Here is a 52,891-nt window from a genome sequence, read left to right as displayed (position 1 = left end):
TCAACGCGGCCAGTCTCTATAATCTCGCGCAACCTTTTTTCCCCTGAACTATAAAGTAAGCCGCTTCACCAGCCGGCTGGGACACGATTCTATGAGCGAAAAATACGTTGTTACCTGGGATATGCTGCAAATACATGCACGCAAGCTGGCGCACCGCCTGCTGCCTGCCGACAAATGGACCGGCATCATTGCCGTAAGCCGCGGCGGTCTGGTGCCGGCGGGCCTGCTGGCGCGCGAACTGGGAATTCGCTATGTGGATACCGTCTGCATTTCCAGCTACGACCATGACAACCAACGCGAAATGAAAGTGCTCAAGCGCGCCGAAGGCGACGGTGAAGGCTTCATCGTAGTAGACGATCTGGTGGATACCGGCGGTACCGCAAAAGCGATCCGCGATATGTACCCGAAAGCGCATTTCGTCACCATCTTCGCCAAGCCGGCGGGCCGTCCACTGGTGGACGACTATGTGGTCGACATCCCGCAGGACACCTGGATCGAGCAGCCGTGGGACATGGGCGTCAGCTTCGTTCCCCCTATCGGCGGTCGCTAAGCCCAGCCAGTTCCAAATCAACGCCCGGTTATGCCGGGCGTTTGCGTTATCTTGGTTTATCCCGCCAGAGTTAGGTACACTACCTCTAGTTAAGTAGGCCTGTTGCGGCCTATCGCCAGATTTACGGAGGCTGTTGTTACCATGGCACAGGCCAACCTTTCTGAAATTCTTTTCAAGCCTAAATTCAAACACCCTGAAACCTCGACGCTGGTGCTGCGCGCGCGCAACAAAGTGAGCGCCGCCATGCATTCCGCATTGGAAGGCGACACCACCGGCAGCTGGTACCGCATGCTGAATCCGCTGCTGTGGGCCTGGCGCGGCGTCAGCCCGATCGAAATCCACGAAGTGCTGGCGCGCATCGCCGCCTCGGACGCCGAGCGCAGCAATCCGCAACGGCTGGATACCGTGGTGGGCTACCGCAACGGCAACTGGATCTACGAGTGGATCCATCAGGGCATGCAGTGGCAGCAGCGGGCGACGGAGCAGCAGGATCCGCTGCTCGGCGGCGAGTACTGGCTGAAGGCCGCGAGCCTGTACAGCATCGCCGGTTACCCGCACCTGAAGGGCGACGAGCTGGCCGAACAGGCGGAGATGCTGGCTAACCGCGCTTACGAAGAGGCGGCGCTGCTGCTGCCGTATCAGCTGAAAGAGCTCGAATTCCGCATCGAAGGCGGCGGCAGCGTCACCGGTTTCCTGCACATGCCGGAGAAGGGCGAGGCGCCGTTCCCGACGGTGCTGATGTGCGGCAGCCTCGATACGCTGCAGACCGACTACCACCGGCTGTTCCGCGACTACCTGGCGCCGCACGGCATCGCCATGCTGACGCTCGACATGCCGTCGATCGGCTCCTCCTGCAAATGGAAGCTGACGCAGGATTCCAGCTACCTGCATCAGCAGGTGCTGATCCAGCTGTCCTCGGTGCCGTGGGTGGATCATCAGCGGGTGAGTGCTTTCGGCTTCCGCTTCGGCGCTAACGTGGCGGTGCGACTGGCCTATCTGGAGCCGCAGCGGCTGCGCGGCGTGGCCTGCCTGGGCCCGGTGGTGCATCGCCTGCTGTGCGACGGCAGCACCCAGTTGAACGTGCCGGACATGTATATGGACGTGCTGGCCAGCCGCATGGGCATGGCTAACGCTTCCGACAACGTGCTGAAGGTGGAGCTGAACAGCTACTCGCTGAAAATGCAGGGGCTGCTGGGGCGCCGTTGCCCGACGCCGATGATCTCAGGCTACTGGGAGCGCGATACGCTCAGCCCGAAAGAGGAGTCGCAGCTGATCGTCACCTCCTCGGTGAGCGGCAAGCTGATCGCCATCCCGCGCACCCCGGTCTACGACAGCTTCCACCGGGCGTTGCTGCAGATGTCCGGCTGGCTGAAGGACAAAATGCGTTAATTAGTTGCTAAATTTTAACAGTTTGTTAAAAAGAGTGGTCTACATTGAGGAGGTTAGAGAATGACGTTACCGAGTGGTCACCCTAAAAGCCGACTAATGAAACGTTTTGCCAGCTTGGGGCCGTACCTGCGTGAAGGGCAATGTGAAAACGACCGTTTTTTCTTTGATTGTTTGGCCGTCTGCGTCAATGTAAAGCCCGCTCCGGAGAAGCGCGAGTTCTGGGGCTGGTGGATGGAGCTGCAGGCGGAAGAGGCGCGCTTCACCTATTCGTACCAATTCGGCCTGTTCGACAAAGAAGGCGACTGGACGGCGCAAAACATTAAGGATGATGAAGTGAGCGCCAAGCTGGAAGACACCCTGCGCGACTTCCATCGCCGCCTGGGCGAGCTGCTGGCGACCATGGATCTGGGGCTGGAACCCGCCGACGATTTCAAAGAAAAACTGATCAAACTCTCCGCCTGACCCCGTTTGACCACGTATTGTGCTGATTTCGCGTTGTGCCTGTTGGCATAACGCGTCTCTCCTGTTACAAAGACCTTTGCACTCTTCTTCTCATCATTACACACGGCAGAAATACTATGAACGGCAGCCAGACATTGGTTGTGAAATTGGGCACCAGCGTGTTGACCGGCGGATCGCTGCGTCTGAACCGCGCCCACATCGTCGAATTGGTGCGCCAGTGCGCGCAGCAACACGCCGCGGGCCACCGCATCGTCATCGTCACCTCCGGCGCGATCGCCGCCGGGCGCGAGCACCTGGGCTACCCCGAGCTGCCCGCCACCATCGCTTCCAAGCAGCTGCTGGCGGCGGTGGGGCAGAGCCGACTGATCCAGCTGTGGGAACAGCTGTTCTCCATTTACGGCATCCACGTCGGGCAGATGCTGCTGACGCGCGCCGATCTGGAAGACCGCGAGCGCTTCCTCAACGCGCGCGACACCATGACGGCGCTGCTGGACAACCGCATCGTGCCGGTAATCAATGAGAACGACGCCGTCGCCACCGCCGAAATCAAGGTGGGCGACAACGATAACCTGTCGGCGCTGGCGGCCATTCTGGCCGGGGCCGACAAACTGTTGCTGCTGACCGATCAGCAGGGCCTCTACACCGCCGATCCGCGCAACAACCCGCAGGCCGAACTGATCCGTGAAGTGCACGGCATCGACGACGCGCTGCGCGCCATCGCCGGCGACAGCGTTTCCGGTCTGGGCACTGGCGGCATGGGCACCAAACTGCAGGCGGCCGACGTGGCCTGCCGCGCCGGCATCGACGTCGTGATCGCCGCCGGCAGCAAGCCGGGCGTGGTGGCGGACGTGATCGAAGGCAAGCCGGTGGGCACCCGTTTCCACGCGCTGGAAACCCCGCTGGAAAACCGCAAGCGCTGGATCTTCGGCGCGCCGCCGGCCGGTGAGATCACCGTCGACGACGGCGCGGTGGAAGCGATGATGGCGCGCGGCAGCTCGCTGCTGCCGAAAGGCATCCGCGAAGTGAAGGGCGACTTCTCGCGCGGCGAAGTGATCCGCATCCGCAACCTGGCGGGGCGCGATCTGGCGCACGGCGTCAGCCGCTACAACAGCGATGCGATGCGCATGATCGCCGGGCACCACTCGCAGGAAATCAGCGAAATCCTCGGTTATGAATACGGTCCGGTGGCAGTGCACCGCGACGATATGATTGTCAGTTAAGGAGTGAGCATGCTGGAGCAGATGGGGAAGGCCGCCAAGCAGGCCTCCTGGCAGCTGGCGGTGCTGAGCACGGCGAAGAAGAATCAGGTGCTGTCGGTGATGGCCGACAGGCTGGAAGCCAACAGCGAAGCGATCCTGCTGGCGAACGAACAAGACATGGCGCAGGCGCGCGCCAGCGGCATGAGCGAAGCGCTGCTCGATCGCCTGCTGTTGACCCCGGCGCGGCTGGCGGCGATCGCTAACGACGTGCGCCAGGTGTGCCGCCTGAACGATCCGGTCGGCCACGTGCTGGACGGCAACCTGCTGGACAGCGGGCTGAAGCTGGAGCGCCGCCGGGTGCCGCTCGGCGTGATCGGCGTGATTTACGAGGCGCGCCCGAACGTCACCATCGACGTCGCCAGCCTGTGCCTGAAAACCGGCAACGCGGTGATCCTGCGCGGCGGTAAAGAGACGCACAACACCAACCAGGCGACGGTAAAAGTGATCCAGCAGGCGCTGGAACAGTGCGGCCTGCCGGCGGCGGCGGTGCAGGCGATCGACAGCCCGGATCGCGCATTGGTGAACGAACTGCTGCGCCTGGATCGCTATGTCGACATGCTGATCCCGCGCGGCGGCGCCGGCCTGCACAAGCTGTGCCGCGAGCAATCGACCATCCCGGTGATCACCGGCGGCATCGGCGTGTGCCACACCTATGTGGATGCCGACGTCGATTTCGACAAGGCCCTGACGGTGATTGAAAACGCCAAGATCCAGCGCCCGAGCGCCTGTAACTCGCTGGAGACGCTGCTGGTGAACCGCAGCATCGCCGCCGAGTTCCTGCCGGCGCTGAGCGCCAAAATGGCGGCGGCGGGCGTGACGCTGCACGCGGCGGAAAATGCGCTGTCGCTGCTGCAGGGCGGCCCGGCGACGGTGGTGCCGGTGAACGCGGAAGATTACGACGACGAATGGCTGTCGTTGGATCTGAACGTGCTGCTGGTGGACGATATCGATCAGGCCATCGACCACATCCGCACCCACGGCACCAACCACTCCGACGCGATCCTCACCCGCTCGCTGAGCAGCGCCGAGCACTTCGTGCGCGCGGTGGACTCCTCGGCGGTGTACGTCAACGCCAGCACCCGCTTCACCGACGGCGGCCAATTCGGCCTGGGCGCAGAAGTGGCGGTGAGCACCCAGAAACTGCACGCCCGCGGCCCGATGGGCCTGGACGCGCTGACCACCTACAAGTGGATCGGCTACGGCGACGATCTGGTGCGCAGCTAGGGCCGGATTGCGGTCAGAAAGAGGTCAGGGCGCAGCATGCTGCGCCCTGATTGTTTTTGGGAAGGTTGAGTGTGCCGCAGTGCGGTTGCTTGCAAAACAACCAAACACCCCGGCGGCTATTGACTCATTTCACGCACAGGTCTACCTTGTTCAACGCACTTCCGGCTTGCCCCGCAGGCTTGGCTCGATGCCGATATAGCTCAGTTGGTAGAGCAGCGCATTCGTAATGCGAAGGTCGTAGGTTCGACTCCTATTATCGGCACCACCTCACTTTTTAACTTTCCCTTTCGTACACTCCGTCACCGACTCTGCCGCAAAGCTAAAGCCTATTAATCCGGCGCATGATGCAATACCTGGGCTTGCGTGCCATAAATCGCACAACACACAAACGTCGTAAACGGGAATATGCGTTGCTACGTTGGGACCTCACCGTCTTTTTCTTATCTGAGAAGAAAGGCATTAACGCGATTAATTCATTTAAACAAGTGAGGTTGTTATGTGTGAAGATTTAATTTCAAGAACGAAGTGTTTTGTCTTTAATGGTCAAAGATACAGAGTCTTTATCTCTCATCGTAGGGGGATTGGCGGCAATTTGAACCCGCTGTATCTTTTGGATGCTAACTCCCAGTTTTCGGTCGTGACGGAACGTAACAACAGAAAACGCGATGGGGATATTCTTTATGTCGGCATTGGCTATCAAGACGGGGTGGATGTCTTGAAGGCAAGAACCCGCGATTATACGGTTCCCTCAGGAGAGAAAGAGTTTGCGGAAGGGGGGGGAGCGGCAGCGTTTTATCAGTTTATTGCCGCATGCGTTAAACCATGGGTCGAAGCGCATTATCCTGTCAACGTAGATCGGCAAACGCTGGCAGGCCATTCGCACGGTGGTCATTTTGTGTTGTATACCCTGTTTAATCATCCTGATGCATTTCAAAATTATTTAGCGGCCAGTCCATCCATTTGGTGGGGCAATGGGGCGTTGATTCCTGACGGCAAGTTAGCCATTGATGAACATGTCAATCAGGTCACGCTGATGGTGGGAGAGTATGAAGAAAAGCTTCATCCCCAAAGTAATGAAACAGAGAAAATGCAGATCCTTAGAATGAACGCCACGCCTAAGCTGCGAGCCAGAAATTTGGCGGAGAAGTTGATCGGTAATGAACAGCGCTGTAGCTTTGTTTTTTGCACCGGACGGCGCCACCCCGGCGTTATTAAGGATTATGCACAGGTGGCAAATCTGATCGCTGGGCATCGTCCACAATATGACGGGCTTTAGAATAGACATAGCGTTATTCAAGATCGATTTTATTGCTGTTAGTCCGGGCTGACGCTGCGAATCCTATCAATGCGAGTCACCTAGATTGTCAGTGGGAAGTCACCAGGGAAAATAAAATAGTCGACAAGGATATGGCCCCCTAGGGGCAACACGCTTAGCGCGGCGTCAACGGCTGGCATGATAGTCATGAATACATGCACATTATCCACTTTAAAAACAACAAGATATTAAAGTGTTGAGTCTTCGCCGCAGGAATATTCCTTCTCTTGCCGTACGTCTTTTGCTTGCCTTTCCCCGGTTAAACAACCGTTTAATTAATCACTGTTATAATTACCCCTGTTGAGCCTTGATGGGTGAATGTTTCTTCCTCAAGCATTGCGATGCGGCGCTCTGTGGAGCGGCATCCGTTTTTGGACATGCCGGTGGTTCGGTGAGAAGTTAGGAGAAGTGCACTATGAGCAGAAAAGACAAGCTCGCGGCGGCCCTGCTGGCCATCTTCCTGGGTGGGCTGGGCATTCACAAGTTTTACTTAGGGATGAAGTGGTGGGGGCTGTTCTACCTGCTGTTCTGCTGGACGGGGATCCCGGCGATTGTCGGCTTTATCGAAGGTATTATTTATCTGTTCCAGTCGGAAGAGAAATTCAACCAGAAATACAATCCTGGTCTGATTTAATGCTTTTTCTGGCGGCGCTTCCTGTTAAGGGAAGCGCCGTTTTTCATTCCGTTACTGTTTCTTCATCATCATCTTGCCGCGCATTTCTTTGCTCATCATTTTATTCGAGCTGGAAATCACGCAGTTATATTGCTTGCCTTGGTTAATGATCATAAAGGTGCTGACCGGATCTTTAAAATTCTTGTCGATGGTGAAATAAATATACGCCTGTGGCAGCGCCGCCGGTTTAAAGGCGCCGAAGGCATACACATCCGCCAGGCCCAGCGCGGAGAGATCGACCGTCAGCTCCATCGGTTTCATGGAATCCGGCGATGGGAACATCGACTTGGCCGACATCATCATGGTGCTGCTGTTGATGGTGTAATCGGTTTTGACCTTCATGCCCATATATTTCGATTCCGGCATGGAAAGTTCTTTTTTGCAGGCGGCGTCATGCTGCGGCGCCGGGCTGCCATTTTCCATCACGGCGTGCACGTGTTCCAGCATCACCGCCGCGCTGCCGGTGGTAGGCTGCGCATCGGCCGCGTAAGCCACGCCGCTGAAGGCGGCCACAGAGGTAAGGATAATGCCTGTAACGATTTTCATTGTCGCTCTCCGGAATGCTAATAATGATATTAATTGCGGTGTGTAGCCTATTGGCTTGATAAAACGCAAAGTTACCCCGTTCCATGGAGATAAAGCCTCCTCGGAATATTGTCGATAAAATATTTCCTCGCCCGTTAAAAAGCGGACTTTTTTAATTGCTGTCAGTGTCTTTGCCTGTGTCCAACTGCATATAAATAGTATGTCTAAACATAGTCAATGTTTGGAGTATGCACAAATTATTGCAGTTTTTTTCCGCTTTCCTTTTCCGGTTTTTAACAAGGGGTAAATATTATATTGATATACAGGCAGTTATCTTTTTACGTTAAAGGCACTCTGTGAAGCGTTATTTATGTGATCTTTATAGTCACAGAAATAACTCTGAAATTATTATCTTTCTATTTAACGGCTAATTATTCATGGAATAGGCTTCAACCCCTGACGTTTCCTGCGCTAGAATCAGGCGGCCGCTCTCTGTTGAAACAAGGATATCGCCATGGCCGCCTGGGCCCTTTTGATCGTCGGTTGGTTGCTGATTTGGCGGGATTACCCGATTCTCGGCGCGCTGTGCATCGCGCTGTTTGCCCTGCTGCAGTGGGCGAAATACGCCGCTAAAGGCGCGCAACAACCCGAGGGGCAGGCCGCCGAGTGGCGCAAGACCGACTGGCGTTCGCAACCGATTGAGATAGCGCACACCGGTGACAGCGACCGGCAGATCGGCGGCGTAGGGGAGCTGGGCATGGGCGGCCCCAACTTTTGGACGCTGCTGCTGCGCGACGGAGCGATTGTGCAGGGCGCCTGTGCGGCGCCGCAGGACGTGGATGATGGCAAGCTGCGCCTGATCCCGACCCGCAGCCGCGAGGGTGAGGGGCTGACGGTATACGAACCCGCCGCCCGGGCGATGTACGCGCTGCCTGCGCTGACCGATCGCGAACAGAAAGCCTTGGCCGCCGGTGCCGCTGAGGCGCTGGTGCGGCTGCGGGCGAGGTGTCGGCAGGTGGAGGCTACGCCGTTGCATCCGGTGCGTGGCCTGTGGGTGCCGCAGTGGGTGGAGGATCCGGCGGATCGTCTGGAGATCGCCTTGCCCAGCGGCCGCACGCTGGCGGCGCGTTCGCGGTTACCGGCGGATCTGCGCCAGGCGGACGATCCCGCCGCGCTGCTGCACGCGCCGCCTTATGAGCTGTTGTTGGATAACCGGCCGACCGATCTCTTGGTACGCGATCTCGAACGCGTGACGGAATCCCCGACGGGCGACGGCTTGAGCGTCGGCGGCTGCCAGTTCCGCGGCGAGCAGATCGTTGACGGTCTGTACCATCTGTATTTTGCCGGCGAGTGGTTCAGCCTACTCTCTTACGCGCATAAACCGGCGGGCGGGCGCGGGGCGGACACCACCTTTTTCGTCGAGCGGGTAGAGCCGCAGGATGGCGGGGTGTTCGTGATTGAATGGGATGCCTACAGCGTGGGGCCGGACGGGCGCGAGCCGCGCGTGGCGGCTCCGCCGGTTCTGGTTGTCGCGGTGAGCTGGCAGGACGCGCCACTGCAGCTGCCCACGGCGAATAACCGCATGACCGTGCGCTTGCCCAACGCCACGACATGATGCTTAAGGCAGCACCCTGACTTCGCCGTTCTGCAGGGTCAGCACGGCGATCGGGCTGCCGGAGAAGCATTCCCTGAACGTCCAACCGCTGGGCCGAAACGCCGCCGCTGGCAGCCCGGCTTGCCACTCCTCCCACTGCACGGCCGGCTGATCCGGCGGCAAAAAGAAGGTGACCAGCCAACCGGCTTCGCAGCGTACCGTTTGGCCGCTCGGGCGGGTAAAGGTATGCGCGCTCGCCAGCTCCATCACTGGCGGTGAAACCTCGAAGGCGACGATCGGCACGCCGGCCACGTTTTGCGGCTGAGGGAAGCGCACTGCGGTGACGCCGTTCATCGTAACGGGGCTGTTTTCGCTGCCGGGCAGGCGCGGATCCTGCCGGTTTACCCAGCTTCCTTTTGGCAGCGCGATCTCACCAAACGGCCTGGCCTCGTCGAGCGTCAGGTAGCTGCGTTGGTTCCAACGATCTTCAGCTCGTTGGCTTTTGATATCCTGGATGAGGGTGCCGATCAGCGCCAGCATGCATGCCACCGGGTACACCGCCAGCGCTGAGGCGAGCAGATAGCCGCCCCAGGAGAGCGGCGGACGCGGGCGGCCGCAGCGGGCGGCGACGTAGCGCCAGCACCACCAGGCGATCAGGATGCCGGCGAGCAGCAAGGCCAACAACAGCGCCAGCAGCCCCGCGACGCCTGCGCCATAACCTAACAGCATGGCAAGTTCCTCATGTTCACGGCGTGGTGGCGCGGTAGCGAACGAAGTAAGGCAGCGCCGGGGTATCCCGGGCGTCGTCGTAGTGGCTTTCCGGTTCGATCACGGTCTGGCGTGCGTCGTCGCGCCCGTTGTAGCGGTACTCCAACGATTGCCGGTAGCGCACGTCGGATGAGCACAGATCGAAAATCAGCGAGAGACGCGCATCGCCGTTATCCGTTTGGGCAACCAGCTTGTCGTTGCCCGCCCACAGCTGATACAGCGATTTATCGCCATTTTCCAGCAGTGCCGTCAGCTGCCCATCGGGCTGATAGCGCAGGAGCTGATACAGCCCTCTGTCCAGCGTCTGCGCGATCAGGTAGATGCCGCCATCCGGGGCCTGCGCGCTTTCGTTCACGCGCACCAGCAGCCAATGCCATTCAGTCATCTCGCCGGTTTTGCCGTTAACGGCGATGTGCAACGCGCCGGATCCGAGCACCGGGTTCATCCAGAACAGCACGCGATCGCCATCAACGGCGGTAAAGATCTCGGGCATGGATTTGCGAGCAGCTTTGCCGAAACGCGTCGATGACTCTTCCTCGCCGCGCTCAAAGCCCAGCAGCTGCCGCTCGTCCAGCAGTGCCGGCAGATTCAGCGTCTGTCGCCAATGGGCGCCGAAGTCCGGGCTGTAGAAAATGCCCTCGGTACTGATGAAATACAGCGCGCGTTTTCCCGGCAGCGCCACCAGTTTGCCGCCGATCAAGGACGGGAGATTGTCATCGCCTTCCGCCCAGGGGAGCAGCGGTCCGATGGTGCCCCGCTGCACATCGACCAGCCGGCGCCCTTTGGACAGAAAAAGCACGCACTCTTGCGCGCTGCAAACCGCATCGTGGATCGATTCGTCGAGCTCCCCCAGCATTTGCAATCCCTTTGGGCCGACGAACAGCACCTGGCTGAGGTAGTTGGCCGCCCAGCCGTAAAAGCTGTTGTAGGCGCTGGTCTCACTTCTTTTGCTGGTGAGCAGCAGAGTGCCGTCCTGTGCCGGGTAGCTGTGGATGAGATCGTAGCGGGCTATCGTCGGTAACGCCTCGTCGCCCTGGGTCCATTGCCACTGTGCGTAGCGTTGCTCAGGGGCGAGGAAATAAAAGCCCAGCGCGCTGGCCAAAAACAGCGTCAGGATGAGAAGAGGTCTTTTATAAAGCGCTAACGTCATCATTTCAGCTCCGTCACCTGTTCCTGCCGCCATAGCCTGCGGCGCAGAGTGCGCAGGTATTTGAACGTCTTAAACGTGCGGTGCTGGTCAAAAGCGTAGAGGCGGCAGATCTGGGCTAAGCCCTCGATCAGCAGCGCCAGGCCGCTGACCATCAGCATCATCAGCAGCAGAATCGGCGGCAATTCGCTGCCGAGGCGCTTCAGGGTCCAGGCATCCAGGTGAAAGCCGGCAGGGGTATCGGCGTTATCCCACACTATCAGGGCGAGCATAATGCACATCATGATCGCGCCGAGAATGAAGACGGCGCGTGCGCACAGGTTAAGGCCGGCTTCGGTGAAGTAGCGATTGCCGCCGATGAGATAGGTCTGGCGGTCGCGGTGATTGATGATTCCACGCACCTTGGGCAACTCGGGAATGACGTCATTCTCGCAGTACAACACCTGCAGCGGGTCGCCTTTGGCGATGAAAAGCGGATGTTGCCGACGAAATACCGGATGCAGTTTGGTATTGGGGACGTTGAGCGCTCGGGTCGTCAACGCGAAGTGCGTATCCTTCTGACGCCACGCATAAGTGTCCAAATACTGTACCTGCCGCGGGAGCTCATATTGGCAGAGTTCGTAGCTCAGGGCGTTGACCGTCTCGATGCCGGAGGCCTCGACGCCGTTCGGAAGGGGAGGCGCGGTCTGCAGCGGTGCGGTCGTCGGCACGGTGTCTGCGCGGGCGGCCCGGTATTTGATGCCGGGGATTTTCAGGCTGAGTGAGCCGGGCGGCGTGACGTCTTGCCCCTGCAGCACGCGATCCAGCGCCCTGAGCAGGCGCCTGCGGCCGCGGTGCCCGATCAGCAGCAGCTCTGAACCGACGAACAACACCATGCCGACACCGATAAGGCCGGCGATGATGGCGATAAAGAACAGGACGATGGTCAGCCAGGAGTCTTCCCGGTCCATGATGAAAAAGCCCGCCGGGAAACCGCCGGCCAGCACGATGCCCAGCAACAGTAGGGCAAAGTATTTCAGCTTGTATTTCAGCGTTCTGTCGGGCTCCAGCCGGCCTTTCGTGCCGTGCAGCAGCCAGTGCAGCCAGTAGCTGCCGTCCCGCAGGCGGTGAGCGCCGATCTTCACCCGATCGCCGGCGGCGAGCGTGGCCAGCAGGTTTTCACTGTCGCTGAAGTCGTCGCGATAAAAAAAGAACGTTTGGCCGGAAGCGATAAGCCTCACCAGGTTGTCGGGCGCCGTCTGTTGGCAGGCGCATTGCTCGACGGTCACATGAAAAAATTGGGTTTGCATGTCATTCCCTGTCAGCGGGCGTGGCCCGAAAATTCATCCCTGGCGCCGGGTATTCAGCGCTTTTTCATCAACGGCAGCATGCGCACCAGCGCATTGTCCTTGACGATGTAGTGGTGGAACAGCGCGGCGGCGGCATGCAGGCCGATCAGCCAGTAGCCGAATGACGCCAGCGTTTTGTGCCAGCCGATAATCATCCGCGCCTGCGGCCGATCGGCCACCTCGGCGAACGGCATCGGCAGGCCGAACAGGTACCACTCTTTGCCGCCCAGATAGCGCGAATACACTCCCAGTACCGGTAGCGTCAACAGCAGCAGGTAAATCAGGGTATGCGTCAGATGCGCCAGGCCGGTTTGCCACTTCGGCGGTTTGGGCGTGATAGCGGGCGAGGCGTGACGCCAGCGCAGGAACAGGCGGGCGATCATCAGCGCAAACACCGTCACGCCGCAGCTGAAGTGGGTGACGACCAGCACGTACCACGGCGCGCTGCCCGGCTCGGCAAAGCCCCGCAGCTCGATGGCGGCGCAGGTGATGACCAGCAGGATCGCCACCAGCCAGTGCAGGCGGATTTGCCACGGCATGTAGGTGTTTGGCACCGGGTTACCTTCTGATGTTAAAGGGTCTGTACGCCGATGGTAACGAAATGTTACAGGCGAGGAAAGCGCCTGCATGCAGTTTAAGCAAAATGCCAGGGGGATAGGCTTATTAAGCTATGAATTTAGTGGGTTAAGTGCCTGGCGACAGGGGAGACAGTTAGCATCGTAAGTTGTGAAGTTAATGCGCGGTAGGTTCAGAGGCTGGCAGCTTATTAAGCGATGAGACGGGGGGCGCCGCAGCCCCGCTGCGGCGCCCTGGGGTCAGTTTAATTTGGCCTTGGCGAAATCGCTGCCGTTCACGTCCACCACATAGCCGCTCAGGTTGCTGCGGGTGGCGTAGAACACCTTGCCGGTGGCCAACGGCAGCCACGGCGCCTGTTTGGCGAAGATCACCTGCGCCTGTTGATACAGCTTGGCGCGCGCCTGCGGCTGGTTTTCCTGGATCGCCTGCTGGATCAGTTTGTCGTAATCCTTATCGCACCAGCGCGCCACGTTGGCGCCGCTCTGCACGCCGGCGCAGCCGAGCAGGGTGGCGAAGTTATCCGGATCGCCGTTGTCCGACACCCAGCCGTAAAGCGCGCTCTGCTGTTCACCTTTGCGCAGCCCGGCCAGATACTGGCCCCACTCCCAGGTGACGATCTTGGCCTTCACGCCCACCTTCGCCCAGTCGCTCTGAATCATCTCGGCGATGCGCTTCGAGTTCGGGTTGTAGGGGCGCTGTACCGGCATCGACCAGATGTCGGTCTCAAAGCCCTGCTCCAGCCCGGCCTGCTTCAGCAGTTCGCGCGCCTTCTGCGGATCGTAGGCGTACTCCGGCAGTTTATCGTTGTAGCCCAGCATGCCCGGCGGCAGCAGCGAATTGGCCGGGGTGCCGCTGTCTTTGAACACGGCGGCGACGATCGCTTTCTTGTCTACCGCGTAGCTCAGCGCCTGGCGCACCAGCAGGTTGTCGAACGGTTTTTTCTGGGTGTTGAACGCCAGATAGCCGACGTTCAGCCCGGTAATATCGTGCAGCTGCAGGTTGCTGTCGGCCTTGATGGCGGCGAATTGTTCCGGCAGCGGTGCCGGGATGATCTGGCATTCGTTGGTTTTCAGCTTGGCCAGCCGGGTTTGCGGATCCGGCGTAATGGAGAAGATCAGGTGCTTGCTGGCCACTTCGCCCTGCCAGTAGTGCGGGTTGGCGATGTAGCGGATCAGCGAATCCTGCTTGTACTGCTGCAGCGCGAACGGCCCGGTGCCGATCGGCCAGTTGTCGACGTATTCCGGCGTGCCCTTTTTCAACATCGCGTCGGCGTACTCGGCGGACAGGATCGAGGCGAAATCCATCGCCCAATCGGCGACGAAGGCGGCGTTGGGCTGGCTCAGCGTGAAGCGCACGTGATGCTCGTCCACCGCTTCCACCTTGGTGATCAGTTTATCCAGCCCCATGTCGGTGAAGTATTCATAGTTGCCGCCGGAAACCTTGTGGTAGGGGTTAGCGGGATCCTTCTGCCGCATTACGGTGAACACCACGTCTTCGGCATTGAAGTCGCGCGTTGGGGTGAAGTATTTGTTGCTGTTGAATTTCACCCCCTGGCGCAGGGTGAAGGTGTAGGTCTTGCCGTCTGGGCTGACGCTCCACTCGGTGGCCAGCGAAGGAGCGGGCGTTTTATCGCTTTCACGCAGCGTTACCAGCCGGTTGTACAGCACCTGTGAGGTGGCGATAAAGGTCGGCCCGGAGCTGGAAAGCTGTGGGTTGAACGATTCCGGCGAGGCGACGGTGCAGTACACCAGCGCATCGGAAGCGGCCAGCGCGCCGCCCGCCGACAACAGGCCGCAGCCGGCCAGCGCCAATCCGGCGATAGGGTGTTTTAAAAACGTCAAGGCAAGATCCTCAGGTGGAATGGGCCGTTACCGGCGAATTGATTTAACTATAGATAATGGATGGCGAGACGGGGAACAAGCCTCTCATCTGCGCATTCTGTGCGCCCCGCATTGCTTGCCTTTACGGCGTAGATCTACACTGCGGGACAATCACTCACTCGCAAGGATTTCCCGATGAGCCACTTTCGCCCTGTCGCCCTCGAACACGCCAGCCGCCTGCTGAACCACGGGCCGACGGTCTTGATCACCAGTCGCAGCCGCGACGGTGCCAAACGCAACGTGATGGCCGCCGCCTGGTCGATGCCGGTGGAGTTCAGCCCACCGCGCATCGCCATCGTGGTCGATAAAGGCGCACACAGTCGGCAGATGATCGAAGAGAGCGGCGCATTCGGTATTTGCGTGCCGGCGGCGATGTTCATCGACGCCACCTACGCGGTCGGCAGCGTGTCCGGGCTGGACGACGACAAGTTCTCCCGCTTCCACATCGCCGCAGCGCCGAGCGCCACGCTGCAGGTGCCGCTGATCGAACAGGGCTGCGTGGCGTGGCTGGAGTGTCGGTTGCTGCCGGAAAGCGGCGCGCAGGAAAAATACGACACCTGTTTCGGTGAGGTGCTGAGCGCGGCGGCGGACGAACGGGTATTCCAACAGGGGCGCTGGCACTTCACCGCCGCCAATGCGGATCTGCACACCATTCATCATCTGGGGGCGGGCAATTTCGTGCGCAGCGGCGAGACGCTGCGGGCCAAACCGCTTTAATCGGCCTTGCGCCTGCGGTCAGCATCATAGCGCTCGCGGGCGGCGTCCAGCTCGGGGAAATGGTATTCCGCCCACTTATCCAGCGCCGCCAGCGTCTCGACCAGCGAGCAGGCGACGGCGCTGAGCCGGTATTCCACATGCGACTGATTCTTTTCACTTAAATCCAGCCGTTCGAGCAGCCCATTGCGTTCCAATTGACGCAGCGTTTGTGTCAGCACCTTCTGCGAAATGCCGTCGATGCGGCGCAGCAGCTCGCCGTTGCGCATCGGGCGTTGTGCCAGCGCAGGCAGGATCAGCATCACCCACTTGCCGGAAATCAGCGCCAGCGCATCGCGCGCGGAACACTTGCTCGAATAGACGTCGCCGGGATAAGCCATTGGGGGTTACCTTCAGGTGCGTAATTGCCAAGGGGGTGAGAAAGCCACAGCATAACAGCACCACCTTACAACGGGAGAAACAGGATGAACGTGCTGATTGTGCTGGCTCACCCCGAGCCGCATTCTTTCAATGCTCATTTGGCTGAACAGGCGCGGCAGGCCTGGCTGACGCAGGGGCACCAGGTGAAGACGGTCGATCTGTATCAGGAGGGGTTTGATCCGCGCGAGGGCGCCGGCCACTACCCCAGCAGAAAGCAGGCGGACAGATTTGATGCGATGCAGGAGCAGCGCCATCACTGGACGATCCAGGCGCTGCCGGCGGAGATCCGGCGACATATCGAGCTGCTGCGCTGGGCGGATACGCTGGTACTGCAGTTTCCTTTCTGGTGGTTCGGCGCGCCGGCCATCATCAAGGGCTGGATGGATCGGGTGTTCGTTTACGGCGGGATCTACGACAGCCGCCACCGCCATGAGAACGGCGTGATGCGCGGCAAGCGGGCGCTGCTGACCGTCACCGCCGGCGCTTCCGCTCAGGCCTGTGCGCCGGACGGGCGCGACGGCGATATGCGGCTGATGCTGTGGCCAATCATGCATGCGCTGCACTATATCGGCTTTAGCGTGCTGGAGCCGTTCCTGGTCTATGGCGTGCGCGGCGGGTTGACGGACGAGGCTCTGCAGGCGCAGAACGCCGCTTTGGTGCAGGTGACGCAGGCGTATCGGGACGGTTTGAACGCGTTTCCCGCCTGGCCGGCGGTGCCGTTCAACCGCAATGACGATTTTGACGCCGATCTGGCGCTGAAACCCGATGCGCCGGTCTACAGCCCGTTCGTGCGGCACCGCGATCCGGATTAAAACCCGGCCTTCAGCAGCTCCTCGCGCAAATCGTCGATAATCGCCGGTTCGATGTCGGGGAACTGCTGCTGAATATCGGCGATGGCTTCGGCCACGCTGGGGCCGGCGAAGGTGCCGGAGAAGGGCAGCAGCGGCAGATTGGCGTCGCTGTCCGGCAGTTCACCGCGGATCGTGCCGGTGATCATGCCCGCTTTTTTTTCCGCCGTGAGGTCGTACTCTCCCACGTTTTTGTCGATCGGTTTCATTGGCCACCTCGCTGTCGGTGAGTGTTTTGCCCTGTCTGTTAAAGCATAGTGTTTCAGGCAATGAATACCAATCAATGTATATAATATTAATATAAAACAATAAGATGACTCTCTCCTGCCGTTTGACGTTCGCGGGCGTTCAGCGCTATGCTCGTGGCGCTGAAGGAACTTTCCTCACTGACAGGGATAGACGATATGAAAAGACTGAAAAGCGCGGCGCTGTTGCTGCCGCTGTTGGCGCTCAGCGCCTGCACCCAGCATCTCAGCAGCGCCGAGCTGCATGCCAAGCACTACATTTATCAAACCCGCGACGACTTCGAGCCGGGGTTCCGCACCGACGTGAACGGCAGCATTAAAAACGCCGTGCCGATGTTCGAACAATTCTACCAAATGGGGAAAAAGGATCGCGCGGCGGGCGTGGCGCGCAGTGAAGCGCAGAAAAAAGCCGACTATCTGGCCAGCCCGGAATTCCAGCAGAACATGGAACACAAAACCATCTTCATCAACCGCGCCTACAGCGGCTCCGACAATCCTAAACGTCGTCAGGTGCTCTCGCAGGAGGCGGTAGGCGCCTATTGGGACGGCTACGAAGGGCGCTGAACATAATCCCTCACAAATAGAAGGTAATAAAAACTGGTCTTCTGGCGGTTATTTGATTATAAAAACCGCCGCTAAGGACGATGTTCATAGATGAAACCAGGAGTGTTTATGTTGGCAAAAGTTAAGCGTTCGTTCGCCGCCGCCGTCGTATTGATGTTGGCGTTACCCGCGGTTCAGGCCGCGGATTACCGTGCGGGCGAGCAATACACCCGGCTGGATAAGCCGGTGGCCACCGCGCCGGCGGTGGTGGAATTTTTCTCCTTCTACTGCGGCCCTTGCTATCAGTTCGCCGAAACCTATCGCGTAGGCAGCACTGTCGCGCAGGCGCTGCCCGCCGGCGAGAAGCTGACCAAATATCACGTCAGCCTGATGGGCAAACTGGGCAATGAGCTGACCGAGGCCTGGGCGGTGGCGACGGTGCTGGGCGTGGAAGACAAGATTGAAGGGCCGATGTTCGAAGCGGTGCAGAAACAGCGCGCCGTCAACGGCGCCGAGGATATTCAGCGGGTGTTCACGGCGGCCGGCATCGATGCCGCCACCTACGAAAACGCGCGCCACAGCCTGCTGGTCAAAGGATTGATCGCCAAGCAGAACGAAGCGGTGAAAGCGTTCGAGGTGCGCGGCACCCCGTCGTTCTACGTGGCAGGCAAATACAAGATAGACAATGCCGGCATGGCCAGCACCAGCGTTGAAGGCTACGCCAAAGAGTATGCGGCGGTGGTGCGTTACCTGTTGGACAAACAGCCGTAAACCGGGCCGCCTGGGCCCGGTGTTAGCCGCCGGGTCTATTTCGCCGCGGGCAAATCCAACGCCTGACGCAGCTCGTCGCGCGCTTGCCGATACTGTTGCTGGAAATCCTGCTGCTGTGAAAGCTGCTGGCTGATCACGCTGCCGGCGATGCGGCCCATCTCGATATCGGAAGGGTAGTGAATGCCCGCCACTACCCGGTTGTCGCCGTATTGCCAGGCGCGCGTCATGATGGCGGCGCGCTTCTCCGGCACCATGTTGGCCAGGGTAATGCCCATCAGCGTGCCCAGCGTGGTGTGGCCGGAAGGCCAGGAGCCGGAGCTGGAGCGTTTGACGATCGGCTCGATGCGGCTGTCCAGCATATGCGGGCGCGGGCGCTTCCAGAAATCTTTCGCCGGATCGACCACCGCCGCTTCGGTAGCGACGATGCGATCGAAGAAGGCGCTCACGGCCGGCAACGCCTGGGCGTTGAACTTCGGCCCTATCACGTTGCTGTACACCCAAACGTTCTCTTCCGCATCCGCTTTGGCCTGGCTGGCCATCTCCAGCGTGCGTTTCTGTTGCATGTCGAGCACTTCCCGCAGTTCGCGCTGGGTCTGCGCCGAGTCGTTGGCCGGCGGCGGCGGCAGAATGTGGGTCAGATCCACCTGCTGCGCGGTGGTGAACGGTTGGGCTTCCTCTGCCGCCTGCGCGTGGAACGCGGCCAGCGCGCTGGCGGTAAACAAGCACAGCGCCAAAGCGGATTTTTGCAATGATTTCATCGGATCAGGTCCAGGGTGTCAAAGTGAAGGGAACAGCAGCCTTGTATCTTTGATGAGGGTTGTGATGATGCGATGACGGTTTCGTGGCGAATTGATGACAACGCGCCCGGTGAATTGTGATCGCGGCGCCAAATCCCCCGTTGATCATTGATTGTGTGTTAACGGATTGTTATGGTGTTTTTCTGTTCAACGGCGCAGCGCTGCTGCTGTTCGAAGGGAGAGATCATGACGGCATTGGCAACGCTCCGGGACGCCGGCTTCGAAGAGTGGCTGGGGAAAATCAACACCGCCTGCGGCAGGTTCTGCGCGAAAACGCTGGGGCCGGGCTTCAGCGGAGCGATGCAGGAATTCCGAGCCCATGCGCTGCGTCTGAGCGTGGTCGATGTGTCCCAGGCCCGGCTGTACCGAACGCCGCGCGAGATCGCCCGCAGCGACGGCGCGCACTTTTTTACCGTTTTCCAGCTGCGCGGCAGCGCGTTGATGGAGCAGGGCGACCGCCAGACGGTGCTCTCTCCCGGCGATATGACGCTGATTGACGCCTCACAGCCCAGCAGTTTTACCTTCCAGCGCGATTCGCGCCAAATTTCTTTGCTGTTGCCGCGCGGCTGCCTGCCGTTGCCGCCGCCGTGCGCACGGCGTCTGGGGGCGGAGCTCAGCGCGGTGCGTCTCAGCCGCCAACTGGTGCTGAGCAGCATGCAGGATCCGCTGCTCGCCGCGGCGGAAAGCGAAGCGGTGCTGAATGCATTGGCGGCGCTGCTGCGTCCGGCGCTGGCGCTCGAACAGGCGCGGCCGGAGGGGCCTCCGTCGGTTTTCGACAAGGCGTTGGCATTGATCGACAGGCATATCCAGTCGGCGCAGCTGCGCCCGGAATGGGTGGCGGCCGAGCTGGGAGTCTCGTTGCGCAGCCTGTATCGGCTGTTCGCCCGACAGGGGCTGGTGGTGGCGCAGTACATCAGGAACCGCCGGCTGGATCTGTGTGCGCAGGCGCTGCGCAGCGCCGCCGGTCAGGAGAAGTTGGCTGGCATCGGCCTCGACTGGGGCTTCACCGATCACAGCCATTTCTCGACCGCTTTCAAGCAGCGCTTTGGCATGTCGCCGAGCGAATACCGCCGGCAATATCAATAAGTCTGGGCGCGGGGCAGGCCCGCGCCGCTTCACTCAATAGCGGATGCAGACCGATTTCGATTCGGTGTAGGCGTCCAGCCAATCCGGGCCGAAATCGCGGCCGCTGCCCGACTGTTTAAACCCGCCGAACGGCATGTTCGGATCGATCAGCGTATGGGTGTTGACCCACACGGTGCCGGCCTGAATACGCGGCGTCAGCGCCATCGCTTTCTGCAGGCTGGTGGTCCACAGGCTGGCGGTCAGCCCGAAGTCGGTGTCGTTGGCCTTGCTCAGCGCCTCTTCGGCGCTCGCCACCCGGATCAGGTTGACCACCGGGCCAAACACTTCTTCGCGCGTCAGGTTCAACCGATCGTCCGGGTTGATCACCAGCGTCGGCGGAATGTAGAAGCCGTTGGCGTCCGGCCCGGCCGCGCCGCCGATGAGCTCGGCGTTTTTCGCCCGGGCGTCGTCCAGGTAGGCCGCCACCTTGTTGCGGTGCGCAAGCGACACCAGCGGGTTGATTTGCGCGCCGGCATCCATCCCCGGCCCGACCGACAGCGATTTCACCGCCTGTTCAAAACCGGCTACCAGCTGGTCGTAAATCGGCGCTTCGATATAAATCCGCGAGCTGGCGGCGCACACCTGCCCCTGGTTGAGGAAGCTGCCGAGCATCAGGCCTTCGATCACCTGCTGCGGATCGGCGTCTTTCAGTACGATAGCCGGGTTTTTGCCGCCCAACTCCAGCGTCACGCGGGTCAGGCGATCCGCCGCGGCGCGCGCAATGCTTTTGCCGACCGGCGTGGAACCGGTAAAGCTGACTTTGGCGATCAGCGGATGTTCGGTCAGCGCCTTGCCGCACACGGTGCCGCGGCCGGTGACCACGTTGAACACACCCGGCGGTACGCCGGCCTCGCTCGCCAGCTCGGCCATGCGCAGCAGGGTGAGCGGGGTGGTTTCCGACGGTTTGATGACGATGGAGCAGCCCGCCGCCAGCGCCGGCATCACTTTCCACATGCCGATCATCAGCGGGAAGTTCCAGGGCACGATGCCGGCGACCACGCCAATCGGCTCTTTGCGGGTATAAACCTGATATTTGGCGCCCGGCGGAATCGGAATGGACACGTCCAGCGTCTGGCCGGTGATTTTGGTCGCCAGCCCGGCGGTGTAACGCATCCAATTCAGGGTGTTGCCGACTTCTAAGCCGCGGGCGATGTTGATCGATTTGCCCTGTTCCAGGGTTTCGAGCTGCGCCAGCTCTTCGGCATGCTGCTCCACCAGATCGGCGAAGCGCAGCAGGATGCGCTCGCGCTCTACCGGCAGGCGCTGCGCCCAGACGCCTTCGCTGAAGGCTTTATGGGCGGACTGCACCGCCAGTGCGACGTCGTGTTCATTGGCGTCGGCGGTCGTGGCGATCTGCTGGCCATTGGCGGGGTTATACACCGCCAGGCGGCCTTCCGCGGCGGACGCGCGCCACTGGCCGTCGATATACAGCCCATGCTGACGATCGAGAAAACGCGATACGCTATCCAGCACGGCTACGGTATTGTCAGACATACATCCTCCGATCAGGCTCATCAGGTTAGGGTTAACCCTGAAAGTCTATATCAGCGGGAAAGCGGCGGCTTTGGTCTGCCTGACATTCGGTTTGCCCTGCGTGTCATTTTGCCGTGACGGACGAGTAAACTGCGGCCGGCGGGCGCCGGCCGAGAGGGATTACGAACTCAGCGTCGCCAGACGGGTGGCGAAACCGAGGAACAGCAGGCCGATCAGGCCATTGCCGAGCTTCGCCAGGCCTTTCTTGTGATTGAAGAAATGCGCCAGCATCGCGCCGGAGAAGATCAGCGTGCTCATGTAGATAAAGCTGACGGCTTCGAGGATCAGCGCCAGAATGGTGAACGACAGCCCGGTGTGTGCGTAGTTGAAGTCGATGAACTGCACGAAGAACGACACGTAAAACAGGATCGCTTTCGGGTTGGTCAGGCTCAGCGTCAGCGACTTGCGCAGAATGCTGTGGCCGCCTTCAATTTGCTGCTGTTGCGCCTGTGCCTTCTGCACGAAGGTGGCGTAGAGGATTTTTGCGCCGAGGAACAGCAGATAAATCGCGCCGAGAAAACGCACCAGGGTAAACAGGAACGGCGTGGTGCGGATCAGCGAAGCCACGCCGATATAGGCGCAGAAGATCAGGATCGCATCGCCGATAAACACGCCCAGTGCCGCGGTGTAGCCGGCGCGCACGCCGCGCGATACGCCGGTTTTCAGCACGTACAGCGTATTCGGCCCCGGCAGAATGATGATGAAGACCACCCCGGCCAAATAGGTCCATAAATTCAGGACGCCAAAACTCTCTAACACAATAACCTCTCCATGCGCGCAACTAACAGGCAAAAACACTGGCCACGCCCGTGGCCGGCCGAGATCCTAACGCCGTGCAAGCGGGTTGGCAACGTAATAAACTTCATGTTGTTGGTTAAAAATTGTCGAAAGATTGTTGAAAACGTCGCGCCGAATTAAAAAGCAAGAGTCGGCGTGTTTCGCTAACGGCCCGTCACTATGCTGGTTAACACCGAAACCGCAGTGAGGAACGGATGATGAAAAACTTAATCGACAGCGCCGATCCGCGCTGGCTGGCGATTGTCAGCCGCGACAAACACGCCGACGGCCGCTTTATCTACGCGGTGAAAACCACCGGCGTGTATTGCTCGCCTTCTTGCCCGTCACGCCAGCCGAATCGGCAAAACGTGGAGCTGTTCGACGACGCGGCGCAGGCGGAGGCTGCCGGCTATCGGCCGTGTAAACGCTGCCGACAGGGGCTAACGCCGCTGTCTGAGCAGCATGCGCAGCAGATCGCCGAGGCCTGCCGCTATATCGAACGAGCGGAGAAAGCGCCGTCGCTGCAGATACTGGCGCGCCACGTCGGGTTGAGCCAGTACCATTTTCACCGGCTGTTCAAGGCGATCACCGGCCTGACGCCGAAAGGCTATGCCGACGCGCAGCGCAGCCAGCGGTTGCGCTGCGGTCTTAAGCAGCAGGAGACGGTGACCGACGCGATATTCGACGCCGGCTATGGCGCCAATGGCCGCTTTTACCAGCAAGCCAACGCCGCGCTGGGCATGACACCGAAAGCCTACCGGGCGGGCGGCAAAGGCATGCGCATCCATTTCGCCGTCGGGCGCTGTTCGCTGGGCGAGATCCTGGCGGCGCAAAGCGAAGTCGGCATCTGCGCCATTTTGCTGGGGGACGATGCGCAGCAGCTGGTACAGGATCTGCAGGACAAATTCCCCAACGCCGAACTGATCGGCGGGGACGCGCAGTATGAAACGCTGATGGCGCAGGTGGTGGGCCTGATCGAAGCGCCGGAGAGCGGGCTGGCGCTGCCGCTGGATATTCGCGGCACTGTATTCCAACAGCGAGTCTGGCGGGCGCTGCAGACGATACCGGTCGGTGAAACCGTCAGCTACGCCGATATCGCCCGGCGCATCGGCGCGCCGAAGGCGGTGCGCGCAGTAGCCGGCGCCTGCGCCGCCAACATGCTGGCGGTGGCGATCCCCTGCCACCGGGTGGTGCGCAACGACGGCGCCTTGTCCGGTTATCGCTGGGGCGTCGAGCGCAAGCAAGCCTTGCTGGAAAAAGAGGCGCAGCGATGAGCGGCGCGCTGGCGGCGCGGTTGGTCGAATTGGACTGGTCGGCGATCGAACGCGAACTTGATGCGCAGGGAAGCGCGCGCCTGCCGGGCGTGCTCAGCGCCGAACTGTGCCGGCAATTGGCGGCGCTTTATCCGCATGGCGAACATTTTCGCAGCCGCATCGTCATGGCGCGTCACGGTTTTGGCCGCGGCGAGTACCAGTATTTTGCGTATCCGTTACCGCCCCCGGTGGCCGAAGCGCGCAGCCTGCTGTACGCGCGGTTGGCGCCGTTGGCCAATCGTTGGAATGCCATGCTGGGTCTGGAGACGCGTTATCCCGCCGAACACGAGGCCTACCTGGCTGAATGCCATCAGGCCGGCCAGCGGCGGCCAACGCCGCTGCTGTTGCGTTACACGGAGGGGGCTTACAACTGTTTGCATCAGGATTTGTACGGCGAACGGGTGTTTCCGCTGCAGGTGGCGTTCCTGCTTTCCGCCCCCGGGCAAGACTTCACCGGCGGCGAGTTTGTGCTGACCGAGCAACGGCCACGCATGCAGAGCCGGCCGGAGGTGGTGCCCTTGCAGCAGGGGGACGCGGTGGTGTTCGCGGTGCACCATCGGCCGGTGGCCGGGGCGAGAGGCTACTATCGGGTCAATCTGCGCCACGGCGTCAGCCGGATACGCACCGGGCAACGCTACACGCTAGGGGTGATCTTTCACGACGCGTTATAGCTTGCGCGCCAGCAGGGTGGCGAAGCGCAGCGAGATGCGGTTGCCGGCGGCATCGGTCTTGTGCAGTTGCCCGACGTCCTCGTTGTATTTGAGGATCTGCCAGTCGCGATAATAGTGCTTCAGCTCGCCCGGCTTGAAGGTGAACGGGAACGGCAGCGGGCAGGGATAATCCTCGGTATCCATCGCCGCCACGATCAGGTTATGGCCGCCGGGCACGGTGCTGTCCTGCATGTTTTGCACGATATGCGGGATCTGCTGACGCTCGAGGAACATCAACACCACGGTGGACAGGATGAAGTCATACTCGCCGCTGAAGCGGTGGATATTGAGATCCTGCACCCTGGCGCTCAGGCGGGTCAATTGCTCGGCGTCGATGATCTGGTTGAGGCGCGCTATCGACGGCGCGTGCTTGTCCCAGGCGGTGACGTCGAAGCCTTTCAGATTGAGATAGAGCGAGTTGCGCCCGCCGCCGCAGCCCAGATCCAGCGCCTTGCCCGGCGCGATGCGTGCCGCCGCCTCGATCACTTCGGAATGGGTGCGCGTCAGTTGGTATTTCTTGTGGTAGTACTCTTCCGGCGAGCAGTAAAACGCCAGCCGACAGGTCATGTCGTCCGAGAAGGAAACGATGCGATGCCACTGCTGCGGTTCGATAAACGGCGGCTGGCTTTCGGGGCTGAACTGCCAGGTCTCGGTGGTGGCGCCATCCTCGGTCATCATGGCGAACGTCAGGCTGCCGCTCAGCACGGTGAGTTTCGCCCAGGTGCCGCTCTGGGTGTTGTGGCGCTGGCGAAAGGCTTCCGGCAGCGTGTCGCTGTTCCATTCCGGCAGGGTTTTATAGCAAAGCAGCTGCTGCTCCATAGGGGGGCTCCTCTGGCTGGGCGAGCAAAGTGATTTATATGATGCATATAAAATACATCTTTATCGGTCGTTTGAACATAGCGGCCTGACGGAAAGACGCGACGAGATCTTTATACTGGATTGTGCGCGGCGGCTGGGCTAATTTCAGTGCTGTTGATGTCATTACGTTCAGGGAAAAGATGCCGATACGCCGTTTATGCCACCCGATGCCCTTCCGTTTGCTGAGCCTGGCCGCGCTGCTGGCGCTGGCGGGCTGTACCAGTAAAACCACCACCACGGCGCCGGCGGCGCGCCCTGCCGACGTCAAAGCTCAACTGATGAAACTGATCCCGGCCAACGCCGGCGACCGTCAGGGCTGGGCCACCGATATCGCCGCCGCCTTCGCCGCGCAGGACATTGAACCGAGTAATGAAAACCTGTGCTCAGTGTTGGCGGTGACCGAACAGGAATCGACGTTCCAGGCCAACCCGCAAGTGCCGGGGCTGCCGAAGATCGCCTGGAAGGAGATCGACCGCCGCGCCGATCAGATGCACATCCCGAACTTTTTGGTGCATACCGCGTTGAAGATCTCGTCGTCGAACGGCCAGAGTTACAGCGAGCGGTTGGATAAGGTGCGCACCGAGAAGGATCTGAGCGATATTTTCGATGACATGATTGACCGCGTGCCGATGGGGCAGAAGCTGTTTGGCCATTTGAACCCGGTGCATACCGGCGGCCCGATGCAGGTGAGCGTCGCCTTCGCCGAGGCGCACGCCAAAGGATACCCTTATCCGGTAGACGGCTCTATTCGCCGCGAAGTCTTCAGCCGACGCGGCGGCATGTATTTCGGCATTATGCATTTGCTGGGATATCCGGCCGATTACAGCCGGCCGATTTATCGCTTCGCCGACTTCAACGCCGGGTGGTACGCCAGCCGCAACGCGGCGTTCCAAAATGCGGTCAGCCGGGCGAGCGCCATTCCGCTGGCGCTGGACGGCGATCTAATCGACTTCGGCAGCGACAAGCCCGGTGCCACCGAATTGGCGGTGCGCACACTCGGCAAGCGTCTTAACATGAGCGACAGCGCCATTCGCCGGGCGTTGGAGAAAGGCGATACCGCTGGCTTCGCCGACACCGACCTGTATAAGAAAGTCTATGCGTTGGCGGGCGGCAAACTGCCGCGCGAGATGCTGCCGGGCATCCAGCTGGAAAGCCCGAAAATCACCCGCAAGCTGACCACCGCCTGGTTCGCCAAGCGGGTGGACGAACGTCGCCAGCGCTGCATGGCGCGCGCCGGCGGCGGGTAACGGCTGCGCCGTCAGAGCGAGTGAATAAAGTCGATCACGGCTTGCGCCACCGCCTGTGGCGCATCCTCCATCAGAAAATGCCCGGCCTGGGGAAACACCTGCAACCTGGCGCCGGGAATATCGCTTTGCAACCGATGAGCGTAGCTGAGCGGTTGCCACTCGTCGTCGGCTCCCCACAGGATCTGCACCGGCAGGTGCAGCGCCGGCAAGCACTCGGAAAAATCGGCGGTATAACGGGCATCGTAGTGGGCGATCTGATGCCGGTAAAACGCCGGTTGACCGATGACGCCGACGATCGGCGTCAGATAGTGGCGTAGCAGTTCGCCCTCCATCAGCGTTTTGTCGAACACCGCCATTTTCAATTGCCGCGTCATCGCCTGTTCATGCTGTTCCGGCGCCATGACCGCATAGTGTTGATAATGGTCGCGCATGTCGCGCCAGGACGGCGAAGGCCAGGAATCGTAACTGCAGATGTCCGCGATGGTCAGCGAGCGAAAACGCGCGGCATGGCTGAAGGCCGCACGCAGCGACAGCGCGCCGCCGATGTCATGACCGAAGATGTGCGCCGTTTCCAGCTCCCAGTCATCCAGCAATGCGATCAGCAGTTCCGCCTGCGCGGCGATGGAGGTATCCGCCGTCAGCGGCCGCTCCGAGGCGCCGAACCCCAGCAGATCGTAGAGATGAACCCGAAATCCCGCCGCAATCAACGACGGCAGCAGGTGCCGCCAGACGATCGCGTGCGCTGGGGTGCCATGCACTAGCACCAGCGGTTCCCCCGCGCCGTGGACGCCGGCGGCGATGCGATGGCCGTTGATGATCCGGTGTTGGTTAAGCAGATCGGGAAAAGCATTCATGACGAATCTCCAGAGAAGGGATGTTTTTCTACCCTAACCGGCGCCTTTTCATGACGCCAATGACAAGTTATGGTGAGCTCATCCCAGTTTTGTCAATGGTGGAAACATGAACCAGCGTTTGTCGATAGATGCCTTGCGTGCGCTACTGTGCGTGATTGACACCGGCAGCATGACCCGAGCGGCGCAGCAGCTTAATCTCAGCCAGTCGGCGGTCAGTTGGAAAATCAAACGGCTGGAGGCGCAACTGGGGCGCACATTGCTGGATCGCCAGGGGGCGGCATTGGCCGTCACCGCAGACGGTGAAGTGTTGGCCGAACACGGGCGGCGCATTTTGAGTGCGCACGATCGGGCGCTGGCGCATTTTGCGCCTTCAGCCCTGCAGGGCGCGGTGCGGCTCGGCGCCACGGAGCAGACGCCGTTGCCGCCGTTGGCAGCCCTGTTGGCGGCGTTCAGCGATCGGCACCCGCAGGTTGACGTGCAGTTGGTTATCGGCCAAAGCCAGTCGCTGCGCCGCGGATTGGCACAGGGAGAACTCGACCTGATCCTGTACCAGAGGTTTGACGGCCCGCATGATGAGGCCGAGACGTTGCTCGGTAGGGAACGTTTGCATTGGTGTTCGTCGCCTGGCTGGCACTATCGGCAGGGGGAATCCATCAAATTGGTGAGCTACGGACCGGACTGTTTTTATCGTAGCCTGGCGGAACGGTTGCTGAGCACTGCAGGCATAGGCTGCAAAATAACTCTGGAATGCCCTTCAGTTACCGGGATGTTGACGGCGATTGCCGCCGGTATGGGGGTCGGCGTGCTCAATCAGCGATGTCTGGATCGACGAGTGCGAATCGATAGGACGCTGGAACGTTTGCTGCCGCTGCCGACGGTGGTGAATGCGCTGCGTATCGGGGAGGGCCCCCGGCGTTCGCTGGCGCAAACGCTGGGGAGCGAGATCGCGGCGGCGTTGCAAACCGATACCGCTTCCTGAGAAGCGGCACGGTAGCGCCTCAGGCACTGCGGCGTGGGTTGGTCAGGCCGAAGTTAAAGCTGTTGCAACGGTTGCAGAACTCTTTCATCACCGGCGGCGTGTCCATCATCGGCACTTTCACCTCGATAAACGCCAGCCGATCCTGCCGCGAGGCGTGTTCCAGCGCCATTTCCAGCTGTTGTGTGGTTTCCACCGCCACGCTGAACGGCTGCGCCTGGGTATTCAGCACCGCCGGCAGTTTGGCGTAGTCCCACGGGCTGATATCGTTGTAGGACGAGCTTTCGCCGAGGATATAGCGCTCGATGGTGTAGCCATCGTTGTTGATCAGAAAGATGATCGGCTTTTGATCGCAGCGCAGCAGGGTGGAGACTTCCTGGGCGGTGAGCTGGAAGGAGCCGTCGCCGATGAACAGCAGGTGTCGGCGCTCCGGGGCCGCCATCAGGGTGCCGAGCAGCGCCGGTAGGGTATAGCCGATCGAGCCCCAAATCGGTTGGTTGACCACCTTGACGCCGTCGGGCATGCGCATGCCGCCGATGGCGGCGCCCGAGGTGCCGTTTTCGACCACCACCACGTCATCCGCCCGGATGAAACGTTGGATCCGTTGCCACAGATAGGCCTGGTCGATGGGGGCGTCGCTCGGCGTCGCCAGCTTGTCACGCGGATCGGCCAGCGGCGGCAGGCGTTGCGCCGGCGCATCTTCGCTCAACTCCAGCAGCGCCTGCAGCAGATCCGCCGTCGATACCGCCGGGTAGGAGGTGTTGTCCAGTTTCATCGAGAACGGCTGAATGTCCACCTGAGCGGCGGCGGGAATTTGCTGCGAGAAATAACCGGTGGTGGAATCCACCAGACGCACGCCGAAGCTCAGCACGCAGTCTGAGTGGGCCATGCGGTCATACAGTTCGGGGCGCGACAGGTTGCCGCTGTAGCCGCCCATCCAACCGGCGGTGTTTTCCGGGATAATGCATTTGGCGGTTGGCATATTGGTCAGGGGAATGGCAAAGCGGTGAGCGACATCGATAACCAACTTCTGTAGCCGATAACGATCCACCATTTGGTCGACCAACATGATCGGGCGCTGCGCGCGTTTTATTTTGGTTAACAGCGCCATCGCCGCTAATTGCACATTGTATTTATCGCTGGCCGGCAACTGCGGTGCCTTCGCCGCTTCGGCGACTTCAATTTCGACATCGCAAATATCTGACGGCAGCTGTAAATACACCGGTTTCTTCTCTATCCAGGCGCGGGAAATAACGCGTGGGATTTCCTGCGCGGCATTTTCCGGCGTAATCAGAGCCTGAGCGACGGTGAATTGTTTAAAGCAGTTCATGACGTTGTCGAAATTGCCGTCGCCAAGGGTATGGTGTAAGAGCTGATGATTTTTCATCGCGTGCAGCGGCGGCGTGCCAGCGATGCAGATCACCGGCGAGGATTCGGCATAGGCCCCGGCAATGCCGGACAGCGCGGCCAGATCGCCGACGCCATAGGTGACGATCAGCGCGCCGGCGCCCTTCATCCGGGCGTAGCCGTCGGCGGCGTAGGAGGCGTTCAACTCATTGCAGTTGCCGACAAACGCCAGCCGTTCATCGCTTTCTAGCAGCTCCAGCAGGCTGAGGTTATAGTCGCCGGGCACGCCGTAAATGCGATCGACGTCCAGGGCGTGCAGCTGTTGCAGAATGAATGACCCGATAGTTATTTTCATTGATTGCTCCGGATTATTTATCTTTATTTTGTCAGGCGAAAATCAGCAAAAATAAATTGCTGGCGATGTTGTGTCGTTAGCATTAACAGTTATTTAAAGTGGCGGCTTGTTCAAGATAGGGGGAGCAGGCGATGAATAGGCGGTTTGTATTCGGCGCTTTACGCGATGGCTTTATGTATAAATAGTGTGGTTATTGTGTGTCAGGGCCGAGCGGTATTTTTCATTGACGGTATATCGGCGGAAAAATGGCGGCGTAGTGGCATTTGGCATGATGCAGGACGAATGATCCGGTACTTCTGACGCCGCGTAAAATCCCATTGGGCGCTGCAGCGCGTTTTGCCTGAGAAAGAAATGCATAACCTCACGTAAGGACGCATTTTGGTGATCCGCCGCACGCTTATTTCACGAAACCATTCCGTAACTATCCAAAAACAAAAATTTAACAATGAGGTTTTTTTATTCGGGCAGGGTTGTCAGTTTTGCTTTACGGATGCCGCAATGCGCGCGGCGTCGGGCCGGGGTAAAAATGTGCCGTCACGGGCGCTAATATAACGTGGCGGCCATCACATTCCGTGCGAACTGATACGTAAACTTTTCTCTACGTGCGCGCAGATGGCGTATACCTACCAGAGAGGGCGGCGCCCCAGGGGCACTGACCGGCGGGGAGAAAGAGCGATGAAAAGCTATCGACATATTCTGGTGCTGATTCATGATGAGCATGATGGGCTGCCATTGCTGCGTCAAACGGTGGCGATGGTGCGCGGGCTGCCTGTCGCCATCACCGTCGGCCACCTTAACGCCGACTACGCGGAGCTGGAATACGGCAGCGACGCGTTGGTCAAGGATCGTCAGGCGCAGGAAGTGATCGCCGCCAAGGCGATGCTGAGCCGGCTGGTGAGCGCCGTCGATGCGCCGGTTGCGGTTAAAGAGATCGTCACCATTCGGCGCTTTAAGGACGTGAGCGATTTTATTCGCCAGGCCGGTATCGATCTGGTGGTGGTCGGGCACCAAAACCGCCTGTTCGGTCTTTACTCCTCCTATTCCCTGGAGTTTGTGAACCGTCTCGATGTCGATGTGCTGGTCAAGCACCTTGCTCGTGAGTAGCGTGCGACAAAGCGGACTTTTCCCACGGTTTTGCCGCCCGAAAGGCGATAATATGCAGCTGCCGGTGCAAGCTGTTATAAACCAAAGTGAATTTTTCGGTGCTAAGCTTAACCAAAACACAACGGGCGTTGGATAAATTAGATACAGCTTGATCTTGCCTGGGCTATCGGTAAAAATCTGCGGCCGTATTTTTACAGGAGCTTTACGATGTTTCTCAAACGGACTCTTTTGGCATGTTCTCTGGCGTTGATATTTCCTGCACTGCCTTCTTACGCTGAGGTTAGTACAGAAAGTGGCAATACCGCGCAAGCTGAGAAACCGGGTCTATGGCAGCGTTTTACCCATAACGTGGCGGAGACCTGGAACAATTCGCCTAACCACGATCTCTATATCCCGGCCATCACCTGGCACAACCGTTGGACTTACGATGATGAACATATCGATAAGTACAACGAGCGCCCGTGGGGCGCCGGTTACGGCATCTCCCGCTACGACAGCGACGGTGACTGGCACGGCATCTACATCATGGCGTTCAAGGACTCCTTCAACAAATGGGAGCCGATCGGCGGCTACGCCTACGAGAAGATCTGGCGCCCGCTGGACGACAAGGATTTCCGCCTGGGGCTGGGCTTCACCGCCAGCGTCACCGCACGCGATAACTGGAAATACATTCCTATCCCGGCGCCGCTGCCGTTGGCCTCTATCGGCTATCAGCGGCTGACGTTCCAGGCGACCTACATTCCCGGCACCTATAACAACGGTAACGTGTTCTTCGCCTGGCTGCGCTGGCAGTTCTAAACTTCCTGGATTCCGAAAAACGGCGCGGCGGCGAGATAAAAGGAACTTGTCGCCGCCGGCGGCGTCGGAAAGGTATCCCGGCGCGCTGCGCCGATCGCATGCCGTTCTTACAGGAGTTTTACCACTATGATCACCAAACATCCTTTACTGCTGGCTTTGGCGCTGTCCGCGACCCTGGCCAGCGGCGCCACCCAGGCCGCCGGTCTGATGGATTCTCTCAGCAGCGCGGCGGGCGAACTGAGCAAATCGGGCGGCGACAGCGGCGGCGGCGGCATGTCGCTCTCCTCGTTGACCGGCCTGCTGAACGGTGGCGACAAAGCGTTGAGCTCCAGCAGCATGACCAACGCCGCCGGCATCCTGCAGTACTGCGTGAAAAACAACGTGCTGTCGGCTAACGGTGCCGAAGGGGTGAAAGATCAACTGCTCAGCAAGCTGGGCATCACCAGCACTGAAAACGCCAAGAGCCAGGATTATCAGCAGGGCCTGGGCGGCTTGCTGCAGACCGGGGAAGGCAAGAGCCTGGATCTGAACAGCCTGGGTACCTCGCAGATCACCGAGAAGGTGAAACAGAAAGCCTGCGATCTGGTGCTGAAACAGGGCAAATCCTTTATTTCATGATCAGCGAATGGCGGAGCGCGCTCCGCCGTTCGTTTTTTGCATAAGCTGGAAAAATGAAAAAAACGTTGATGCTTTCCCTGCTGGCAGGGATGACGATGTTGCAGGGGTGTTCCGTGAAATCCAACGATGCGCCGCCACCGCCGCAGGTGAAACCGATCGGCATGGCGAACCCGGCTGACGTGTATTGCACCAAAATCGGCGGCAAGCTGAACGCCAAAGAGAACGCGGCGGGCCAGTATTCCACCTGCACTTTGCCGAATGGGCAGGAAATAGAAAGCTGGGAGCTGTTCCGGCGCGATCATCCGGTGAAAAAGTAACCCGCGCGGCGCCGGTTTTTCTGCCCGGCGCCCGATCAGAATTGGCGATCGCCTATCGGCTGCAGCTGCAGGCTGCCGTCCTTTTGCAGCGATAGCGGCAGGCGCCAATCGCTCTGCTTATCCAGGTTGAACGGCCTGGAGCGGAACATGCAGCCGGTCTTGATGTTCTTGATTTTCATCACGTGTTCCGCATCCGCATTGATTTTCACCTCGAAGCTGCCGGCGGCCGGGATAAAAACTTCCGCCAGCTGTTGCGGCGCCGCCGGCGTTTCCAGCTTGACCAGCACCGCGAAACCGTTGTCCCGGTTGTCCAGCGTCAGCCGATGAAGGCCGGTGGCAGGCAGCTGAGTCGGCTGATGCAGATAGCCGGCTGACGCAGGCCAAGCTTGCCCGGCATTATCATGCAGCGGTCCGCCGCACTGCTCACGCGCTTCGCGCTGCGGCAGTTCGCGCTTGATCGCGCGGTTGTAATCGGTGGGCGCGGAGAGGCTGAATTCGTCGTCATACTGGTGGGCGCGCAGATAGCGCTTGGCGCCGAGCACCCCGACGGCAACCAGCATGAAGAACAGAAATATCCTCAGGCGATTTTTAAAAATCAGCCCAAACAGCTTCCCGGGTAATTGGAACAGCCACCTTGCGATCGTCAATAACATCGTTTTCCCTTTGCGCCCAAGCCGTTACGTCTGCGGTAACTTCGCTTGCCTCAGTATAGCCAAAGCGTTGCCACCGGGCGGCATGCGCCATGAAATTCCTGTTTTTTTACCCCAAACCTTCCTCTAACAGCAACAGCAGCAGGAAGCCGGCAAAGAACATCGCGGTGGCGAACGGGGTCTCTTTCCCGCCCTCATGCGCTTCGACCAGCAGCTCCTCGGTCACCAGGTAGAGCAGGGCGATCAGGCCAAAGGCCAGGAAGGCGGTCAGCCAAAATGCGCCCAGCATGGCCACCGGGGCCCCCAGCAGGCCGCCGATGGGCAGCAGCAGCGCCAGCCCGACGATCGCCGCCATGGCGCGCAGCCGTCTGCCGAGGAAATCTTTCAAATCGCCGACGATCGACAACCCCAGGAACAGCACCTCCAGCGTTAACGCCAGCGTCAACAGCAAACCGGCTTTGGCGCCGGCCGCGAAGGCAATGCCCAGCACCAGCCCATCGATGAAGATATCGACGCCGACTGCGGCGATAAAGCCGACCGGCCCCTGTGCCTTTTCGCCCAGCCGGCGAACTAACAACATCAACAGCACCCCCGCGGCACCGCCCAGCAATACGGCCACGGGCGACTGCTGTTTGAGATCGGGCAGGATCTCAGTGGCTGCGGCGGCGAAAACGATGCCGGCGGTAAAGTGATGGATGACGCGCATCGTGGCGTCGCCGGGGCGACGATAGAGCGCCACCGCCGCGCCGATGACGGTAGCTGCGGCGGGAAACAGGGTATAAAGCACGGCGGAGGTCATCGCGTAATAATCCCTTTATCTGTGATGTCTCTCTCAGTCTAGATGAGCGCCGTCGATTCAGCGTGGTGAAAAAATGTTTGTACGATTTTGTTCATTTATGTACATTTGTGATCACTTTAGCATCGGCGGGCTTATGTGATGTCCAAATTGTTACCGAATGAACGCCACCAGGCTATTCTCGAAACGCTCCGCCAACAGGGGCGGGTGCTGGCTCTGGAGATGGCGCAGCGGCTGAATACGACTGAAGCGACTATCCGTCGCGATCTGCGCCAGCTGGCGGCGCAAAACCTGTGCAAGCGCATCTATGGCGGCGCGTTGGCGCCAACGCCGGCCGATGGCCCGGTTGCGGCGCGCATGGCGCTCAGCGGCGATGAGAAGCTGGCGCTGGCGCAGACCGCGCTGGCGCTGATCGGCGAAGAACAGCTGATTTTCCTCGACGCCGGCAGCACTCACCTGTATCTGGCGGAGTTGTTGCCGCGCGATCGGCGTTTGACGGTGGTGACCAATGCGTTGAGCATCGCCGTGAAGATGCTGGAACGGCCGGGGATCCGCACCATTCTGATCGGCGGTGAACTGGATGAACAGGTCGGCGGCTGCGTGGACGCCAAGGCGGCGGAAGAGATCGACGGCTTTCATTTCGATCTGGTGTTCACCGGTATCTGCGCCTATGACCCGGACGGCGGTTTTTCCGCGCTGAGCTATCAGGACGCCACCTTCAAAAAGCGGCTGCTGAGGCGCGCCGGCAGCGTGGCGGTGCTGTGTACCCGCGACAAACTCAATACCTACGCCCCTTATCCCTTCCTGCCCGCCGGGCGGGTGGACCATCTGGTGACGGCGCGCGGCGCGCACCCGCAGCTCGAGTTGCAGGTGGCGCAGGGCGGCGGCCAGGTTTGGCACAGCGACTTATCGACCGGAGAATGATGATGAAAATAGCCCATGTTGCCCTGTGGACCCGCGACATCGACGCGCAGCTGACGTTCTGGCAGCGTTATTTCAACGGTGAGGCGGGCGAGGAGTACGTCAGCCGCAATCGGCCGGGGTTCGTTTCCCGTTTCGTCAGCCTGGCGGCCGGGCCGACGCTGGAGATCATGTGCGTGCCGACGTTATTGCCGGCGCAGGCTCAGGAGGAACGGGTGGGCTGGGCGCACATCGCGCTGTCGCTGGGGGATGAGCGGCAGGTCGATCTGCTGGCGCAGCGCGCACAGCAGGAAGGCATCTTGCTGTCCGCGCCGCGCTGGACCGGCGATGGCTTCTACGAGGCCGTCCTCCGCGATCCGGACGGCAACGCGATCGAAATCACCGCCTGATCACTCTTCTTCGATGCTGGCGAACTGCTCGCCCAGATAATCGAGCAGCAGCCGCACCGCCGGCAACAGGCCGCGGCGCGACGGGTAGACCGCATGCACCACGCCGCCCTGCGGCTGCCAGCCCGGCAGCAGCTGCACCAGCTCGCCGCGCAGCATATCGTCGCGCATCATCATCGCCGGCAGCTGAACGATGCCGGCGCCGGCGATGGCGGCGGTGCGCAGCATCAGCATGTCGTCGGTGACCAGCCGCGGCGTGTGCTCCCATTCCACCTGTTCACCCTGCGGGCCGGTCAGCCGCCATTGGTGCTGAGCGCGCGCCGGGCCGAGATCGAGCGTCGGGTATTTGCGCAGGTCTTCCGGCGTTTGCGCCGGCCCGAGAGTGCGCACCAGCGCCGGGCTGGCGGCGATGCACCAGGTGCGTTGCGCCAGGATCTTCAGCACCAGATCGCTGTCCTCCAGCGGTGGCGGCCGCACGCGGATCGCCAGATCGAGCCCTTCACCTACCACGTCCACCCGGCGGTTAGTGGCCTCCAGATGTACCGTCACCTTGGGGTAATCGGCCATAAAGGCCGCCACCATGCTGCCGACGCGGGTGTGCAGGATCGCTACCGGACAGGACATGCGCACCGTGCCGCAGGGTTCGGCGCGCGTCTGTTCGATCGCCTGCTGTGCCGCTTCCGCTTCCACCAGCATCGCCTTGCAGTGCGCATAATAGGTTTGGCCGATCTCGGTCACCGAGAAACGCCGCGTCGAGCGCTGGATCAGGCGCACGCCCAGCCGCTCTTCCAGCAGTGCCACGCGGCGGCTGAGTTTGGATTTGGGAATGCCCAACGCCCGGCCGGCGGGGGCGAATCCCTGGTGATCGACCACGCTGGCGAAGAAAAACAGGTCGTTCAGATCGGTCTGCATCGTAGCCCTTATCGTTCCACCAGTAGAACGCTGAGTGTACATCTTGCCTACTACTGCAGCAAACCCCGGCAGATTAAACTTCTGGCATCAACTTAAGGCCGTGAGGTCTGAAACGGGAGTTCAAGATGAAAAAAATCCTCGGTATTCACAACAGCCCGGAAGCGCACTGGGTCGGTAACGGTTTCCTGGTGAATTCGCTGTTCTCTTATAACGATTTGGGGGCGGAAATGAGCCCGTTCCTGCTGCTGGATCACGCGGCGCCGACCAAATTCCGCTCCGCCTCCGGCACCCGCGGCGTGGGTCAGCACCCGCATCGCGGTTTTGAAACGGTGACCATCGTCTATCAGGGCGAAGTGGAGCATCGCGACTCGACCGGCAGCGGCGGGGTGATTGGCCCCGGCGACGTTCAGTGGATGACCGCCGCCTCCGGCATCCTGCACGAAGAGTTCCATTCGCGGGACTTCTCGCGCAACGGCGGCACCATGGAAATGGTGCAGTTGTGGGTCAACCTGCCGGCCAAGGACAAAATGGCCGAGCCGGGTTACCAGACGCTGCTGAACGCCGACATTCCGGTGGTTCCGCTGGCGGACGGCGCAGGGCAGGTGCGGGTGATCGCCGGTGACTTCGGCGGCCATGCCGGACCGGCGCGCACCTTCAGCCCGCTCAACGTGTGGGACATGAAGCTGAATGCCGGCCACACCACCACGCTGACGGTGAAAGAAGGCCATACGCTGGCACTGGTGATGTTGCACGGCGCGATCCTGGTCAACGGCGAAGAAGTAGTGCGCGAAACCCAAATGGTGCGTTTCGACCGGGCGGGGGACTCGATCACTATCGAAGCCAACAACGACGTCGCGCTGCTGGTGCTGAGCGGTGAACCGATCGATGAGTCTATCGTCGGCTACGGCCCGTTCGTGATGAACAGCGACGCGGAAATCCAGCAGGCGTTCCGCGACTTCAACAGCGGCAAGTTCGGCAGCATGAAGGCCGAAGCGAGCGTCGGTTGATACCTGCGCCTGGGGCGGGAAGTGCTCCCTGGCTCAGGCGCTACACTTAAATCTCAATGCCCCGTCACACCGGCGGGGCATTTCATCCGCAACATCAAACCCCACAGGAGTAAAACCATGACTGCAAATTACAAACGCCTCGACAAGGACCAGGCTGCCGTATTGCTGGTGGATCATCAGGCAGGGCTGCTTTCGCTGGTACGCGATATCGATCCCGATCGGTTTAAAAACAACGTGCTGGCGCTGGGTGATTTAGCGAAGTATTTCAACCTGCCGACCATTCTGACCACCAGTTTTGAAAACGGCCCCAATGGCCCGCTGGTGCCGGAACTGAAAGCCCAATTCCCCGATGCCCCCTTCATTCCGCGTCCTGGCCAGATCAATGCCTGGGACAACGACGACTTCGTCAAGGCGGTGAAAGCCACCGGCCGCAAGCAGCTGATCATCGCCGGCGTGGTGACCGAAGTGTGCGTGGCATTCCCGGCGCTGTCTGCGCTCAATGAAGGTTTCGAGGTATTTGTCGTGACCGACGCCTCCGGCACCTTCAATGAACTGACCCGTCAGTCGGCCTGGAGCCGCATGGAGGCCGCCGGCGCGCAGTTGATGACCTGGTTCGGCGTCGCCTGCGAGCTGCACCGCGACTGGCGCAACGATATCGAAGGCCTGGGCACGCTGTTCTCCAACCATATCCCGGACTACCGCAACCTGATGACCAGCTACAACACGCTGACCAACGGTAAGTAACGCGACGGCCCTTTACCCAACCTTTCGCCTTTCATCACGTTAGACGCGGGATGTAAGCAAAGCGCAGCGGGGCGAAAAGGTAGCGAAAAGCGGCTTTCTCATTGGCCGGGGGCGGGGTAGCGTAATCCCGAACCCGGCAAATGAGGCTAATTCAATGAAACAAGCAATCAAGATCCTGGCGCTGCCCTGCATGGGGGCGGCGCTGCTGTTCAGCGCGAGCGCGATGTCGGCGCCTGAGAAGCCTGCGGCCAATGCGTTGCCGCCTTTGATGGACGCGCCGATGCGCATGCCGCCTTTCCCGGGCGGGCACCCGCCCAAGCCGGGTTTCTGCCGCGGCGGCGAGCTGTTCTGCGCCACCTCGGCCAGCGATAATCCGGTGGAGACCATCAACAAACTGACAGCGGTGATCCCGGCCGGCACCGCCAAACACTATGAAGTGCGCATCGCGGTAGTGGCCGTGCCTGACGCGCCGCCTGCGCCTTAACGGGCCTTGTCATCCCGCTCTGGCCCGTACGCTCAAGGCGCGTTAGGCTAAGGCGAGCGTTTATCGGGAGGCGGGATGACCCCTTTATCACAGCTGCCTTACCTCCAACCCGGCGATCGCGCGCTGTTGTTCGACGGCGAATGCAATCTGTGTCATGGGCTGGTGAGATATTTGATTCGCGCCGATCGGCAACGGCGCATTTTGTTGGCGACGGTGCAATCCGTCGAAGGACAGGCGATCCTGCAGGCGTTGGGATTGCTGACCGATCGTTTCGATTCCGTGGTCTATGTTGAGCAGGGGCGTTATTGGCTGCGTTCGGCGGCGTTGTTTCAGGCGCTGCGCCAATTGGCTTGGCCATACCGCGTGCTGGCGCTGGGGCGTTATCTGCCGTCGAAGCTGGCGGACAAGGTGTACGACGCGGTCGCCGGCAATCGCTACCGGCTGTTTGGCCGTAATGACGGCGCCGGTCTGCCGGGTGCCGATCAACCCGGGCGCTATCTGCCGCGGCGACGGGAACCGCCGGCCTGAACTTTACGCTTCTTTACCATCCAACCGCTTGAAATATCAGCACTCCAGCTCCATATAATGGAACGTTCAGCCAACAAGGAGCGCGTATGGGAATCAGTGAAGAAGAGCACATCCGCCGTTTGACCCAGGAGAAAAACGACATGGGCAATACGGCGAAATGGGTGGCGATCGTTTCCGCCGTGTACTTTGCCTTGATGGTATTTTACGGCCATCCGACCGGCGTGCTGGCGATGTCGGGCGCGGTGTTCATCGTCTCTGCCACCACCTGGTTGAAAAAACGCCAGAAGGTCAAATCTTATCGCCTGGCGTTGGCCAAAATCAGCGACGATCAGCCCTGATAGTCGCAGCGCCTTAGCGTATACACCAGGCTCGGCGCCGCGCCGGGCACGTCATCCAGCGTATCCGCCCGCTGCATACCGATCTTTTCCAGCACTCGCCACGATGCCTGATTCTCCGCCCGCACTATGGCGGAAATCTCCTCCAGCCCTAATCCGATAAAACCGTACCGCAATGAAGCGCGCGCCATTTCGGTGGCTAGCCCCATGCCCCACACGCGGGTGTCGAAGCGATAGCCGAGGTTCACGGTGCGCTGCGCGCCGAGCGGTTTCCAGGACAATCCGCCAAAGCCGATAATCCAATCCGGCCGTTCGCGCAGCGCGAGCGCCCAGGAGCCGTAGCCGTGTTGATGCCAGCCGGCGAGCCGGTCTTGCAGCGCCGAAGCGGCCTGCGCTTCGCTGGTAAGCGGGCCGGCGGGGTTAAAGCGCTGGGTTTGCGGATCGCCGAAGATGGCGTAGAAGCGTTCGAGGTCCGCCATCACCGGCGGGCGCATCTGCAGGCGTTCACTGAAGAACGGATCTGAAGGCGTAAAGCTCATCGTCGTTTCTCCTGACTGGATAAATGAACAGCGTTCACTGTAGTCCAGATCGGCGAAACGGGAAATCCCCCTCTCAGGGCGAGAGGGGGAACGGGTATTACAGGAAGGAATCGTCGTCGTCGTTGTAATCGTCGTCGGCGTAGTCCGTGTCGTCCTGATAGTTGGCGTTTTGGAAGCCGTTGTCCTGGTTCAGGAAGCTGCCGCCGTCGCCATTGTTGAAGGTATCAAGGTTGTTGGAGGCGTCGAAATTGCGCATCGCGCTGTCGTCCAATTGCGCCGGGGTCTCTTCGATAATGTTCACGATTTCCTGCGGCTGCGAATGGCGGAACATGCCGGTCAGCATGTCGGCCAATACCACGCCGCCGGCGACGCCGGCCGCCGTTTGCAAGGCGCCTCCCAGGAAGCCGCCGGCGCGTGAAGGCGCCGCCTGCTGAGGTTGGGCATAGGCAGGCTGCTGCTGCTGCGCGTAGCCCCCCTGCTGCGCGTTGTTCCAGGCCGCCGTATTTTGCTGCTGCGCCTGATACTGTTCACGCGGGCTCGGCGTGCTGCGGTTGCCGCCGCCGAACAGCCCGGCCAGGAAGCCGCCGCTGCTCTGCTGGCCGTTGGCGTTTTGCTGCAGCTGCGCCACCTGGGCCTCGAGCTCTTTGACCCGCTGGTCCATCTGCTTGAGCGCCGCTTCCTGAATGATCATCGCCTGCGCCATGTAATAAGGGGCGGAAGGTTGCTCGCGAATATGCTGATTGATTTGCTGCTCTGCCTGGAGATCCCGTGGGCCAGTCTTGGTCTCGGCTTCTTTCAGGCGGCCAAACAGACCATCGATAAGGCGTTGTTCTTCGGATTGCATAGGAGTACCTCAGGAGATAAATAACGGTGCTGGATGATCACTATCATCGGTAACAATCACCCTAGCGCGTTTGCGTGAACCAATAAATAAATGGTGGGTAAACCTGTCTATGAATTTGTTACCAATTACGGCAGCGGGATCAGCATCACCAGCTTCAGGCCGCCGTGTTCCGCCGGGTGAAAGGTGAGCTGGCGATAGCGCAGCGCGCCTTGCTGAGGATGCTCGAAGGTTCTTTCGCCGCCTTCGCGCGCCATCACGTCATGCTGCTTCCACCAGTGATTAAAGTCCGCGCTGTTGTGCGTCATGTTGCGCACAAAGGCGCGCATCTCTTCGGTATTTTGATGATGGCTGGTCTCGGCGCGAAACTCGGCCACCACGCGGCGCGCACGTTCTTCCCAATCGCTGACCAGCGTTTTCGCCAGCGGGTGGAAGAACATGAAGTGCAGCAGGTTGGGGCTGTTGGCCGCATCCAGCCAGCCGCTGAACAGCGTCGCCGCCTGCGGGTTCCAGGCGACGACGTTCCAGGTCACGTCCAACAGATAGCAGGGCACCGTCATCTGATGCACGCTTTGTAGCACCGCGTCATTGGCGGTTTCGCGGTGCGTTTCCTGCTCAGGATCGGCGACGCGCGCCAGGGTAAACAGATAGTGGCGTTCGGCGGGGCCGAGCCGCAGCGCCCCGGCGATGCGCGCCAGCGTGAAGGGGGAAATGGACACCTCGCGCCCCTGTTCTATCCAGGTATACCAGGTGGCGCTGATGCCGCTGATCTGCGCCAGCTCTTCGCGCCGCAGGCCGCTGGTGCGGCGCCGTGAAGAGCTGGGCAGGCCGATCATTTCCGGCGTGATGCGTTCGCGGTGCGCGCGCAGAAACGCACCGAGGGCTTTTGGCCCGGATAAGGCTTCTGATGACATTGCATGGTACCTATTTATACCAGAATAACTGCTCATATTGTACCCGTATATCAGCCTGATTATAGTAGCCGAAAGCCTTCAGGCACAGGCGCAAGCCGGATAATAACGGGAGCAAACATGAGCATCAGCAACAGTCACAAAAACGCGGTAGACCGGCAGTTCGGCGAGCAGGCCAACGCTTATTTAACCAGTGCGGTGCATGCGCAGGGCAAGGATTTGCAACGTCTCACGCAGTTGCTGGCGTCGCACGCCGACGCGCGCCTGCTCGATCTGGGCTGCGGCGCCGGGCACGCCAGCTTCACGGCGGCGGCCAGGGTGGCGCAGGTGGTGGCCTACGATCTGTCGGCGCAAATGCTGGCGGTGGTGAAGCAGGCGGCGGCGGAAAAAGGTCTGGGCAACATCCAACTGCAACAGGGGGTGGCGGAGTCGTTGCCGTTTGAGGACGCCAGTTTCGATCTGGTGATCAGCCGTTATTCGGCGCACCACTGGCACGACGTTGGCCAGGCATTGCGCGAAGTGCGGCGGGTGCTCAAACCGGGCGGCAAAGCGATCTTTATGGACGTGGTTTCGCCGGGGCATCCGCTGTTGGATATCTATCTGCAAACCGTGGAAGTGCTGCGCGATACCTCGCACGTGCGCAACTATGCGCCGGGCGAATGGCTGACGTTGCTGACCGAGGCCGGGCTGGTGGTGCGTGAGGTGACGTCGGATCGGTTGGTGCTGGAGTTCGGCAGTTGGGTGGCGCGTATGCGCACGCCGGCGCATTTCGTTACCGCGATCCGCGCGCTGCAGCAAAGCGTGTCGCAAGAGGTGGCGGCGCATTTCGCCATTCAGCCGGACGGCTCCTTTACCAGCGATATCATGATGTTTGAAGCGACGAGAGGCTGAAAGCAACGGGGCAGCCGATAAAGGCTGCCTCGCGAAACGCTATCGACAAGATGCGCTTATTTTTTGTCTTCCAGCAGGCAGCGGTAGATCAGGCCGCCGATAATGCCGCCGACCAGCGGCACCAGCCAGAATACCCACAGCTGCTGCAGCGCCCAGGTGCCCTGGAAGATCGCTACGCCGGTGCTGCGCGCCGGGTTGACGGAGGTATTGGTCACCGGGATGCTGATCAGGTGGATCAGGGTCAGCGTCAGGCCGATCGCCAGCGGGGCAAAGCCTGCCGGCGCGCGCTTGTCGGTTACGCCGTGAATAACGATCAGGAAGAAGGCGGTGAGCACCAGCTCAATCACGATCGCGGCTTGCAGAGAATAACCGCCTGGTGAGTGTTCGCCGTAACCGTTGGAGGCGAAACCGCCTACGGTGGCGTCGAAACCGGCTTTGCCGCTGGCGATCAAATACAGCACCGCCGCTGCGGCGATACCGCCGATGACCTGAGCGATAACGTAAGGAATAACGTCTTTCGCCGCGAAACGGCCGCCGGCGAATAAGCCGACGGTGACCGCCGGGTTAAAATGCCCGCCGGAAATATGGCCGACGGCATAGGCCATCGTCACTACGGTCAGACCGAAAGCGAGCGCGACGCCGAGGAAACCAATACCCAGCTGTGGGAATGCCGCTGCTAATACTGCGCTACCACAACCACCAAACACCAACCAAAATGTGCCAAAAAATTCAGCAAAAAGTCGCTTTGACATAGATTCCATCCTGCGGAATAGACTAACGGGCGTTAGCACTAAAAACTATAGAACAGCTTTTTCAGTTCATGCAGATATTCTATAGAATTTTCTTAATGCACCTTGAATAACGGCGGTATTAAATCCCCGGTATTTTATTTTGTCTATGGGAAAAACACCGTTTTTCACCGCGCCGGCGCGCGTTTGCCGATTTTTTTATCTTCGCTATGAGAATTTACCCTAAGCGAAATGACGGGCTATTTCCGGGCATTTTTTTCCAGCGGTTTTCTCCATTCAATACGCTCGGGTTAATTGCTAATTTCTATTTGCCAGCCAATCATATTGCCTGTTTTGCATTTGACGAAGCGCCTATTGTCATCTAAGTGTCATGCTAAATTAATATCGTCTTCTGCCTGACAATGCTTCATTCAACCTCGGGTAAAAAAACATGAAAATAAAATCGCTCTCCCTGCTGTTGGCTTCACTGTTTCCTGTATTGGCTCATGCTGCTGATATTGAGGTGGCGCGTTATGTGGTCGGCTTCCCCGGCGGGGAACGCGTCGCCTATCAGGGGGCGTTCGCCAAAAATTTCCCGCAGGGATTGCCGGTGGGAATTGGCTCCGGGCTGACGTTCAACCGGAAACAGGGCGACGATCTGGTGCTGACGACGCTGACCGATCGCGGCCCTAATGCCGATGCCCCGGCGGTGGGCAAGCAAGAAGCCAAGATTTTCGCCAATCCGCAATTCACGCCTCTGTTGATGGACATCCGCATCGGCGGCGGCAAGGCCGTGGCCGAGAATGCACGGCCTTTGCATGACGAAAAAGGGCCGATTAGCGGACTGCCGCTGCCGAGCGAGCTGATTGGTTCCACGAACGAAGTGGCGTTGAATGACGCATTGCAGGCGCTGTCGGGTGATCGCCGCGGGTTGGATACCGAGGGCATTACCAGTGACGGCAACGGCGGTTACTGGCTGTGCGATGAGTACGGCCCGTTTCTGATCCATATCGACGGCAAAGGTAAAATTCTCGCCAAATACGGCCCAACGCCACAGGCCGGCGAGCAGGCGGTGGCGGGCGGTTTGCCGAACATCCTGAAGTGGCGCCAGCCTAATCGCGGTTTTGAGGGGCTGACCCGGATGCCGGATGGGCGCATTTTGGCGGCGGTGCAGAGCACGCTGGATGTCGATGGCAAAAGCAAAAACAAGGCGCAGTTTACCCGGTTGGTGAGCTTCGATCCGCGCAGTGGCAAAACCGCCATGTACGGCTATCCCATCGATGTCGACAGCTATAAAAAAGCCAAAGACGCCAAGATTGGCGATGTGGTGGCGTTGGACAATCAGCGCATCTTGTTGATTGAACAGGGCAGCGGCAAAGACAAAACGATGATCAACAAAATCTACCTGGTGGACCTCGCGCAGGCCAGCGATCTGAGCGCGTTTGACGGCCAGGGGAAAGCGCTGGAGTTCGACGACGCGAAAGATCTCGCTAAACGCGGCGTGAAGCTGGCGCAGAAACGGGAAGTGGCGGATCTGCGCCAGTTGGGCTGGCGTCAGGAGAAAGCGGAAGGGTTGGCGCTGATCGACGATCGCACGCTGGCGGTGATCAATGACAATGATTTCGGCTTGCAGGCGAAGCTGGTGGATGCGTCGCCAAAGAGCAAGAAAATCGGCGACTATCAGCTGGAGAAAGAAGGGCGGTTGAGCCTCGACGGCGACAAGACCAACGCCCGCATCGAATTGCGCCCGCTGGAGCAGCCGGAATCGCTGAGCGAGCTCTGGGTGCTCACCTTGCCGCAACCCTTGCAGTGACCGATATCGGGGGCAACAGCGCCCCCGTCAGACCGTTGACAAAGGAGGAAAAAACGTGGTTTTTCCTCCTTTGTGGCCATCATCCGAAAATCAATAAATTGATTTTCCTTGTTTTTTATCCGCTGCTCTTTGCAAACCCGGCAATGGCATGAGTTTTGTCATCAATCTCACAGCGGGGGCGACAGCGCCCCCGTTTGCTTCAGGCTTCCGCCTGCCGCTGCGGCGCTCTGCCGCGCGAGATGCTCTCCCACACCGCCACCATCACCATGATCAGCGTCGTCAGGCCATTGACCATCAGCAGATCGGTTAAATAGGCGAAAGGGGCCAATACCGCCAGCGCCAGCAGCCCGACCAGATGCGACAGCGGGAAACGGTGATACACCAGCCGTTTGTACAGCGCATTGGCGAGCAGGTAAATCGCCGGGCCGAGCAGCAACACCGCCGCCGTGGCGTGTTGGATGCGGCCGTCGGGATGGGCGATCACCAGCTCGTTGGCCACGGCGCAGACGATGATCGCCCCCACCAGCGCAACGTGGACGTAATGGAAGTAAGCGCCCAGTTGGCCGGGGTTTTCCGCCTGGCTGATGGCGTGGCTGCCGGCTTTGCTGCTGGTGTCGAAGTAGACCCACCACATCGCCAGGCTGCCGAGAAAGGCCACCAGCGAGGCGATAAGCACCGGCGGGCTCCAGCTTTCCATCTCGCTCAGGGTGGCGCCGGTGATCAGAATGGTCTCCCCCAGCGCCACGATCACGAATAGCTGGCAGCGCTCCGCCAGATGGTGGCCTTCGATGGTCCATTCGCTGCTGCTGTCCGAGCGCCCCAGCACCGGCAGACGGAAACCGAACATCGGCGAGACGTATTCGCACAGTACGGCGATCGCCCACAGCGCCGGGCGCGCGCTGCCTTCCGCCAGCCCGCCGGCGATCCAGAAGACGGCGGAGATGCACAGCCAGCCGAGGATGCGGCGAAAGTTTTGCTTTAACGGGTGGCCGGGCTCCAGCAGGCGCAGCACGGTAATGGAACGCCCGACCTGGATGGCGACGTAGAACAGGGCGAAGATCAGGCCGCGTTCGCCAAACGCCTGCGGCAACGCGGCGGCGGCGAACAGCCCCAGCAGCATGATCGCGAACAGCAGCAGGCGGATCTGACGGGTATCCGGGTTAAACCAGTTGGTGACCCAGGCGGTGTATTGCCAAGCCAACCAGACGGCGAACCACAGCAGCAGGGTTTCCAGCGCCCCGGTCAGCGTCAGGTGATGCAGCAGATAGTGGGAGAGTTGGGTCACGGCGAAAACGTAGATCAGATCGAACAGCAGCTCAGAGAATGAGACCGAAGCGCCATGACCGTCACGCACGCGCAGCAGGTTTTGCGACATAAGCGTTCTTCCTTAAAAGGGTAAGCCACAAAATCAGCGTAGCTCAGCGCGCTCCGGCGGGTAAAAAATCTTAAATAGCGACGGCGCCCATTCTTTATCTCGCACCGTCTTTAATTGTTCATCAAATAGGGGTAAGGTGAGGTCTATAAAGTCATTCCCGCCTGAAAATACACACTCGCTCTCACTTCCTCCTTATTCTCCTCACAATGATTGATGTTCTTTACGTTGCATGACGTCCGTTTTCATTGGCTAGCGGATAATTAACATCACTGACCACGAGCTAATAAACAAGAACACCTGGAGTCAATCATGAAACTTATCCCAAGCATCGCAGCAGTCTTGATCGCCGCCGCCTCATTCTCCACTTTCGCCGCGCCGCTGTCGTCGGTGAAACAGGTTAACAGCGAGCAGGCCGCCAATCTGCAAAGCCTCGGCGTGGTGTCGGTTTCCGGCATTAGCGGTTCACCGCATGACGCCATTCACGCCCTGAAAGAAAAAGCCGCGGCGGACGGCGCCAGCCATTACCGCATCATCGGTCTGGACACCCCCGGGGACTCCAGCAACTGGCGCGGCAATGCGGAAATTTATCGCTAAGCGTTGACTTTTTACCCTTTGGCCACGGCAACGTGGCCAATAAAATAAACGGTCGTAATAATTATCTGGTAAGTCGGCGTATAAGCGGCTTATTTTCAGGTCATTATTACGACCGTTTTTATTTGTGCCGCTGCCGCGGAGGTTGCATTTGATTACAACTGTGTTCGCCGCTTTCGGAATCATGTTAATGAAGACTTAAGAAATTCGGTTCACATTGGGGGCTTAACCCAAGGAGGCCTCAATGTTAAATGCGACCCGGCTACAACTGATGAATCACTTCGCTTACCTGCAGCAATTTATGGCTTCACCGCGCACCGTCGGTACGCTGGCGCCTTCCTCCCCGTGGCTGTGTCAGGCGATGTTGAACCAGGTGGAGTGGACCCGGGCGCTGTCGATCGCGGAGCTGGGCGCGGCGGACGGCGTACTGACCAAACGCATCCTGGGGCGGATGCGCGCCGACGCGACTCTGGAGGCTTTCGAGATCCAACCCCATTTCGTGCATCGGCTGCGCGGGATTGACGATCGGCGGCTGCAGGTGATGGCCCATTCGGCGACCCGGATGGCCACGGATTACGACGTGGTGTTTTCCTGTCTGCCGCTGCTGTCGATCCCGCTCAGGATCAGCGCGCGCATTCTTCAGCAGGCCCGGCAACGGCTGCTGGCGCGCGACGGCACGTTGGTGCTGTTCCAATACAGTCACCTGTCGGAAAAATTGCTGTCACGCTATTTTCACTGGAAACGCCTGCGGGTAGTGCGCAACTTCCCGCCGGCGCTGGTGTATGTTTGTACCCCGCGTTAACTACAGTTTCTTCGCCATCACCACCACCTCTTCGTCGTGCTGCCGGCGGCGTTCAAGGGGATGCCAACCCCAGCCGGCGTACAGCGCTTCCGACTTGTCGGTGATCAGATGCAAGACGGGATGATGGCGCTGCCGCGCCGCCTCGACGATCGCCATCTCCAGACGGTGGGCGATGCCCTTGCGGCGGTGATCGGGATGCACGAAGACGCCGGCCAGCCACGGGGTGAGGTCCTGGCGCTGATGATCGTCGCTGGGCCACAGGCTGGCCATGCCCACCGGGCGATCGCCGTCGATCATCATCAGCGTCAGGTGATCGTCGCTCGGCCGGCTGCATTGGGCGAAGCGCAGCTGGGTGCGCTCCAGCGAGCCGCCGCGCTGTGAGCCCCACTGGCCGAAGGCCCAGGCGGCGCACACATCGGCAAACTGCGGGCAATCCGACAGCGGAATGATGCGTTGAGTCATGGATGTCTCCCGATTCTTTTCTGGGTTCCTACCCCATTTAACCTATTTTTCGGCCATTTTTTTAACTTTTTAAAGCCGTTCTTTTAGCGGTTTCGCGGTGTTTCGCCCCGCGTCCGGCGTCGTTTCCCGGATTTCTTTTGGCAATCGCGGTGCAGGATTGCAAGTGCTAATGAGAGTGATTATCATGCGCACACTATTTCTCCGTTTCGGCTCAATCATGCGCAATTCCCTCATTTTACTGCTGCTTTCCCTGTGGTTCGGCCTGTTCCCCGCCCAGGCGAAAACGGTCACCGACATCACCGGCCGTCAGGTCGTGGTGCCGGATAACCCGCAGCGTATCGTGCTGGGAGAGAGCCGCATGCTGTATACGCTGGCGCTGCTGGAGCCGGGCAACCCGGCGCAGCGCATCGTCGGCTGGCCGGCGGATCTGGCGCGCTTCGATGCGCAAAGCTGGCAGCTTTATACGCAGAAGTTTCCGCAGATCGCCGCGATCCCCGTTATCAGCGGCAACAATTTTCGCCAGGTCAATATCGAAAGCCTGCTGCAGCTGAAGCCGGATCTGGTGATCCTGGCGCGCTACGCGCGTGAAGACGGCGACAACGATCTGCTGGTTTCCGCGTTGAACAAGGCCGGCGTGGCGGTGATCTATGTCGATCTGCGCATCGATCTGCTGAACAACACCGTGCCGAGCGTGCGGCTGCTGGGCGACGTGCTCAATCGCCAGGAGCGCGCCGAGCAGTTCATCGAATTTTATCAGCAGCATATGGCGGTGATTCAGCAACGGCTGGCGGGCTATCAGGGGGCGAAACCCAAAGTGATGCTGCATCTGCATCTGGGGCGACGCGACACCTGCTGCACCACCGCCGCGCACGGTAATCTCGGCGATCTGCTGACCTTCGCCGGCGGTGACAACATCGCCAACGCCAGCGTCAAAGGCGTGTATGGCGAACTGAACCCGGAAACCATTCTGAGCGCCAATCCCGACGTTTACCTCGCCACCGGCATGGCCGGGCCGCAGGGCAAACGGCTGTCCGACTTGCGCCTCGGGCCGCAGGTCAGCCCACAGGAGGCTGCCGCCAGCTTCCACCAGTTGATCGCCAAACAGCCGATGCTGGCCAGCCTGCAGGCGGTGAAAAACCACCGTGCCTGGAGCGTCTGGCACAATTTTTACCTCAGCCCGTACCACGTGGTGCTGGTCGAGATGTTCGCCAAAGCGTTTTACCCGGATCTGTTCGCCGACATTAACCCGCAACAGACCTTCCAACAGCTGTATCAGCAGTTTTTGCCGTTACCTTTTTCAGGGACCTATTGGAGTCAGTTAGATAATGAATAACAACAAGCGCGGTTGGTGGTGCGCATTGCCTTTGGCGGCCTGCGCGACATCGCCGACGTGGGCGGCGGAAAAAGCCGCGTCGCAGGACGAGAACCTGGTGGTGATCGGCCGTAAAGACGCCGACGGCGTGCAGAGCTATCAGCCGTTGACCAGCGTCACCGGCACCCGCAGCGAAACCAACCTGCTGAACGTGCCGCAGGCGATCGACGTGGTGCCGCAGCAGGTGATTACCGATCAGGCGGTCAGCAGCCTGGACGAAGCGTTATACAACGTCAGCGGCATTACCCAGGCCAACACGCTGGGCGGCACTCAGGACGCGGTAATGAAGCGCGGCTTCGGCGACAACCGCGACGGCTCCATTCTGCGCGACGGCGTGCGCTCGGTGCAGGCGCGCAACTTCACGCCGACCACCGAACGGGTGGAGGTGCTCAAGGGGCCGGCCTCGATGCTGTACGGCATGGGCGAGCCGGGCGGGATGATCAACATGATCACCAAAAAGCCCCAGCTGCAGCAGCATACCCACGTGGAGGGCTGGGGCAGCAGTTTCAACGGCGGCGGCGGCCAGCTCGACGTCACCGGGCCGCTCGGCACGTCGGGATTCGCCTATCGGATGATCGTCGATCACGATGAAACCGACTACTGGCGCAACTTTGGCCGCAATCGTCAGACGGTGATCGCGCCCTCGCTGATGTGGTACGGCGAGAACACCACCGTGCGGCTGGCCTACGAGCATATGGAATATCTGGTGCCGTTCGATCGCGGCACTATTATCGATTCGCGCACCGGCAAACCGGTGAATACGCCGCGCGATCGCCGTTTCGACGAGGCTTACAACGCCACCCGCGGCGATCAGGACAGCGTCACTTTGCAGATCGATCAGACGCTCAACGAGCGCTGGAAAAGCTCGCTGACCTACGCCTATAGTCGCAACAGCTACAGCGACAACCAGGCGCGCGCCACGGCGTTGAACCCGGAGAACGGTAAATTGAGCCGCCAGGCCGATGCGACTGCCAACGCCGTCAGTCATGCCAACGCGGTGCAGCTGACGCTCAATGGCGACGTGGACTGGGGCAGCATCAACCACCAGATGCTGTTCGGCTTCGATTTTGAGGATAACCGCACCTACCGCGGCGACATGATCCGCGGCAAAAAGAACGGCGATTTCAATATCTATCATCCGGTATACGGCCTGATGCCGCCGTCGACGGCGGTCAGCGCCAAAGACAGCGACCAGCGGGAAAACCTCACCAGCTACGGCTGGTTTATGCAGGATTCTATCCAACTGACCGATAAATGGCTGGTGATGGGCGGGCTGCGTTACGACGCTTTCGACGTCTATGCCGGCAAGGGGCGGCCGTTCCAGACCAACACCGACAGCTCGGACGGCAAGCTGGTGCCGCGCGCCGGGGTGGTGTACAAGCTGACGCCTTATGTGTCGCTGTACAGCAGCTATACCGAGTCGTTCAAGCCGAACTCCTCCATCGCCACCCAGATCGGTTCGCTGCCGCCGGAGCAGGGCAAATCCTGGGAAGTCGGCGGCAAGCTGGCGCTGCCTAACGGCGTCACCGGCACCCTGGCGCTGTTCGACATCACCAAGCGCAACGTGATGGTCAATGAGCTGGTGGAGGGCGAAACCGTGACGCGCACCGCCGGGCGCGTGCGTTCGCAGGGCGTGGAGCTGGACGTGGCCGGCAATCTCACCGATTCGCTGAGCCTGATCGGCTCCTATGCTTATACCGACGCCCGCGTGGTGGACGATCCGGACAACAAGGGCAAAGAGATGACCAACGTGGCGCGCCACACCGCCTCGCTGTTCCTGACCCAGAACCTGGGCAGTCTGGGCCTGTACAGCGGCGATGAGGTGCGCATCGGCGCCGGCGCGCGCTATGTCGGCCGCCGCCCGGGTGACGCCGCCAACAGCTTCTACCTGGATAATTACACCGTTGCCGATGCGTTCGCCGCTTACACCATGCCGATCAACGGCTATCGGGTGAAATGGCAGCTGAACGTGAAGAACCTGTTCGATAAAACCTACTACCCATCCAGCGGGGGCAACTTGCGCGTGGCGGTGGGGGAGCCGCGTGAGGTGGTGCTGCGCGGCAGTATCGATTTCTAAGCCACGGGCGGTGAAATTTGCTTAAATAACCGCCCCAACGTTAAGGAGAACGCATGAGCCTGCAGATTCGTTTGGCGCAGCAGCGGGATATCGCGCATCTGATGGCGGTTGAACGCTCGGCGGCGCAGCTGTTTCGCCAGCAGCCGACATGGCGCTTTATCGCTGAAGGCGAGGTGATGACCCCGCAACAGCACGCCGCATTTATTGCCGATCGCCGTGAATGGCTGGCGGAAAGCGACCACGGCGAGTGCGCCGGTTTTATCGCCGTGCAGGCTCAGGGGGAAGATTGGCACATCGCCGAATTGTCGGTCGCCGGCACCTGGCAGCGGCAGGGCGTCGGCCGCCGCCTGATCGGGGCGGTGGCGGAAGAGGCCAAACGGCAAGGCGCCTGTCGCCTGACGCTCACCACCTTTATTGACGTGCCGTGGAATGCGCCTTACTACCGGCGGCTGGGATTCCGGCCGCTTGAAGGCGCGCAACTCACGGTCGCCCTGCGGCGGCATCTGGATGAGGATCTGGCGCATGGCTTTGCCGCCGGCAGTCGCTGTGCCATGGAATTTACACTATCGTAAATATTGAAATACAGAGCGGGCAGGGTATGATGCTGCCACCACGCCATCGCACCCGTTCGGTATTTTGGTATGCAATGCACTCAAGTCACCGTATAAGGGACAACCCGTAATGACACAAACCCTGTTCATGGTAGGCGCTCGCGGAGCCGGCAAGACCACGGTAGGCAGCGCATTGGCGCTGGCGTTGGGCTATC

The 52,891-nt window shown here is 60.2% G+C and carries 60 protein-coding genes and 1 tRNA gene (1 of these 61 running past the window's edge); 38 read left to right on the top strand and 23 right to left on the bottom strand.

Annotated elements, in window-relative coordinates; all coding sequences use genetic code 11:
* Positions 1–91 precede the first annotated feature (91 nt).
* The 8 genes from gpt (at position 92) to ACRAWE_RS15265 (ending at position 6,833) form a co-directional block, all read left to right on the top strand.
* Positions 92–550, top strand: coding sequence for a xanthine phosphoribosyltransferase (gpt, locus tag ACRAWE_RS15300; protein ID WP_019454300.1), 459 nt, complete (start codon positions 92–94; stop codon positions 548–550).
* A 141-nt stretch (positions 551–691) separates the two neighbouring features.
* On the top strand, positions 692–1,939 hold the full coding sequence (gene frsA / locus ACRAWE_RS15295; RefSeq protein ID WP_432525546.1) for an esterase FrsA: 1,248 nt from the start codon (positions 692–694) through the stop codon (positions 1,937–1,939).
* Between the two features lie 60 nt (positions 1,940–1,999).
* Positions 2,000–2,401 carry a sigma factor-binding protein Crl gene (gene crl / locus ACRAWE_RS15290; protein ID WP_025160082.1) on the top strand — a complete coding sequence of 134 codons (402 nt, stop codon included), beginning with the start codon at positions 2,000–2,002 and terminating at the stop codon, positions 2,399–2,401.
* Between the two features lie 116 nt (positions 2,402–2,517).
* Positions 2,518–3,621, top strand: a complete 1,104-nt coding sequence (proB, locus tag ACRAWE_RS15285; RefSeq protein WP_015376738.1) for a glutamate 5-kinase — start codon at positions 2,518–2,520, stop codon at positions 3,619–3,621.
* A gap of 9 nt (positions 3,622–3,630) precedes the next feature.
* A complete protein-coding gene (gene proA / locus ACRAWE_RS15280) occupies positions 3,631–4,884 on the top strand; it encodes a glutamate-5-semialdehyde dehydrogenase (RefSeq protein ID WP_432525545.1) in 1,254 nt (417 codons plus the stop codon).
* Positions 4,885–5,073: 189 nt separating this feature from the next.
* Positions 5,074–5,149 (top strand) — tRNA-Thr (locus ACRAWE_RS15275).
* A gap of 231 nt (positions 5,150–5,380) precedes the next feature.
* The gene (locus tag ACRAWE_RS15270; protein WP_071891938.1) at positions 5,381–6,160 is read left to right on the top strand and encodes an alpha/beta hydrolase; all 780 of its coding nucleotides are present in this window, start codon (positions 5,381–5,383) and stop codon (positions 6,158–6,160) included.
* Between the two features lie 454 nt (positions 6,161–6,614).
* A complete protein-coding gene (locus tag ACRAWE_RS15265) occupies positions 6,615–6,833 on the top strand; it encodes a TM2 domain-containing protein (protein ID WP_015376761.1) in 219 nt (72 codons plus the stop codon).
* 51 nt (positions 6,834–6,884) lie between these two features.
* On the opposite strand, the gene ACRAWE_RS15260 is transcribed toward ACRAWE_RS15265, so the two are convergent.
* Positions 6,885–7,418: a hypothetical protein gene (locus ACRAWE_RS15260; RefSeq protein ID WP_019454290.1), complete on the bottom strand. Its 534-nt coding sequence runs from the start codon at positions 7,416–7,418 to the stop codon at positions 6,885–6,887.
* A 493-nt stretch (positions 7,419–7,911) separates the two neighbouring features.
* Here ACRAWE_RS15260 and ACRAWE_RS15255 point away from each other — a divergent pair, with 493 nt between their 5' ends.
* Positions 7,912–9,012, top strand: coding sequence for a hypothetical protein (locus ACRAWE_RS15255; protein WP_432525544.1), 1,101 nt, complete (start codon positions 7,912–7,914; stop codon positions 9,010–9,012).
* A 3-nt stretch (positions 9,013–9,015) separates the two neighbouring features.
* Here the strand turns inward: ACRAWE_RS15255 and ACRAWE_RS15250 are convergent, their stop codons facing one another.
* From ACRAWE_RS15250 to ACRAWE_RS15230, 5 genes are all read right to left on the bottom strand, one after another.
* Positions 9,016–9,720 carry a hypothetical protein gene (locus ACRAWE_RS15250; RefSeq protein WP_432525543.1) on the bottom strand — a complete coding sequence of 235 codons (705 nt, stop codon included), beginning with the start codon at positions 9,718–9,720 and terminating at the stop codon, positions 9,016–9,018.
* Positions 9,721–9,736: 16 nt separating this feature from the next.
* Complete coding sequence (locus tag ACRAWE_RS15245; RefSeq protein WP_432525542.1) at positions 9,737–10,912, bottom strand: hypothetical protein; 1,176 nt, start codon at positions 10,910–10,912, stop codon at positions 9,737–9,739.
* Positions 10,909–12,195, bottom strand: coding sequence for a hypothetical protein (locus tag ACRAWE_RS15240; protein WP_432525541.1), 1,287 nt, complete (start codon positions 12,193–12,195; stop codon positions 10,909–10,911). Before ACRAWE_RS15240 ends, ACRAWE_RS15245 begins: the two co-directional genes overlap by 4 nt.
* 53 nt (positions 12,196–12,248) lie before the next feature.
* Positions 12,249–12,773: a cytochrome b561 gene (gene cybB / locus ACRAWE_RS15235; RefSeq protein ID WP_154747807.1), complete on the bottom strand. Its 525-nt coding sequence runs from the start codon at positions 12,771–12,773 to the stop codon at positions 12,249–12,251.
* 276 nt (positions 12,774–13,049) lie between these two features.
* Positions 13,050–14,651: an ABC transporter substrate-binding protein gene (locus ACRAWE_RS15230; protein ID WP_019454282.1), complete on the bottom strand. Its 1,602-nt coding sequence runs from the start codon at positions 14,649–14,651 to the stop codon at positions 13,050–13,052.
* A gap of 174 nt (positions 14,652–14,825) precedes the next feature.
* Between ACRAWE_RS15230 and ACRAWE_RS15225 the strand changes: the two genes are divergently transcribed.
* Complete coding sequence (locus ACRAWE_RS15225; protein ID WP_019454281.1) at positions 14,826–15,407, top strand: flavin reductase family protein; 582 nt, start codon at positions 14,826–14,828, stop codon at positions 15,405–15,407.
* On the opposite strand, the gene ACRAWE_RS15220 is transcribed toward ACRAWE_RS15225, so the two are convergent.
* Positions 15,404–15,784: a winged helix-turn-helix transcriptional regulator gene (locus tag ACRAWE_RS15220; protein WP_063918802.1), complete on the bottom strand. Its 381-nt coding sequence runs from the start codon at positions 15,782–15,784 to the stop codon at positions 15,404–15,406. The two genes, ACRAWE_RS15225 and ACRAWE_RS15220, sit on opposite strands and share 4 nt — an antisense overlap.
* Positions 15,785–15,868: 84 nt before the next feature.
* Between ACRAWE_RS15220 and ACRAWE_RS15215 the strand changes: the two genes are divergently transcribed.
* Complete coding sequence (locus ACRAWE_RS15215) at positions 15,869–16,636, top strand: NAD(P)H-dependent oxidoreductase (protein ID WP_432525540.1); 768 nt, start codon at positions 15,869–15,871, stop codon at positions 16,634–16,636.
* Here ACRAWE_RS15215 and ACRAWE_RS15210 read toward each other — a convergent pair.
* Complete coding sequence (locus ACRAWE_RS15210; protein WP_019454278.1) at positions 16,633–16,881, bottom strand: hypothetical protein; 249 nt, start codon at positions 16,879–16,881, stop codon at positions 16,633–16,635. The genes ACRAWE_RS15215 and ACRAWE_RS15210 overlap by 4 nt on opposite strands.
* Positions 16,882–17,076: 195 nt before the next feature.
* Between ACRAWE_RS15210 and ACRAWE_RS15205 the strand changes: the two genes are divergently transcribed.
* Together ACRAWE_RS15205 and ACRAWE_RS15200 are read left to right on the top strand one after the other, a co-directional pair.
* Complete coding sequence (locus ACRAWE_RS15205; RefSeq protein WP_019454277.1) at positions 17,077–17,481, top strand: Exc2 family lipoprotein; 405 nt, start codon at positions 17,077–17,079, stop codon at positions 17,479–17,481.
* 108 nt (positions 17,482–17,589) lie between these two features.
* A complete protein-coding gene (locus ACRAWE_RS15200; protein WP_019454276.1) occupies positions 17,590–18,231 on the top strand; it encodes a protein disulfide oxidoreductase DsbA in 642 nt (213 codons plus the stop codon).
* Between the two features lie 35 nt (positions 18,232–18,266).
* Here ACRAWE_RS15200 and ACRAWE_RS15195 read toward each other — a convergent pair whose 3' ends face one another.
* Positions 18,267–18,989: an acid phosphatase gene (locus tag ACRAWE_RS15195; RefSeq protein WP_432525539.1), complete on the bottom strand. Its 723-nt coding sequence runs from the start codon at positions 18,987–18,989 to the stop codon at positions 18,267–18,269.
* Positions 18,990–19,214: 225 nt separating this feature from the next.
* Between ACRAWE_RS15195 and feaR the strand changes: the two genes are divergently transcribed.
* On the top strand, positions 19,215–20,114 hold the full coding sequence (gene feaR, locus ACRAWE_RS15190; protein ID WP_019454274.1) for a transcriptional regulator FeaR: 900 nt from the start codon (positions 19,215–19,217) through the stop codon (positions 20,112–20,114).
* Between the two features lie 33 nt (positions 20,115–20,147).
* Here feaR and ACRAWE_RS15185 read toward each other — a convergent pair whose 3' ends face one another.
* Both ACRAWE_RS15185 and leuE read right to left on the bottom strand, forming a co-directional pair.
* Positions 20,148–21,647 carry an aldehyde dehydrogenase family protein gene (locus tag ACRAWE_RS15185; RefSeq protein ID WP_019454273.1) on the bottom strand — a complete coding sequence of 500 codons (1,500 nt, stop codon included), beginning with the start codon at positions 21,645–21,647 and terminating at the stop codon, positions 20,148–20,150.
* A 159-nt stretch (positions 21,648–21,806) separates the two neighbouring features.
* The gene (gene leuE / locus ACRAWE_RS15180; protein WP_016928933.1) at positions 21,807–22,445 is read right to left on the bottom strand and encodes a leucine efflux protein LeuE; all 639 of its coding nucleotides are present in this window, start codon (positions 22,443–22,445) and stop codon (positions 21,807–21,809) included.
* A gap of 236 nt (positions 22,446–22,681) precedes the next feature.
* On the opposite strand from leuE, the gene ada reads away from it, so the two are divergent.
* Together ada and ACRAWE_RS15170 are read left to right on the top strand one after the other, a co-directional pair.
* Positions 22,682–23,737, top strand: coding sequence for a bifunctional DNA-binding transcriptional regulator/O6-methylguanine-DNA methyltransferase Ada (gene ada / locus ACRAWE_RS15175; protein WP_432525591.1), 1,056 nt, complete (start codon positions 22,682–22,684; stop codon positions 23,735–23,737).
* Positions 23,734–24,447 carry a 2OG-Fe(II) oxygenase gene (locus ACRAWE_RS15170; RefSeq protein WP_432525538.1) on the top strand — a complete coding sequence of 238 codons (714 nt, stop codon included), beginning with the start codon at positions 23,734–23,736 and terminating at the stop codon, positions 24,445–24,447. The genes ada and ACRAWE_RS15170 overlap by 4 nt, the downstream gene beginning before the upstream one ends.
* On the opposite strand, the gene tehB is transcribed toward ACRAWE_RS15170, so the two are convergent.
* Positions 24,442–25,305, bottom strand: a complete 864-nt coding sequence (gene tehB / locus ACRAWE_RS15165; RefSeq protein WP_063918806.1) for an SAM-dependent methyltransferase TehB — start codon at positions 25,303–25,305, stop codon at positions 24,442–24,444. The two genes, ACRAWE_RS15170 and tehB, sit on opposite strands and share 6 nt — an antisense overlap.
* Before the next feature lie 179 nt (positions 25,306–25,484).
* Between tehB and ACRAWE_RS15160 the strand changes: the two genes are divergently transcribed.
* A complete protein-coding gene (locus tag ACRAWE_RS15160; RefSeq protein WP_063918807.1) occupies positions 25,485–26,591 on the top strand; it encodes a DUF1615 domain-containing protein in 1,107 nt (368 codons plus the stop codon).
* Between the two features lie 11 nt (positions 26,592–26,602).
* Here the strand turns inward: ACRAWE_RS15160 and ACRAWE_RS15155 are convergent, their stop codons facing one another.
* Positions 26,603–27,445, bottom strand: coding sequence for an alpha/beta fold hydrolase (locus ACRAWE_RS15155; RefSeq protein WP_432525536.1), 843 nt, complete (start codon positions 27,443–27,445; stop codon positions 26,603–26,605).
* 106 nt (positions 27,446–27,551) lie between these two features.
* Here ACRAWE_RS15155 and ACRAWE_RS15150 point away from each other — a divergent pair, with 106 nt between their 5' ends.
* A complete protein-coding gene (locus tag ACRAWE_RS15150; protein ID WP_432525535.1) occupies positions 27,552–28,424 on the top strand; it encodes a LysR family transcriptional regulator in 873 nt (290 codons plus the stop codon).
* 19 nt (positions 28,425–28,443) lie between these two features.
* Here ACRAWE_RS15150 and ACRAWE_RS15145 read toward each other — a convergent pair whose 3' ends face one another.
* A complete protein-coding gene (locus ACRAWE_RS15145) occupies positions 28,444–30,123 on the bottom strand; it encodes an alpha-keto acid decarboxylase family protein (RefSeq protein ID WP_154747776.1) in 1,680 nt (559 codons plus the stop codon).
* 675 nt (positions 30,124–30,798) lie between these two features.
* On the opposite strand from ACRAWE_RS15145, the gene ACRAWE_RS15140 reads away from it, so the two are divergent.
* The 4 genes from ACRAWE_RS15140 to ACRAWE_RS15125 all read left to right on the top strand — a co-directional run bounded on the left by ACRAWE_RS15140 (position 30,799) and on the right by ACRAWE_RS15125 (position 32,960).
* Positions 30,799–31,227: a universal stress protein gene (locus ACRAWE_RS15140; RefSeq protein WP_019454264.1), complete on the top strand. Its 429-nt coding sequence runs from the start codon at positions 30,799–30,801 to the stop codon at positions 31,225–31,227.
* A 207-nt stretch (positions 31,228–31,434) separates the two neighbouring features.
* The gene (gene pagP, locus ACRAWE_RS15135) at positions 31,435–32,025 is read left to right on the top strand and encodes a lipid IV(A) palmitoyltransferase PagP (protein ID WP_025160075.1); all 591 of its coding nucleotides are present in this window, start codon (positions 31,435–31,437) and stop codon (positions 32,023–32,025) included.
* A 126-nt stretch (positions 32,026–32,151) separates the two neighbouring features.
* Positions 32,152–32,643 carry a DUF2501 domain-containing protein gene (locus ACRAWE_RS15130; protein WP_063918811.1) on the top strand — a complete coding sequence of 164 codons (492 nt, stop codon included), beginning with the start codon at positions 32,152–32,154 and terminating at the stop codon, positions 32,641–32,643.
* Between the two features lie 53 nt (positions 32,644–32,696).
* The gene (locus ACRAWE_RS15125; protein ID WP_019454261.1) at positions 32,697–32,960 is read left to right on the top strand and encodes a putative hemolysin; all 264 of its coding nucleotides are present in this window, start codon (positions 32,697–32,699) and stop codon (positions 32,958–32,960) included.
* A gap of 35 nt (positions 32,961–32,995) precedes the next feature.
* Here ACRAWE_RS15125 and ACRAWE_RS15120 read toward each other — a convergent pair whose 3' ends face one another.
* Entirely contained in the window at positions 32,996–33,613 is a 618-nt protein-coding gene (locus ACRAWE_RS15120) for a hypothetical protein (RefSeq protein WP_154747774.1), read from the bottom strand.
* Between ACRAWE_RS15120 and ACRAWE_RS15115 the strand changes: the two genes are divergently transcribed.
* Positions 33,519–33,740 carry a hypothetical protein gene (locus ACRAWE_RS15115; RefSeq protein ID WP_162136464.1) on the top strand — a complete coding sequence of 74 codons (222 nt, stop codon included), beginning with the start codon at positions 33,519–33,521 and terminating at the stop codon, positions 33,738–33,740. The two genes, ACRAWE_RS15120 and ACRAWE_RS15115, sit on opposite strands and share 95 nt — an antisense overlap.
* On the opposite strand, the gene ACRAWE_RS15110 is transcribed toward ACRAWE_RS15115, so the two are convergent.
* On the bottom strand, positions 33,720–34,409 hold the full coding sequence (locus ACRAWE_RS15110; protein ID WP_019454259.1) for a ZIP family metal transporter: 690 nt from the start codon (positions 34,407–34,409) through the stop codon (positions 33,720–33,722). The two genes, ACRAWE_RS15115 and ACRAWE_RS15110, sit on opposite strands and share 21 nt — an antisense overlap.
* Before the next feature lie 138 nt (positions 34,410–34,547).
* Here ACRAWE_RS15110 and ACRAWE_RS15105 point away from each other — a divergent pair, with 138 nt between their 5' ends.
* Together ACRAWE_RS15105 and ACRAWE_RS15100 are read left to right on the top strand one after the other, a co-directional pair.
* The gene (locus ACRAWE_RS15105; protein WP_019454258.1) at positions 34,548–35,330 is read left to right on the top strand and encodes a DeoR/GlpR family DNA-binding transcription regulator; all 783 of its coding nucleotides are present in this window, start codon (positions 34,548–34,550) and stop codon (positions 35,328–35,330) included.
* 2 nt (positions 35,331–35,332) lie between these two features.
* The gene (locus ACRAWE_RS15100) at positions 35,333–35,716 is read left to right on the top strand and encodes a VOC family protein (RefSeq protein WP_432525534.1); all 384 of its coding nucleotides are present in this window, start codon (positions 35,333–35,335) and stop codon (positions 35,714–35,716) included.
* Here ACRAWE_RS15100 and ACRAWE_RS15095 read toward each other — a convergent pair whose 3' ends face one another.
* Complete coding sequence (locus tag ACRAWE_RS15095) at positions 35,717–36,625, bottom strand: LysR family transcriptional regulator (protein WP_211129665.1); 909 nt, start codon at positions 36,623–36,625, stop codon at positions 35,717–35,719.
* Between the two features lie 125 nt (positions 36,626–36,750).
* Here ACRAWE_RS15095 and ACRAWE_RS15090 point away from each other — a divergent pair, with 125 nt between their 5' ends.
* From ACRAWE_RS15090 to ACRAWE_RS15070, 5 genes are all read left to right on the top strand, one after another.
* On the top strand, positions 36,751–37,632 hold the full coding sequence (locus ACRAWE_RS15090) for a pirin family protein (protein ID WP_432525533.1): 882 nt from the start codon (positions 36,751–36,753) through the stop codon (positions 37,630–37,632).
* A 117-nt stretch (positions 37,633–37,749) separates the two neighbouring features.
* Entirely contained in the window at positions 37,750–38,376 is a 627-nt protein-coding gene (ycaC, locus tag ACRAWE_RS15085) for an isochorismate family cysteine hydrolase YcaC (RefSeq protein ID WP_004928476.1), read from the top strand.
* A gap of 154 nt (positions 38,377–38,530) precedes the next feature.
* A complete protein-coding gene (locus ACRAWE_RS15080) occupies positions 38,531–38,860 on the top strand; it encodes a hypothetical protein (protein ID WP_019454254.1) in 330 nt (109 codons plus the stop codon).
* A 75-nt stretch (positions 38,861–38,935) separates the two neighbouring features.
* The gene (locus tag ACRAWE_RS15075) at positions 38,936–39,388 is read left to right on the top strand and encodes a thiol-disulfide oxidoreductase DCC family protein (RefSeq protein WP_432525531.1); all 453 of its coding nucleotides are present in this window, start codon (positions 38,936–38,938) and stop codon (positions 39,386–39,388) included.
* An 86-nt stretch (positions 39,389–39,474) separates the two neighbouring features.
* The gene (locus ACRAWE_RS15070) at positions 39,475–39,726 is read left to right on the top strand and encodes a hypothetical protein (protein WP_063918814.1); all 252 of its coding nucleotides are present in this window, start codon (positions 39,475–39,477) and stop codon (positions 39,724–39,726) included.
* Here ACRAWE_RS15070 and ACRAWE_RS15065 read toward each other — a convergent pair.
* The 3 genes from ACRAWE_RS15065 to ACRAWE_RS15055 form a co-directional block, all read right to left on the bottom strand.
* Positions 39,717–40,262: a GNAT family N-acetyltransferase gene (locus ACRAWE_RS15065; protein WP_019454251.1), complete on the bottom strand. Its 546-nt coding sequence runs from the start codon at positions 40,260–40,262 to the stop codon at positions 39,717–39,719. The two genes, ACRAWE_RS15070 and ACRAWE_RS15065, sit on opposite strands and share 10 nt — an antisense overlap.
* Before the next feature lie 97 nt (positions 40,263–40,359).
* Positions 40,360–41,106: a DUF2076 domain-containing protein gene (locus tag ACRAWE_RS15060; RefSeq protein ID WP_432525530.1), complete on the bottom strand. Its 747-nt coding sequence runs from the start codon at positions 41,104–41,106 to the stop codon at positions 40,360–40,362.
* A gap of 125 nt (positions 41,107–41,231) precedes the next feature.
* Entirely contained in the window at positions 41,232–42,017 is a 786-nt protein-coding gene (locus tag ACRAWE_RS15055; RefSeq protein WP_074055262.1) for a helix-turn-helix transcriptional regulator, read from the bottom strand.
* Between the two features lie 117 nt (positions 42,018–42,134).
* Here ACRAWE_RS15055 and ACRAWE_RS15050 point away from each other — a divergent pair, with 117 nt between their 5' ends.
* The gene (locus ACRAWE_RS15050; RefSeq protein ID WP_211129668.1) at positions 42,135–42,905 is read left to right on the top strand and encodes a class I SAM-dependent methyltransferase; all 771 of its coding nucleotides are present in this window, start codon (positions 42,135–42,137) and stop codon (positions 42,903–42,905) included.
* 56 nt (positions 42,906–42,961) lie between these two features.
* Here the strand turns inward: ACRAWE_RS15050 and aqpZ are convergent, their stop codons facing one another.
* Positions 42,962–43,657 carry an aquaporin Z gene (gene aqpZ, locus ACRAWE_RS15045; RefSeq protein WP_432525529.1) on the bottom strand — a complete coding sequence of 232 codons (696 nt, stop codon included), beginning with the start codon at positions 43,655–43,657 and terminating at the stop codon, positions 42,962–42,964.
* A gap of 427 nt (positions 43,658–44,084) precedes the next feature.
* Between aqpZ and ACRAWE_RS15040 the strand changes: the two genes are divergently transcribed.
* The gene (locus ACRAWE_RS15040) at positions 44,085–45,446 is read left to right on the top strand and encodes an esterase-like activity of phytase family protein (protein ID WP_211129669.1); all 1,362 of its coding nucleotides are present in this window, start codon (positions 44,085–44,087) and stop codon (positions 45,444–45,446) included.
* 199 nt (positions 45,447–45,645) lie between these two features.
* Here the strand turns inward: ACRAWE_RS15040 and ACRAWE_RS15035 are convergent, their stop codons facing one another.
* A complete protein-coding gene (locus ACRAWE_RS15035) occupies positions 45,646–46,821 on the bottom strand; it encodes a low temperature requirement protein A (RefSeq protein WP_063918819.1) in 1,176 nt (391 codons plus the stop codon).
* A 309-nt stretch (positions 46,822–47,130) separates the two neighbouring features.
* Between ACRAWE_RS15035 and ACRAWE_RS15030 the strand changes: the two genes are divergently transcribed.
* Positions 47,131–47,415 (top strand): YdgH/BhsA/McbA-like domain containing protein, encoded by a 285-nt coding sequence (locus ACRAWE_RS15030; RefSeq protein WP_019454243.1) that lies wholly within the window; start codon positions 47,131–47,133, stop codon positions 47,413–47,415.
* A gap of 241 nt (positions 47,416–47,656) precedes the next feature.
* On the top strand, positions 47,657–48,214 hold the full coding sequence (locus ACRAWE_RS15025) for a class I SAM-dependent methyltransferase (RefSeq protein WP_025160073.1): 558 nt from the start codon (positions 47,657–47,659) through the stop codon (positions 48,212–48,214).
* Here the strand turns inward: ACRAWE_RS15025 and ACRAWE_RS15020 are convergent, their stop codons facing one another.
* Complete coding sequence (locus tag ACRAWE_RS15020) at positions 48,215–48,676, bottom strand: GNAT family N-acetyltransferase (RefSeq protein WP_019454241.1); 462 nt, start codon at positions 48,674–48,676, stop codon at positions 48,215–48,217.
* Between the two features lie 217 nt (positions 48,677–48,893).
* Between ACRAWE_RS15020 and ACRAWE_RS15015 the strand changes: the two genes are divergently transcribed.
* From ACRAWE_RS15015 to aroL, 4 genes are all read left to right on the top strand, one after another.
* Complete coding sequence (locus tag ACRAWE_RS15015) at positions 48,894–50,009, top strand: ABC transporter substrate-binding protein (protein WP_019454240.1); 1,116 nt, start codon at positions 48,894–48,896, stop codon at positions 50,007–50,009.
* On the top strand, positions 50,002–52,125 hold the full coding sequence (locus ACRAWE_RS15010; RefSeq protein WP_019454239.1) for a TonB-dependent siderophore receptor: 2,124 nt from the start codon (positions 50,002–50,004) through the stop codon (positions 52,123–52,125). Before ACRAWE_RS15015 ends, ACRAWE_RS15010 begins: the two co-directional genes overlap by 8 nt.
* Positions 52,126–52,178: 53 nt before the next feature.
* Complete coding sequence (locus ACRAWE_RS15005) at positions 52,179–52,697, top strand: GNAT family N-acetyltransferase (protein WP_019454238.1); 519 nt, start codon at positions 52,179–52,181, stop codon at positions 52,695–52,697.
* Between the two features lie 109 nt (positions 52,698–52,806).
* Positions 52,807–52,891: the beginning of a shikimate kinase AroL gene (gene aroL, locus ACRAWE_RS15000; RefSeq protein WP_063918821.1), read on the top strand. 440 nt of this gene lie beyond the right edge of the window; the window shows 85 of its 525 coding nt (coding positions 1–85); the start codon lies at positions 52,807–52,809; the stop codon falls past the right edge of the window.

Source organism: Serratia sp. BFP-2025, assembly GCF_050880365.1.
In the GTDB taxonomy this organism is placed as follows: Bacteria; Pseudomonadota; Gammaproteobacteria; order Enterobacterales; family Enterobacteriaceae; genus Serratia; species Serratia surfactantfaciens.
The sequence above is the reverse complement of the archived record's forward strand: the minus strand, read 5'-3'. Positions and strand labels throughout refer to the sequence as shown.

Excerpts from the sequence above, each read along its gene's own strand:
- ACRAWE_RS15125 (WP_019454261.1), top strand. The coding sequence starts at position 32,697 with ATGAAAAAAACGTTGATGCTTTCCCTGCTGGCAGGGATGACGATGTTG.
- pagP (WP_025160075.1), top strand. The coding sequence starts at position 31,435 with ATGTTTCTCAAACGGACTCTTTTGGCATGTTCTCTGGCGTTGATATTT.
- ACRAWE_RS15120 (WP_154747774.1), bottom strand. The coding sequence starts at position 33,613 with ATGTTATTGACGATCGCAAGGTGGCTGTTCCAATTACCCGGGAAGCTG.
- ACRAWE_RS15195 (WP_432525539.1), bottom strand. The coding sequence starts at position 18,989 with ATGAAATCATTGCAAAAATCCGCTTTGGCGCTGTGCTTGTTTACCGCC.
- ACRAWE_RS15100 (WP_432525534.1), top strand. The coding sequence starts at position 35,333 with ATGAAAATAGCCCATGTTGCCCTGTGGACCCGCGACATCGACGCGCAG.
- proB (WP_015376738.1), top strand. The coding sequence starts at position 2,518 with ATGAACGGCAGCCAGACATTGGTTGTGAAATTGGGCACCAGCGTGTTG.
- ACRAWE_RS15090 (WP_432525533.1), top strand. The coding sequence starts at position 36,751 with ATGAAAAAAATCCTCGGTATTCACAACAGCCCGGAAGCGCACTGGGTC.
- ACRAWE_RS15110 (WP_019454259.1), bottom strand. The coding sequence starts at position 34,409 with ATGACCTCCGCCGTGCTTTATACCCTGTTTCCCGCCGCAGCTACCGTC.
- ACRAWE_RS15200 (WP_019454276.1), top strand. The coding sequence starts at position 17,590 with ATGTTGGCAAAAGTTAAGCGTTCGTTCGCCGCCGCCGTCGTATTGATG.
- ACRAWE_RS15130 (WP_063918811.1), top strand. The coding sequence starts at position 32,152 with ATGATCACCAAACATCCTTTACTGCTGGCTTTGGCGCTGTCCGCGACC.
- ACRAWE_RS15260 (WP_019454290.1), bottom strand. The coding sequence starts at position 7,418 with ATGAAAATCGTTACAGGCATTATCCTTACCTCTGTGGCCGCCTTCAGC.
- ACRAWE_RS15030 (WP_019454243.1), top strand. The coding sequence starts at position 47,131 with ATGAAACTTATCCCAAGCATCGCAGCAGTCTTGATCGCCGCCGCCTCA.
- ACRAWE_RS15215 (WP_432525540.1), top strand. The coding sequence starts at position 15,869 with ATGAACGTGCTGATTGTGCTGGCTCACCCCGAGCCGCATTCTTTCAAT.
- ACRAWE_RS15245 (WP_432525542.1), bottom strand. The coding sequence starts at position 10,912 with ATGATGACGTTAGCGCTTTATAAAAGACCTCTTCTCATCCTGACGCTG.
- ACRAWE_RS15145 (WP_154747776.1), bottom strand. The coding sequence starts at position 30,123 with ATGAAAATAACTATCGGGTCATTCATTCTGCAACAGCTGCACGCCCTG.
- proA (WP_432525545.1), top strand. The coding sequence starts at position 3,631 with ATGCTGGAGCAGATGGGGAAGGCCGCCAAGCAGGCCTCCTGGCAGCTG.
- aqpZ (WP_432525529.1), bottom strand. The coding sequence starts at position 43,657 with ATGTCAAAGCGACTTTTTGCTGAATTTTTTGGCACATTTTGGTTGGTG.
- ACRAWE_RS15010 (WP_019454239.1), top strand. The coding sequence starts at position 50,002 with ATGAATAACAACAAGCGCGGTTGGTGGTGCGCATTGCCTTTGGCGGCC.
- ACRAWE_RS15035 (WP_063918819.1), bottom strand. The coding sequence starts at position 46,821 with ATGTCGCAAAACCTGCTGCGCGTGCGTGACGGTCATGGCGCTTCGGTC.
- ACRAWE_RS15150 (WP_432525535.1), top strand. The coding sequence starts at position 27,552 with ATGAACCAGCGTTTGTCGATAGATGCCTTGCGTGCGCTACTGTGCGTG.
- ACRAWE_RS15255 (WP_432525544.1), top strand. The coding sequence starts at position 7,912 with ATGGCCGCCTGGGCCCTTTTGATCGTCGGTTGGTTGCTGATTTGGCGG.
- ACRAWE_RS15050 (WP_211129668.1), top strand. The coding sequence starts at position 42,135 with ATGAGCATCAGCAACAGTCACAAAAACGCGGTAGACCGGCAGTTCGGC.
- ACRAWE_RS15070 (WP_063918814.1), top strand. The coding sequence starts at position 39,475 with ATGGGAATCAGTGAAGAAGAGCACATCCGCCGTTTGACCCAGGAGAAA.
- ACRAWE_RS15250 (WP_432525543.1), bottom strand. The coding sequence starts at position 9,720 with ATGCTGTTAGGTTATGGCGCAGGCGTCGCGGGGCTGCTGGCGCTGTTG.
- ACRAWE_RS15065 (WP_019454251.1), bottom strand. The coding sequence starts at position 40,262 with ATGAGCTTTACGCCTTCAGATCCGTTCTTCAGTGAACGCCTGCAGATG.
- ACRAWE_RS15095 (WP_211129665.1), bottom strand. The coding sequence starts at position 36,625 with ATGCAGACCGATCTGAACGACCTGTTTTTCTTCGCCAGCGTGGTCGAT.
- ACRAWE_RS15210 (WP_019454278.1), bottom strand. The coding sequence starts at position 16,881 with ATGAAACCGATCGACAAAAACGTGGGAGAGTACGACCTCACGGCGGAA.
- ACRAWE_RS15170 (WP_432525538.1), top strand. The coding sequence starts at position 23,734 with ATGAGCGGCGCGCTGGCGGCGCGGTTGGTCGAATTGGACTGGTCGGCG.
- ACRAWE_RS15015 (WP_019454240.1), top strand. The coding sequence starts at position 48,894 with ATGCGCAATTCCCTCATTTTACTGCTGCTTTCCCTGTGGTTCGGCCTG.
- ACRAWE_RS15080 (WP_019454254.1), top strand. The coding sequence starts at position 38,531 with ATGAAACAAGCAATCAAGATCCTGGCGCTGCCCTGCATGGGGGCGGCG.
- ACRAWE_RS15055 (WP_074055262.1), bottom strand. The coding sequence starts at position 42,017 with ATGTCATCAGAAGCCTTATCCGGGCCAAAAGCCCTCGGTGCGTTTCTG.
- ACRAWE_RS15005 (WP_019454238.1), top strand. The coding sequence starts at position 52,179 with ATGAGCCTGCAGATTCGTTTGGCGCAGCAGCGGGATATCGCGCATCTG.
- feaR (WP_019454274.1), top strand. The coding sequence starts at position 19,215 with ATGACGGCATTGGCAACGCTCCGGGACGCCGGCTTCGAAGAGTGGCTG.
- cybB (WP_154747807.1), bottom strand. The coding sequence starts at position 12,773 with ATGCCGTGGCAAATCCGCCTGCACTGGCTGGTGGCGATCCTGCTGGTC.
- tehB (WP_063918806.1), bottom strand. The coding sequence starts at position 25,305 with ATGGAGCAGCAGCTGCTTTGCTATAAAACCCTGCCGGAATGGAACAGC.
- ACRAWE_RS15240 (WP_432525541.1), bottom strand. The coding sequence starts at position 12,195 with ATGCAAACCCAATTTTTTCATGTGACCGTCGAGCAATGCGCCTGCCAA.
- crl (WP_025160082.1), top strand. The coding sequence starts at position 2,000 with ATGACGTTACCGAGTGGTCACCCTAAAAGCCGACTAATGAAACGTTTT.
- ACRAWE_RS15020 (WP_019454241.1), bottom strand. The coding sequence starts at position 48,676 with ATGACTCAACGCATCATTCCGCTGTCGGATTGCCCGCAGTTTGCCGAT.
- ACRAWE_RS15140 (WP_019454264.1), top strand. The coding sequence starts at position 30,799 with ATGAAAAGCTATCGACATATTCTGGTGCTGATTCATGATGAGCATGAT.
- ACRAWE_RS15105 (WP_019454258.1), top strand. The coding sequence starts at position 34,548 with ATGTCCAAATTGTTACCGAATGAACGCCACCAGGCTATTCTCGAAACG.
- ACRAWE_RS15205 (WP_019454277.1), top strand. The coding sequence starts at position 17,077 with ATGAAAAGACTGAAAAGCGCGGCGCTGTTGCTGCCGCTGTTGGCGCTC.
- ACRAWE_RS15155 (WP_432525536.1), bottom strand. The coding sequence starts at position 27,445 with ATGAATGCTTTTCCCGATCTGCTTAACCAACACCGGATCATCAACGGC.
- ACRAWE_RS15075 (WP_432525531.1), top strand. The coding sequence starts at position 38,936 with ATGACCCCTTTATCACAGCTGCCTTACCTCCAACCCGGCGATCGCGCG.
- ACRAWE_RS15270 (WP_071891938.1), top strand. The coding sequence starts at position 5,381 with ATGTGTGAAGATTTAATTTCAAGAACGAAGTGTTTTGTCTTTAATGGT.
- ACRAWE_RS15115 (WP_162136464.1), top strand. The coding sequence starts at position 33,519 with ATGAAGAACAGAAATATCCTCAGGCGATTTTTAAAAATCAGCCCAAAC.
- ACRAWE_RS15025 (WP_025160073.1), top strand. The coding sequence starts at position 47,657 with ATGTTAAATGCGACCCGGCTACAACTGATGAATCACTTCGCTTACCTG.
- frsA (WP_432525546.1), top strand. The coding sequence starts at position 692 with ATGGCACAGGCCAACCTTTCTGAAATTCTTTTCAAGCCTAAATTCAAA.
- ACRAWE_RS15185 (WP_019454273.1), bottom strand. The coding sequence starts at position 21,647 with ATGTCTGACAATACCGTAGCCGTGCTGGATAGCGTATCGCGTTTTCTC.
- ACRAWE_RS15160 (WP_063918807.1), top strand. The coding sequence starts at position 25,485 with ATGCCGATACGCCGTTTATGCCACCCGATGCCCTTCCGTTTGCTGAGC.
- ycaC (WP_004928476.1), top strand. The coding sequence starts at position 37,750 with ATGACTGCAAATTACAAACGCCTCGACAAGGACCAGGCTGCCGTATTG.
- ACRAWE_RS15225 (WP_019454281.1), top strand. The coding sequence starts at position 14,826 with ATGAGCCACTTTCGCCCTGTCGCCCTCGAACACGCCAGCCGCCTGCTG.
- ada (WP_432525591.1), top strand. The coding sequence starts at position 22,682 with ATGAAAAACTTAATCGACAGCGCCGATCCGCGCTGGCTGGCGATTGTC.
- ACRAWE_RS15265 (WP_015376761.1), top strand. The coding sequence starts at position 6,615 with ATGAGCAGAAAAGACAAGCTCGCGGCGGCCCTGCTGGCCATCTTCCTG.
- ACRAWE_RS15060 (WP_432525530.1), bottom strand. The coding sequence starts at position 41,106 with ATGCAATCCGAAGAACAACGCCTTATCGATGGTCTGTTTGGCCGCCTG.
- ACRAWE_RS15040 (WP_211129669.1), top strand. The coding sequence starts at position 44,085 with ATGAAAATAAAATCGCTCTCCCTGCTGTTGGCTTCACTGTTTCCTGTA.
- gpt (WP_019454300.1), top strand. The coding sequence starts at position 92 with ATGAGCGAAAAATACGTTGTTACCTGGGATATGCTGCAAATACATGCA.
- ACRAWE_RS15220 (WP_063918802.1), bottom strand. The coding sequence starts at position 15,784 with ATGGCTTATCCCGGCGACGTCTATTCGAGCAAGTGTTCCGCGCGCGAT.